This is a genomic window from Pseudomonas sp. MWU13-2517, assembly GCF_023242545.1.
Lineage (GTDB): Bacteria > Pseudomonadota > Gammaproteobacteria > Pseudomonadales > Pseudomonadaceae > Aquipseudomonas.
Window position 1 is genome coordinate 55,676 of record NZ_JALMFA010000018.1, and the last position, 57,671, is coordinate 113,346.

Here is a 57,671-nt window from a genome sequence, read left to right on the forward strand (position 1 = left end):
TCGGTTCCTGGCAGTTGTAAGGCGCGCCATGAAACGATATCCCCACGCAGCGGCGAAGCAGCGCGGCATGGCGATTATCAGCGCGTTGCTGATCGCGGCGGTGGTCGCGGTGATTGCCGGCGCCATGCTCACGCGTCAGACCGTGTTCACCCGCAGCCTTGAGGCGGAGCAAGCGCGTATCCAGGGCCAGTGGCTGTTGCAGGGCGGCCTGGAGCGCAGCCGGCAGTTGCTGTGGGAGGCTCGGCAAAAAGATGTGCTGACGCGCCTCGATCAGCCTTGGGCGCGTGCACAAGGCGGAGTGTTTGAAGCGCGGATCGAAGACGAGCAAGGCAAATTCAACTTGCGCAACCTGGTCAATCGCCAGCAGCCGGATGCTCAGCAGCTACGGAGTTTCGAGCGCCTGTGCCGCCTGATCGGGGTCGATCCGGCGGTGAGCCGGCGCATCAGCCAGCGGGTGATCGCGTCCTATGACCAACCCGACAGGCCGGCCAGATACCCGATGCTGCGAAGCCTGGAGGACTTGAGCGCTATCGAGGGTCTTGAGCCGCAGGTGTTACAGCGCATGCAGGCCTACATCAGCGTGTTGCCCGGCAACACCTGGGTCAACGGCAACACGGCCCGCCCTGAAGTGCTCAGTGCGGTGGTGCCGCAACTCGACCTGGCCCAGGCGCAGGCGCTGGTGACCGAGCGTGATGGCGGGCACTGGTTCATCAACCGTGGAGATTTCGTCAACCGCCTGCGCATGCCACAGGTGGAGGTGGAGTCGGTGCAGGTGGGCATTACCAGCGAGTGGTTCCGCTTGCAGGGCCAGGCCCGGCGCGAGCAACGCCGAGTGACGATCGAAGCGCTCTTGCATCGCCCCGAAGACCGCATGCCCCGGGTGATCTGGTCGCGGGTGGGCGTATGAAGCGCTTGCGCATCGGCTTGCCGCCCCTCGACCAGCTCACGCTGGACAGTCGCGTGACCTTTGCCTGGCTGGAGCACGGTGCCGTGGTTGCCGAGGGGCAGGAATGTCTCAAGCAACTGGGTAAACACCGTCAGGCGGTCGACTGCTTTTTGCACCCTCGTGACAGCCTGCTGACCAGCCTCGAGCTGCCGCCGCTGCCGGCTGCAAAAACCGCCGCCGCCGTGGCCTGTGCGGCTCAGGCGCTGATCCTTGGTCCGGTGGAGCAGATGGTGGTCGCCCACGGCCCACGCGGCAGCGATGGCACCGTACAGGTGGCCTGGGTGCCCAGGGCGGGGCTGGAGCACCTTGGCCAGGTGCTGGCCCAAGTGCCGCTCGCATTGCGTGGCGTGTACCCGGCGCCCTTTGCGTTGCCGGTGGCGACGGCAACGCTGGATGAAGGTTATGGGCTGACCCGCGACAGCCTGCAACAAGGCTCGGTGCATCCGTTGGGCCAACAGACGCTTGAGCTGCCATGGGTAGACGCGGCCCTGCGTTGGAGTGGCGCCCCGCCTGCCTGGGGGTTGCACGGCCGTCTCAGCCAGGCGGCAACCGGGGGTTGGGGCAGGGCGCTGGCGGGGGTGGCGTTGGCCATCGCCATCTGGACCCTGGGCCTGAACCTTTACGCCGCGCGCCAAGTTGCGGAAGGCCAGCGGCTCAAGGCGCAGATGGGCCAGCAAGTGCGCCAGGCGTTCCCCGAATTGCCGGTGGTGCTCAATCCATTGCAGCAGGCCCGTCAACAGTTGGCGGCGCGGCAAGCCGGCGCGGCCACCGACCCTGGCCAGCGGTTCAGCAGCCTGTTGCAACTGGCCGGCAGCAACCTGCCGTTCATGGTTGCCAGTGTCGACACGCTGAGTTTCGAGCAAGGCCGCCTGCACCTGGGTTTGCTCACCGACAGCCGCAGCCCGCAAGTGGAGAGCGACAAGCAGGCCGCGTTGGCCCAGGCCGGTTTTACCGCAACCCGCGACGAGCACGGCTGGATCGTTGCGCCCACCGAGGCGGCAACCGCTGCGGGAGCCGAAGAAGATGAATAAGTGGCAGCGAGCACGCAGCCAATCCCAAACGTTCTGGAGCGGCCTGGCGCTACGCGAAAAACGCATGCTCAGCGGTGCCGTGTTGGTGCTGGTGGGCCTGCTGACCTGGCTGATCCTCGTGCAGCCCGCATTGAAAAAGATCGATTACTGGCAGGTCGAAACGCCCAAGCTACGGTCCCAGGCCGAGGCCCTGCAGGTGTTGCTGCAGGGTGTTGCGGCACCTCGCAGCGCCGACGAGGCCGCCTTGCGTCAGGCACTGGATGGCGCCGGCCTGCAGGGCCGTTACCAATTGCAGGCGCTGGACGCCGGCAGTTGGCGCCTGACCTTCGACAGCGCCCCGGCGGACGCCGTGGTGGATTGGCTGCTGGGTAACCCCCGTTCATTTTCCCTGGAGGTGTCCGAAGCGCACTTGCAACGCGCTGGCGACGCCGTCGACAACTCGGCCGGCACTGTGTCCGGGACCGTTCGCATGGATCAGGCGCTTGGCGCTAAGGAAGCTTCATGAAGTGGTCAGTCTCTCATCCCGCGCCGTTTCGCAAGGTCGCGCCACTGCTGTTGCTGGCCCTGAGCGCGTGCAGCAACACCCCATCGACCAAACCGCTGGTGGTGGACAGTGAACTCGGCCAGCCGTTGGCCGAAACCCGACGTAATGGCGATAGCGTGCTGGACCGTCAGCGCGAACCGCCCCTGGCGCCGCGAGTGCAGCACCCTGTGACCAGCAGCGCCCGTGGCCATGCCCCCACCGTGGTCAAGGCACGCAACCCGCTGGGCGACCAGCCGGTGCAACTGAACTTTGTCGATGCGGATATTCAAGCGGTGGTGCGCGCACTGTCCCGCGCCACCGGCCAACAGTTTCTGGTGGACCCGCGAGTGAAGGGCAACCTGACCCTGGTCAGCGAAGGCCAGGTGCCCGCGCACCAGGCTTACGACATGCTGCTGGCGGCGCTGCGCATGCAGGGCTTCAGCGTGGTCGACGTGGGCGGCGTGGCCCAAGTGGTGCCGGAAGCCGACGCCAAACTGCTCGGTGGTCCGATCAACAGTGCCGGCAGCAGTGGCATGCAAACCCGCACCTTCCGCCTGCAATATGAAAACGCGGTGAACCTGATCCCGGTGTTGCGTCCCATCGTGTCGCCCAACAACCCGATCAACGCTTACCCCGGCAACAACAGCATCGTCATCACCGACTATGCGGAAAACCTCACGCGGGTGGCGCAGATCATCAGCGGCATCGACACCCCCAGTGCCATCGACACCGACGTGGTGAAAGTGCAGAACGGCATCGCGGTGGACATTGCCGCCATGGTCGCCGAACTGCTGGAAACCCAGGGGGCCGACCAGACCCAGAAGATCAATGTGGTGGGCGACCCCCGTTCCAACTCGATCATCATTCGCTCCGGCAGCCCCGAGCGCACGGAGTTGGCGCGCAACTTGATCTACAAGCTCGACAATGCCCAGAGCAACCCGAGCAATATGCACGTGGTGTACCTGCGCAACGCCCAGGCGGGGAAGCTGGCGCAGTCGTTGCGCGGGTTGCTCACCGGTGAAAGCGAGTCCGGCGTCAGCGATGAAGCCCGTGGCAAGCTCAGTTCCATGGGCGGCAACCCCCAGAGTAGTTCTGGCAACCCGACGCAAAACAGCAGCGGTACGCCCACCGGCAGTGGCGTGCAACCGAGCTATAGTGCCGACAAACCACCCAGCGCCGGCACTTCCAGCGACCAGAACACTGCGTTCAGTGCCGGTGGCGTGACGATCCAGGCCGACGCCACCACCAACACCTTGCTGATCTCCGCGCCCGACCCGCTGTACCGCAACCTGCGTGAAGTCATCGACATGCTCGACCAGCGCCGCGCCCAAGTGGTCATCGAAAGCCTGATCGTGGAAGTCAGCGAAGACGATGCCAGTGAATTCGGTGTGCAGTGGCAGGCCGGCAACCTCGGCGGCAAGGGTGGTTTCGGCGGCGTCAACCTGGGCGGCAGTGGTTTGAACGGCACGCCCGGCGCCAAGACCAGCATCGATGTGTTGCCCAAGGGCTTGAATATCGGGCTGGTCAACGGCTCGGTGGATATTCCGGGGATCGGCAAGGTGCTGGACCTCAAGGTGTTGGCCCGGGCGTTGAAGAGCAAAGGCGGCACCAACGTACTGTCCACTCCGAACCTGCTGACCCTGGACAACGAAGCGGCGAGCATTTTCGTCGGGCAGACCATCCCGTTTGTCACCGGCAGTTACGTGACGGGCGGTGGCGGCACCAGCAACAACCCGTTCCAGACCGTGCAGCGTGAAGAAGTGGGGCTCAAGCTGAACGTACGGCCGCAGATTTCCGAGGGCGGCACGGTGAAGCTGGACATTTACCAGGAGGTCAGCAGCGTTGACTCGCGGGCCTCGGTGGACGCCGGGACGGTGACGAGCAAGCGGGCGATCGATACCAGCATTCTGTTGGATGACGGGCAGATCATGGTGCTGGGCGGCTTGCTGCAGGATGGCTACAGCCAGAGCAACGATGGGGTGCCTTGGTTGGCGGATATCCCGGGGTTGGGTGCGCTGTTTCGCAGCGAGAAGCGCAGTGTGACCAAGACCAATTTGATGGTGTTCCTGCGGCCCTACATCATTCGAGACAGTGGGGCAGGGCGCAGCATTACGTTGAATCGCTATGAGTTCATGCGCCGGGCCCAGGGTGGGTTGCAGCCGGAGCGTAGCTGGGCGATGCCGGATGTGCAGGCGCCGCAGTTGCCTTCGGTGGAGAAGGCGATACCGGGGGCGCAGCAGCAGGGGCCTCGGGCGGTTATTCGGGCGGTGCCGGTGTCTGGGGCGCGGCCATGAGATCTTTGGCTGTGTACATATCCGTTTCGTCGGTAACGGCCGCTGATGGTTCCGCTCTTACAGCGGGTCACTTTTGGAGGGACCCAAAAGTAACCAAAAGGTCCTTGCCCCACCACTCGGTGCCTCGCCTGGGCTCGGCATGCCCTCACTCCGGTTTGAATCCGTGGGCCGCCGTCATGGGCCATCCCTGGCCCAGGACGGCTAACCCGGCGTCCTGCCGGGTTACCCACGGATTCAAGCCTGCGTTCGGCCAGCGTGGTTTTATGGGGCGCTTAAGATCAAAAACCAGATCAAAAACCAGATCAAGGGCTGATGGCTGTCTTCCTGACATCTCGAGGTTTACATGTGGGAGGGGGCTTGGCTGCGATGGGGCGGTCATAAGTGGCCGTGAGCGCAGTGACGGATATGTACTCGGTCTATCTAAAGCCAGCGCAAGCGAGTCAATCCAATGAGCCTGCTTCCCTACGCCTGGGCCAAATCCCAACGCATCCTCCTGCGCCCCAGCGAGCAGGGCATGCTATTGACCGTATGTCCCTCGACCCCCGGCTGGTCCATCAGTGAAGTCTACCGCCAATTCGGCCAGGCCCAGCTCGAACAGGTTCGCGACGACGAACTCGACGGTCTGCTCACCAGTGCCTACGCCGACACCGGCAGCGCCGCCGCGGTCGTCGGCGCCGCTGAAAATGAGGTGGACCTCGACCGCCTGATGCAAGACATGCCCGAGATTACCGACCTGCTCGACACCCAGGACGGCGCGCCGGTGATTCGCATGATTAACGCCTTGCTCACCCAGGCCGCCCGTGACGAAGCCAGTGATATCCATATCGAGCCCTACGAAACCCACTCCGTGGTGCGCTACCGCGTCGACGGCACCCTGCGGGATGTCGTGTCGCCGCGCAAGGCGCTGCATGGCGCGCTGGTGTCACGGATCAAGATCATGGCGCAGCTCGATATCGCCGAAAAACGCTTGCCCCAGGACGGCCGCATTGCCTTGCGTGTGGCCGGGCGGCCGATTGATATCCGGGTGTCGACGGTGCCCACCGGGCATGGCGAGCGAGTGGTGATGCGTTTGCTCGACAAGCAGGCCGGGCGCCTGCAACTGGAAACCCTGGGCATGGACCCGCAACTGCTGGCGCGCCTCGATACATTGATCCGCCAGCCCCACGGCATCGTGCTGGTCACCGGGCCTACCGGCAGCGGCAAGACCACCAGCCTGTACGCCGCCCTGGCGCGACTGGATGCAAGTACCAGTAATATCCTCACCGTGGAGGACCCGGTGGAGTATGACCTGCCGGGCATCAGCCAGATTCAGGTGAACGCCAAGATCGACATGACTTTCGGCCTGGCCTTGCGCGCGATTCTGCGGCAGGACCCGGACATCATCATGATCGGTGAAATCCGTGACCTGGAGACCGCGCAAATCGCCGTGCAAGCCTCGCTCACCGGCCATTTGGTGCTCGCCACGCTGCACACCAACGACGCAGTGTCGGCGGTCAACCGTTTGATCGACATGGGCGTGGAGCCGTTCCTGTTGGCGTCGTCCCTGCTCGGCGTATTGGCGCAACGCCTGGTGCGTCGCCTGTGCCCCCATTGCAAGCAGGAGGATCCAGCCGCGCCCGGCACCTGGCGCCCGGTGGGGTGTGCGCAGTGCAACCAGATCGGCTACAGCGGGCGTACCGGTATCCATGAATTGTTCTGTGTCGATGACGACGTGCGCAGCCTGATCCACCAGGGTGCCGGCGAGCAGGACCTGCGCCTGGCCGCCCGGCGTGCCGGGATGTTCAGCATGCGTGAAGATGGCGAGCGCTGGGTGCGCAGCGGTGCCACCGCGCCCGAAGAAATCCTGCGTGTGACACGGGACGCCTGATGAATCGCTATCGCTATGAGGCCGCCGACGCCAGCGGCAAGGTCGAAGCCGGGCACGTCGAGGCCGACAGTCAGAGTGCTGCGTTCGCCAGCTTGCGGGGGCGAGGCTTGACCGCATTGTTGGTGCAGATTGAGGGCAATCAACAAGCGGCGGCCGGCGGCAGCCTGTTCAGCGCCAAGCTGTCGGACAACGACTTGGCCTGGGCCACGCGCCAGCTGGCAAGCCTGTTGGGCGCCAGCCTGCCGTTGGAAGCGGCCTTGAGCGCAACGGTGGAGCAGGCCGAGAAAAAGCACATCGCCCATACCCTCAGCGCCGTACGTACCGATGTTCGCGCTGGTATGCGCCTGGCCGATGCGCTGGCGGCGCGACCGCGGGATTTTCCGTCGATCTACCGTGCGTTGATTGCAGCAGGGGAGGAGTCTGGCGACCTGGCCCAGGTGATGGAGCGGTTGGCCGACTACATCGAAGAGCGCAACAACCTGCGTGGCAAGATCATGACCGCATTCATCTACCCCGGCGTGGTCGGCCTGGTGTCCATTGGCATCGTGATTTTCCTGTTGAGCTACGTGGTGCCCCAGGTGGTCAGCGCGTTTTCCCAGGCGCGCCAGGACTTGCCGGGCCTTACCCTGGCCATGCTCAACGCCAGCGACTTTATACGGGCCTGGGGCTGGTTGTGTTTTGCCGGGATCGTCGGTGGCTTCTGGGGCTGGCGCCTGTATTTGCGCAACCCTGTGGCGCGCCTGAACTGGCACAGCCGGGTGCTGCGCCTGCCGCTGATCGGGCGCTTCGTACTGGGCCTGAATACCGCGCGGTTCGCCTCGACCCTGGCGATCCTCGGCGGTGCCGGGGTGCCGTTGCTACGCGCGCTGGAGGCCGCGCGCCAGACGTTATCGAATGATCGCTTGAGCCAGTGCGTCAACGAAGCCACGGCCAAGGTGCGCGAAGGCGCCAATCTGGCGCCGGCGCTGGCGCTGGAAAAAGTCTTCCCGCCGGTACTGATCCACCTGATCGCCAGCGGCGAAAAAACCGGCTCACTGCCGCCGATGCTCGAGCGCGCGGCACAAACCTTGTCCCGGGATATCGAACGCCGCGCCATGGGCATGACGGCGTTGCTGGAGCCCTTGATGATCGTCGTGATGGGCGCGGTGGTGCTGGTGATTGTGATGGCGGTGCTGTTGCCGATCATTGAAATCAACCAACTGGTGACCTAGGCCACCCGAGCGACCTCGGGTTCCTCGTTCTGTCATTTTCCAGCCCTTGCCGCACGGCCTGTGCCGCCTCCAGCCTTGGGCTGAAACAACGCGTTGAAACCCCGCTGTCACCTGCGTCAAAACCGTTCGGAATGATGACCGAAACACCCGAGAATCTTTTTCAAAATCAAGCGCTTCCTCCCGAGGTTTTTTCCCTCAGCTGTCATCGGATGCTGCGAAATTTCCTACCCATGGCCTCAGCCCTCGCCACCCCCGGTACACGGCTTGGGATCGAAGCCATGGCGTCATGCAAGAGCCATCTACCCCAAAACGTACGAACACGACGAAAGGAGATTCTTCATGTTTAAGCGCACTATGATCGCGGCCTCTTTGGTGGTTGCAGCACTGGCTTCGGCCCAATCCATGGCTGCCGTGGTCGGCGGCGGCGCCACCCTGCCGGAAAAACTCTACGGCAGCACTGCGACATCCACGACGGCTACCGGCATTCTGTCTGCCACTGTTCCAGGTTTCAGCCCTTACATCGGCGTAGGCAGCGGCGATGGCAAGAAGGCGTTCTTCGGTAATGATTCGACCAAGCTGAAATTGGCCGCCGGCATCAACGTTGATTATGCAGGCAGCGATTCGGTAGTCAGTGCCGCGGAACTGGCTGCCTACAATGCCGACGCCGTTAACGGCCGCACTGCCTACGGCCCGCTGATTCAAATCCCGGCCGAAGCCACTTCGGTGACTGTGCCTTATCACATCGATGGTCAAACCTCGCTGAAGCTCACCAGCGCCCAACTGGCTGATATCTTTGCCGGCAAAATCACCAACTGGAACCAGGTGCAGTTCAACGGCGCTGCCGGTCCAAACCTGCAGATCAAAGTGGTTTATCGCCAGGAAACCAGCGGCACCACCGAGATCTTCACCAACCACCTCAAGGCGGTGAAACCTGCTTCGGTACCGACTGTGAGCAACAGCTTCGCGACCGCCGTCGGCTTTGACCCAGTCTCCAACGCCCCGGCCGGCTCCAGCTACATCGCGGTCACCGGCAGCGGCGGTGTTGCCAGTGCAGTCGCCGGCAACAACGGTGCCATCGGTTACGTCAGCCCCGACTACGCTCAGTTCAACGACGCTACCAAAGTGGCTTCGGTGAACGGTTACCTGCCGACCGAAGTCAACGTTCAAGCCAGCCTCGATACCGTGGCTCCGCCGGCGCTTGGCAGCAATGACGCCAAGGACCCGTTGAAGTGGGTTCCTACGTTCGCCAACCCAAGCGTGGGTTACCCGATTGTGGGCTACACCAACCTGGTCTTCAGCCAGTGCTACAAAGACACCACTGATACCGCGCGTATTCGCGTATTCCTGAACCGTCACTACACCGGTCTGAACAACTCGGCCATCAGCAGCCACTCCTTCATCCCGCTGTCCACTACCTGGCAGAAAGCTGTCTACGACAACTTCTATGCCACCACCAGCGCCTTGCGCCTGGGCGACACCAACACCTGCAACGGTATTGGTCGTCCGCAGTAAGACCCCGTCTCGACAGGGTTGGCCCACAGCCGGCAATGACTTCGTGTCATTGCCGGTTTTGTCGTTTTCCAGCCCAGCGAACCAGTTGAACCGCAACGCATGAACATTGTGTGACAACAGTTCGGTCGCGCCCTCCGGCAACCGCCTTAAGCAATAACCACTGCACGTGCCCGCGCTGTGTTTGCGCGCCGTCGTTCGCCTGCCCCGTCAAAAGGACCTGTAAGTGATGCGTTCCCGACTCAAGCCATCCGCTACCCGTGCCGCCAAGGCGCCTGCCACTGCAGGTCAAGTGTTGCTCCTCAAGCCCCTGGCGCAGGTGATCGCGTTGATGGTGTTTGCCGGTGGTGCCCATGCGGCGCAGCCTCAGGCGTTCAGTTCGGGTTGGTTTGCCGCCAAGGGCACGGCGCAGGCGGCGGGCAGTGTGCGCCCGGGCGTGGTGACGCCGGGCACGCCGCCACCGTTGTCCCAGCAGCAGCGCGGCAACGAACAGTTGCAGCGCTCATTGCAGAACCTCAACACCAGCGTCGCCGCGATTGCCGCGCAACAGGCCGCGCAGGCAGCGGCGAGGGGCAACGCCAGTGCAGGGCCGCAGACCATCCATAACGGCCTGGGCGGCAATGGCTTGAACGTGGTGATCGGCGCGGACGGCAAGCCGCTGTTCGTCAACGCCGAAGGCCCGGTGCAGACCGACGCCAACGGCAAGACCCTGGTGTCGATCAAGCAGACGGCCGACAAGGCCATCCTCAATTGGCAAACCTTCAACGTCGGCCGCGACACCACCGTGCAGTTCCAGCAGAACAGCGATTGGGCCGTGCTCAACAAGATCAACAACAGCACCGCGCCGAGCCAGATCCAGGGGGCGATCAAGGCCGACGGCACGGTGATGATCGTCAACGGCAACGGCGTGGTGTTCAGCGGCACAAGCCAGGTCAACGTGCGCAACCTGGTGGCTGCGGCCACCGGGTTCACGGATGAACAATTCACCGCCAGGGGCTTGTACAGCTCAGGTAATAGCGCGCCGAGTTTTACTCAAGCCGCCGGTAACGTGACGGTCGAGCGCGGCGCGCAGATCCAGACCCAGGTGCCCGCCACGTCCACCGCCGGCGGCGGTTACGTGCTGTTGCTCGGCAAAGAGGTGGAGAACGCCGGGAGCATTTCCACCGCGCGGGGCCAGACGGTCCTGGCGGCGGGTGACAGCTTTGTGATCAGGAAGGGTTACAGCACCGATGGCAATGTCACCTCCACTACACGTGGCAATGAAGTCAGCGTCACCGGCAGTGGCAAGGCCAGTAACAGCGGATTGATCCAGGCTTCCACCGGCGACATCACCCTGACTGCCCAGCAAGTGCTGCAAAACGGGGTGCTGCTCTCCAGCTCCTCGGTGGACGCCCGGGGCACCTTGCACTTGAAGGGCACGGGCAACGACGCCAGCGTGACCATGGGAGAGGGCAGCCTCAGCGCCATTGTGCTCGACACCAGCAATGCCCTCGACAGCCAGCGTGCCGGGTTGCTCACGCCGTCGGTTGACCAGACCGGCAACGTCGTGCCCGCTGACGCCTACCGCCGCGACCAGTCCCTGGTGGAGATCACCAGCGACGGCAGCGTGGATTTTCGCAAGGGCTCCCTGACCCTGGCCACCGGTGGCCAGGTCGGCGTCAAGGCCGCGCAGCGCAGCTTGGTGCGTGACGGTGCGGTGATCGATGTCTCCGGCGCCATCGGGGTCAAGTTGGCGATGGAGTCAAACAGCGTCAAGGTCAACATCCAGGGCAACGAGCAGCGCGATGCGGCGGTCAACCGCGATGGCAAGGCCCTCAATAACAACGACGTCTGGGTGGATGTACGCGACCTGATTTTCGTCCCGGCCGGCACTAACGGCTATGCCACGGACCGTTGGTACACCGCCGGCGGCTTGCTGGAGGTGGGCGGTTACCTGGGCACCCGCAACCATGGGATTGGTGAGTGGATGGCCCAGGGCGGCACGGTGACGTTCAGCGGCAAGGACGTGGTCACCCAGGACGGCTCGCAGATCAACCTGTCGGGCGGCACCCTCGACGTGCAGGCGGGCAAGGTCAAGCAAACCTGGCTCAAAGGCCCGGACGGGCGTCTGTATGAGCTGTCCAGCGCACCCGGGGACCTGCTCTACAGCGGGATCTACAAGGGGTACGAAGACCATAGCCAGCGCTGGGGCGTGACCGACTATTACTACAACCCGTTGATCGCACCCCGCGAACGCAGCGAGGCCGGCTACACCGTGGGCCGTGATGCCGGGCGCCTGGTCATCAGTACCGCCGGCGCGGTGCTCGAGGGGCAGGTTGTCGGTGACACTTACCAGGGCGATCGCCAGACCCAGGCTGCGCAAAAGGGCTTGGACGGTTACCTGCAATCGCAAAAAGCCGTGGCCCGGGGCGCCGCATTGATGGTCGGCAGCTACGTGCCGTATTACGTCAAGGACAGCGCCCAGTTGCAGTACGCCCTGGGCGCGGATGCCACCACGGTGAAAAACGTCGTGCTGGGACCGCGAGCGCCGGCCATCGCGGCAGGGTTGGACTTGAACAGCGTGTTGCCGGCCGAGCGGGCGTCCACGCTGTATCTGGACAGCGACGCCCTGAACGCGACGAAGCTGGGCGCGATCAACATCGCCAGCACCGGCTCGATTCTGGTCAATGGCGCGCTGGAGGTTGCACCGGCCGGCGACATCACCCTGTTCGGACCCAAGGTCGAAGTGAATGCCAACCTGACCGCGCATTCCGGCAGCCTGCAACTGGGCAATGTGTTGGCACAGATCACCTCGGCCGGCAGGAACGACGTGACCCTTGGCGCTCGCGGCAGCTTGACGGTGAACAGCGGCGTGGCCCTGGACACCAGCGGCTTGTGGAGCAACCAGTTGTTGAGCGCCAACGATAGCAGCCGTTTGCCCTACCTCAACGGTGGTAGCGTGCTGGTGCGCAGCAGCGGCGATGTGACGCTGGCGACGGGTAGCCGGGTGGACGTGTCCTCCGGTGCGGCCCTGGATGCCAGGAACCAGCTGGTCGGCGGCAAGGGCGGTGACGTGACGCTCGCGGCGAACGCCAACAGCGCCGACAGCCGGGGCAACCTGGCCCTCAACGGTGAATTGATCGGCTATGGGGTCAATGGCGGTGGGCGCCTGAGTGTGCAGGCTGGCAAGGTGCTGATCAGTGATCAGCCTGTCGCCCCCCAGGCCGGTACGCTGCAACTGGGCAGCGGGTTCTTCAACAAGGGCTTCGGCGCCTATGACATCACCGGCAATGAAGGTTTGCTGGTTGCCGACGGAACCCAGGTCAGCGTGACCGCACCGGTGTACCGCCTCAATGACACCGCGCAAAACCTGGCGAGTGGTGCCGACCCGCGCAACGCGCTTGAGGTCTGGACCCCGCCGCAATACCGGGAAACCCCCACCAAGGGCCAGTTGACCGCACGCAAAGGTGCGAGCCTGAGCCTGCAGGCCGGCACCCTGCTGTCGACAGCGGCGCAGATGGCCTCGGCGCAAGTGCGCATTGGCCAGGGCACGCAGATCAATGTTGACCCAGGCCAAGCGATCAGCCTACGCAGTGTTGGCCAACTGACAGTGGACGGCACCTTGAACGCCTGGGGCGGCAACATCACCCTGGGCGGCGTCAGCGTGCAGCCCACCGTGGCGAGCAGCGTTGAAAACCAGGGCCATGGCCGTTCGATCTGGATTGGCGAGCACGCTGTGCTGGATGTGGCCGCGCGGGCGGTCAGCGCCGTCGACAGCCTGGGTCGGCGCTATGGCGTGGTGGGGCAGGGCGGCAATATCGTCATTGGCGGAGTCATCGACCCGGCCACCGGGATCGCCACGGCAGCCAACGTGTTCGTGGTGGTACGTGAAGGCGCCCGTCTTGACGCCTCGGGCACCCAGGCGCTGCTGGACCTGACCGGTGCCGGTCCGAGGAGGGTTGCCAGCCGGGGGGGCAGTATCTCGCTGGCATCCAACAACGGCGTGTACCTGGACGGCACACTCGTGGCCAACAGCGGAGGCGCGGGGGCGGCGGGCGGCAGCCTGAACGTGGCCCTGGAAGCACCGCTTTATGGCGATGCGGCCAACGCCCGCGTGCGGCAAGCACGCGAATTGGTCGTCAGCGCCTCCGACTCAGGCACATCGTTGCCCGATGGCGGCACGCCCGAATCGGTCGCCGGCGGCCTGACTTACGGCCATGGCCGGCTGACGGTCGACCGGGTCAACGCGGGTGGCTTTGATAACCTGTCGCTGCTCAGTAATGGCCTGGTCAGCTTCGAGGGTGACGTGTCGCTGCGCCTGGGGCAGAGCCTGAGCCTGTACGCCGGGGCCATGGCCTTGACGGATGGGGCGTCCCGACAGACCAGCGTGCTATTGGCGGCGCCCTATGTGCGCCTGGCCGGGGTTGGCAACAACAGCGAAGGCACTGACGGCTCGGTTCGCCCGACGGTCCAGGGCGGCGTTTCCACTCAGGGCTCAGCGGGCCGCTTGAGGGTTGAAGCTGCAAACGTGCTGGATGTGCGTGACGGGGTTAACTTCGGTGCCCATGCCGAACGCTCGAAAGCGCTGGCCGACGGGATTGATCGACGTGCGTTCGATCAGGCCGATCTGGTCAGTCAAGGCGACATGCGTTTTTTGGCGGGCACTACGTTCAAGACCAAAACCACCTTGACCACCCAGGCTGACCTGAACCTCACGGCCGCACAGATTTACCCGGCGACCGGAGCTGTTGCCGAAGTCATGGCCGGCAACACCGGGCTCAACAGCGACTTTGATCCGACACGGACCCTGCGCATCGGCAGAGTCGGCAATTTGGCTCCGGCCCAGCCTTATTCGGTGTTCGGCAGCTTGTTACTGGGCGCTTCGACCATCGAACAAGGTGGTGTGTTGCGGGCCCCCATGGGCGCGCTGACGCTGGGTGTGAGTGCTGACATCGTTCGTTCGACCAAAGTGCTCAACCTGCTGCCTGGCAGCCTGACCTCCGTCAGCGCCGGTGGCCTGGTGCTGCCTTATGGCGGGACAGTCGACGGCGTGACTTGGCAGTACAACGGCAAGCAGGTGGAACTGTTGGGCGCCGGCGGTACCCGTGCAACGGGCAACCTGGCGGTGGGCGTGCAACTGGCGGGGCGCTCGCTGAATGTGCAGCAGGACGCGGTGCTGGACCTCAGCGGTGGCGGCGAACTGCTCGGCGCGGCGTTTGTTTCCGGGCGCGGGGGCTCCACCGATGCACGCTACAACCCGTTGGTACAGATGGGCGCGGACGGGCGCTTTACCTTGCCGGGGCTGGCGACCAACCCGGTCTACGCCATTGTTCCGGGCGTGCAGCCGGGCGTAGCACCCAGCGGTGGCGAGGCGGGGGCTACCCAGCCGCTGGCAGGTCAACAAATCAATATCGGGGCAGGTGTGCCGGGCCTTCCAGCAGGCACCTACACCTTGCTGCCGTCCACTTATGCCCTGTTGCCGGGTGCGTTTCGGGTAGAGCTCAACGGCTTGGCAGCGCCATTCGCCAGCGGTTCGATGCGCAGCGCCTCAGTCATGAATAACGGTTCCTGGTCAACCGAAGGATTCCTGTCGATTGCCGGATCCGGCATTCGCGACAGTTTATCGAGCCAGGTGATCGTCACCCCGGCGGCGGTATTGCGCCGGTATTCGCAATACAACGAAACCTCCTATGCCGATTTCGTTCGTGCTGATGCGGCACGCCTGGGGGTGCCGCGTGGCGCGCTTGAGGCCGACGCCAAGACCTTGAAGCTGCAATTGATCCCTGGTCAGCAAGGCCAGGGGTTCAGCTTTGACGGCGAGGGGCGATTCAAACCCGCCGAAGGTGGGTTTGGTGCCACGGTTGCGGTGCTGAGTGGCGGTAATGCTATCGAGGTGGTTGCTGATACCGCTCAGGCCAGTCACACGGCGTCGATGGTATCGGTGCGCGCCAGCGATTTGAATGCCCTGGGCGCGGCCCGCCTGGTGGTGGGCGGCGAAACGACGGTGGTGTATGGCCAGGGCGGCAACTTCGTCGGGTTCGACACAGGAACCACTGCGCAGTCGGTTGTCGTACGTCAGGGCGCCACACTGGCGGCACCGGAAGTGTTCTTGATGACAGGAAGAACTTCGGGTGCCATTGAGATCGAACAAGGCGCGTCGATCAATACCCTCGGTCGCGGCAAGGCTGCCTATGATTCGGATAATGGCTTTATTTATCGGCCTGGCGATCGCAGTGTATTGGCCGTCTCCAATGGGCGTCTGCAGATGCTGGCGCCGACCAGCGGCGCCAATGGCCTGGGGCCGGGCAGCATCCTCATTGGCCAATGCAATCCAGGGGCTTGCGGCGGTGATACGTCGCTGTATTCCGAGGGCTCGATTGCGTTTGCTACCACCAACCGGTTTGCGTTGGGCGACAGCGTGCGCTACGGCACCCGCCATCTGGCACTGGCGGTGGGCGGGATCAACGTCGGCAGTGCCGAGGCGCTGGCCGAAGCGGCTGCGCGTGGCGTGTTGCCGTCGGGCTTGAGCCTCAACCAGCAAGTGCTGGATCGCCTGTTGCGGGGTGACACCGCCAATGGCGCCCCGGCCCTGCAAAGCCTGGCGCTGACCGCCGGGCAATCGTTGAATTTCTATGGCAGCGCCAGCTTGAGTACCCTCGACAGTTCGGGCAAATCGCTGCTTGATGAACTTCTGCTGACCACGCCGGCGATCTACGGGTACGGCAGCGCGAGTGACGTGGCGCTGATCCAGACCGGCACCTTGGTATGGGGCGGCGACAAAACTGCGCCGCCCGCCGTGATCAGCAACGGCGCAGGCACCGGCAGTGGCACGCTGACGTTGCAGGCGCGGCGCATCGAGTTCGGTTATGGCCGAAATACCCAGCCCGACAGCCTGGCCAACGATGGCCGGATGACCCTGGGTTTCGCCAACGTCAATCTCAATGCCAGTGAGCGCATCAGCGCCAACCACAAAGGCAGCCTGGCGGTGCACCAGGCCCAGGGTGCCTATGAAGCCGGCAAGGGCTTCGCCTACAGCGGCGGCAATCTGGCCATCACCACGCCTTTGCTGACCGGCGAAGCGGGTTCGGTCAATCGCATCAGCGCCGGTGGCACAGTCACCGTGACGGCCCCGGCCAGCGGTGCGGCATCGGTGGATGCGGCCGCCATCGACGCCCTGGGGGCGGAGTTGATGCTGTCCGGGCGCAGTGTAGGCGTCGATACCTCGGTCGTGCTGCCCAGCGGCAAGCTGACCCTCAGCGCCGATGAGGAACTGACCCTGGGCGCGGCTTCGCGGCTGGACCTCAGTGGGCGCAAAGTACAGATCAACGATGTGAGCCAATACAGCTGGGGCGGTGATGTGAGCCTGGAGAGCCGCCACGGCAATATTCGCCAGGCGGCAGGCGCGCTGATCGATATGTCCGCGCAGTTCAACCAGGGTGGTTTGCTCAAGGCGGTGGCGGTGGACGATGGCGCGGGTCAGGTTGACCTGCAAGGGCAGATTCGCGCCGGCAGCAGCGGCTATTACGATGCCGGTGGCACTCTGGTGCCGTACAAGGCGGGTGGTGTGGACATCCGAGCGCAGCAGATGGGTGATTTCGCCGCCCTGAACCAGCGCTTGAACCAAGGCCAGGTGTTCGGCTCGCGCAGCTTCCAGCTCAAGCAAGGCAACCTGGTGATTGGCGATGAGCTTAAAGCCAACCAAGTCAACGTCTCGGTGGATAACGGCAGCCTGACGGTGGTGGGTACCGTCGATGCCAGTGGCGAGCGGGTCGGCAGCATTCGCCTGGCCGGCAAGCAGGGCCTGAGCCTCGCCGGCAGTGCAGTACTGGATGCCCACGGCACGGCTCTGCGGGTCGACAGCTACGGCAAGATTATCGATGCGCCGAACCGGGCAGTGGTGGAACTCAACAGCGGCGACGGTCAGCTGACCCTGGCCGATGGTGTGCGTATTGACCTGCGCCACGGCACTGCGACGACCCAGGGTAGTGGCCGTGGGCAATACGACGGTGTAGCCCGCGGCACCCTAGAGCTCAATGCACCACGGCTCAATGCCAATGACGTGGCCATTGATGCGAGTGGGCGGATCGACGTTCAGGGTGCCCGCTCCATTGCGGTAAACGCAGTGGCTCGTTATACCGATGCACCGCTTGGCACCGTGCCTTCGGCCAGTGGCCAGCCGTACCAGGTGATCGACCAGAATTACCTGAAGCAAAAGCATGACCTTGCCGAAGCCTTTATCAACAACGCCTTGAACAACACCGGGTTGATGCAGGGCAAACTCGCGGGCTTGAACAACAGCCGCTACACCGATGCCTTCCACCTGCGTCCAGGTGTTGAAATCGTCACCCAGGGCGACCTGGTGGTCAGTGGCGACCTCGACCTTTCCGGTTACCGTTACGCCAGCGTCAACCCCAATACACCGAAGACCTCGGTATACGGTTCGGGTGAAGTGGGCAGCCTGGTGGTACGTGCCGGTGGCAACATCAACGTCTACGGCAGCATCAACGACGGTTTTGCGCCGCCGCCGGTAACGCCGGATGACAATGGCTGGGTATTGACCCCGGGCCTGCAAGGGTTTGGCTCCGATGTGATCGTGCCCGGCCCTGGTGTGGTCCTGGCGAATGGCAGTGCGTTCCCTACCGGCAAGACCCTCAACTACCCATTGCCGATGCAGGCCACCAGCTTGGCCCAAGGCACTGTGCTGCCGACCCTGGGTACGCTCGATGCGCCACTGACCCTGCCGGCCAACACCGTGTTGAGCGCGGCGGTACGCGACGGCGCCGGCAACCTGCTGTACGCCGCCGGTACGTTGCTGCAACAACCTGTAGTGCTGGCCGCCGGTACGCAACTGGAGGCGGGCACGGTATTGGCTGGCGTCGCTTCCCTGCGTGCCATGACCTGGCCCGCGGGCGTGCCGTTGCCCAGCCGTGGGGCCGTGTCGGGCGGTGCGGCCGATGGTGTGTTGCTGGCCGGTGACCTGGCGCTCAAGGTGGGGGCGCTGATTCCTTACGGCACAAACGTCAAGCTGCCCACCGGCATGGTGTCGGTGCCGTTGCGTACCGTGACCGGCGCTACCGCGCGGCAGAACTGGGCCGTGGCACCGATGCTGGCCGAGGGCTCGCAGTCGTGGTCGTTGCGCGTTGTTTCCGGCGCCGATACCCAGGCTGCCGACACGCGCTCGATCCGGCCGGCCTTTGCCGGTGACCTGACGCTGGCCGACACGCACTACGGTATCTACGAAACCCACGACAAGATCATCATCCCGGCCCAGCCGGCGCGGCCAGGCGGGGCCTGGTACTGGACCGATTTTGCCGCCGAGTTGTTTGGCTTCGAGGCAGGAACGCCGGTGCAGGAGGCTGATTGGGGCTTTTGTGATGAAGCGCAAATGTGTGTTCGCGTCAATTACGTGTGGAGTGATCTTGCAGAGCTCTTCGGCTTTGTTCCCGGCAAGCCGGTCTCCTCGGCGGACGAGAGTTTCTGCGACCCGGATATGTGCGTTTCCCTGGGTGAGCCGATTCCGGCAAAACCCGAGCAGGTGACCATCGGGGACGTGAAACTGGTTTCGCCAGTGAGTCAGCACTTCAGCGTATTGCGCACCGGCACCGGGGATCTGGACCTGATCGCCTCAGGCAATGTGGCGATGAAATCGCCTTATGGCATCTACACCGCAGGGACCTCCAGCGCTTCTCGCGCAGGCAGTGCCGCTGCGGACTTTGACCGGGCTCGTACGATCTCGGCGGATGGAACGGTACTGGGTAGTGCGGCCAAGGCGTATGAAGCCTTGGTCAATGAGAGCAGCGCCAGCCCTTATGCCGCTTGGTATCCCGACGGCGGCGGCAATGTATTGCTGCGCACGGGCGGTAGCCTGACGGGCGATGTCTGGACGCCGAACACGGATGTGGCAGCCCCCAACGACGGTCGCATTCAACTCAACAGTGCGAACCTGGGTAACTGGTTGTGGCGCCAAGGCACGGGCAACACTGCGGGTGTATCCCCCATACCCACCAGTTGGTGGGTCAACTTTGGCACTTACGTAAAGAGCGAAGCCGGCGCCAACATGTATTTCGAAGACGCTGCGCAGATAAACCAGCTACCACGCCTGGTGGGGTTCACCGGTGTCGGCACCCTGGGTGGCGGCAACCTGACCCTGGACCTGGGCAGCGATGGCGGCATGCAGACTCGACGCGGCGCACTGGGTGGGAGGACAGCACCACGTAGTGAAGGGTTGGTGTTGGCGGTTGGGAGTACCGGGCGGGTCGTTGACGGCCAACTGCTGCTGACCGGTGGTGGTGACCTGGATGTGCGTATGGGCGGGGATTTGAACCCGGGGCTGGAGGCTCGTGCAACGCGACCTAATGCTGACAGTTCATTGTCAGGCGACGTCAAAGCAGAAACCCTCAGCCTCAATGGTGTCTTCACCAACCTGCGGGGTGCCTTGAACCTGCAGGCAGGCAGCCTGGGGGGGATTGCCTTGAACTATGGCGGCATGAGTGGCGATCAAGATGCCAAGGACACACGGGCCTACTCGCCGTACACCGCGAGCCTGGGTACGGCCACCGGCGGGATCACGCTGATGCTTGGTGATGCCACGGCGAGCCTGTCGACCCGGGGTGACTTGGTGTTGGCGGGGACCGGCGATCCTGGCCGTGTCTCTACCGAAAATAACCAGGCGTTCAATTACAACGGTCAAAACTATGGTAATGGGGCCACTTGGTTCTCGTTATGGACCGAGCGCACGGCTATCGACTTATTCTCCGCAGGTGGCAGCTTGACGCCTAGCGTGCAGAGCGTATCGCTTAGCCCAGGTGGCGATGCTTCCCCGTTGAAAGGGCAGAATTACTCCAGTACCGACGGACGCTTTATTTTCCCTTCGAAACTCGGCGTGGTGGCTGCCAACGGCAGCATCTATCTCGGCGCGTCAGCATTGGGCATCGGCCCGCAGCCTAACAACCCGGCGTATTCACTATTGCTTGCACCGTCGAGCAACGGGCGGCTGGCGATGCTGGCCGGGGATTCAATCTACGCCAGCGGTTACGCGGTCAACCAGTCGGGTGACAGTCTGGCTTCGATACCGACGCCTTTCGCGCCAGCCTTTGTCGGCCGAAACGGGTTCAGCCAGGTCGTCGACAACCTGGGCAGTAACGCCATGCTAGATGACCTGTCGTTGTTTGCCTTGCGCAGCCTGACCGACCTTGCGCGCCCGGCCGCCCAGTCAGAACCGGCCAGGTTTTATACCCGGCAAGGCGATATCGTAGGCTTGCGCAGTGGTGAAATCATCACATTCAACGGTGACCGGCAAGGGCAGGTCCGTTATGAAGCCGCAGGCCCGGTATGGATGCGGGCAGGGCGTGACATCGTCAGTTCCGGCACGTATCTGGGCCAGCCGACGGTGTTCCCTGCGCTGCGGGGCAATAACGGCGATTACAGCGGGGCAAGCAGCGGCAACGTGTTCGTTCACAACCGCCCCGAGGATGTGTCGGTGGTCTCGGCCGGGCGCGACATCGTCTACAGCAACTTCAGCGTCGCCGGGCCCGGAACGTTGGAGGTCAGCGCCGGGCGCAACCTGTTGATGGAAGACAAAGCCTCGATCACCAGCCTGGGACCTGTGGCGGTGGGGGACTCGCGCCCGGGTGCCTCAATCGTGCTGGAAGCCGGGGTTGGGTCCAATGGCCTGGATTACCTGAAATTCGTGACGCCCTACCTGGACCGCGCCAACCAGGCGGTCGAAGGCGTACCCTTGGCCGGGCAGGCGGGCAAAGTGGCGAAAACCTATGAGGCCGAACTGCTGCAATGGCTCAAGGAGCGCTATGCCTTCAGCGGCGACGCCGACCAGGCACGGGCGTACTTCGCGGGCCTGGGCCCTGAGCAACAACGCATCTTCGCCCGCTCGGTGTACTTCGCCGAGGTGCGCGAGGGCGGTCGTGAGTTCAACCTGGCCGCCGGCCCGCGTTCCGGTAGCTTTGTGCGCAGCCGCGCCGCCATCGACCGGCTGTTGCCGAGCAAGGACGTGGCGGGCAACCCGATCGTGTATGACGGCGACATCACCCTGTACGGCGGTGCCGGGGTGCATACCCGGTTTGGTGGCGATATCCAGATGCTCACACCGGGCGGTCAGCAGGTGTTCGGCATTGAAGGGTCTGCACCGCCGGCCAGTGCCGGGGTGATCACCCAAGGTGCCGGGGACATCCAGCTGTATGCCCAGGGCAGCATCCTGCTGGGTCAGAGCCGCATCATGACGACCTTTGGCGGGTCGATTCTAGCCTGGTCCGACTCAGGCGATATCAACGCCGGGCGCGGCTCGAAAACCACTGTGCTCTACACCCCGCCCAAGCGGGTGTATGACACCTGGGGCAATGTGACTTTGTCGCCCAACGTGCCGAGTTCCGGCGCGGGTATTGCCACCCTGGCGCCGATTGCCGAAGTGCCGGCCGGTGACATCGACCTGTTGGCTCCTGCGGGCACCATCGATGCGGGCGAAGCGGGCATTCGGGTGTCGGGTAACGTCAACATTGCCGCCTTGCGTGTGGTCAACGCGGCGAACATCCAGACCCAAGGCAAATCGTCCGGGGTGCCGGTGACGGCGGCGGTGAACACCGGCGCGATGACTTCGGCCAGTGCGGCGGGCGCGGCGGCGTCCCAGGCGGCGGAGGATGCGGCGCGCAGCCAGCAGGCGGCGGCGAAGCAGGGCCGGGCGTCAATCGTGACGGTGGAGGTGTTGGGGTTTGGCACTGAGCCGGTGCCGCGTGAGCCGGAGCCTCAACAGAAGACATCTGCGTACAACCCGAACAGTCCGGTGCAGGTGTTGGGCGCGGGGCCGTTGAGTGAACAGGCGCAGGCGCGGTTGACGGATGAGGAGCGGCGGCAGATCAATTTGTAAGGGTTTTGGAAGGACCTCTCGATGGACCGTTTGGGGGCGATCAATGATTGCCCCGTTTTTTTGGGTGGCGGTGTACATATCCGTTGCTGCGGTAACGGCGGCTTATGGTTCCGCTCTTACAGCGGCTCACTTTGGAAAAGCCGGAATGCCGGCCCAGCCCAAAGTAAGCAATGGGCTCTGCCCCGCCTGTCGGCACCTCGCTTAGGCTCGGTGTGCCCTCACTCCGGCATTGCTCCGCGGGCCGCCGCGCTGCTTCTCTGTAGAAGCGCGTGTGTTTTTGCTGTTGCTTCACCCCACTCAAGCCGGCCGGTAGGCCGCTGTGCTCTTGCTTTTGATCTTGATCTTAGGCGCCCCGTTAAACCACGCTGGCCGAACGCAGGCTTTGGAGCGTGGGTAACCCGGCAGGACGCCGGGTTAGCCGTCCTGGGCCAAGGATGGCCCATGACGGCGGCCCACGGTCCACAGCCGGAGTGAGGGCACACCGAGCCTGAGCGAGGTGCCGAGTGGTGGGGCAAGAGCGTTTTGCTTACTTTTGCGCTCTTCAAAAGTGAGCCGCTGTAAGAGCGGAACCATAAGCCGCCGTTACCCAAATAACGGATATGCACCCAAAAAGCCCAGCTGAAAAAATGCCCCCCTCTCAATCCCAAATGAAGCTTTCATGACAAAAGTTCGGTAGCCCGCATCCACTCCCGTCTTGCCTATGTAACGCGCTGGAGGCGATCAAAAGTCCCCTCCAAAGCCGTCAGCAGGACGCCAGGAGTGGGGCACATGGGAACTATGGAACGTTACTCGAAAGTCGGCATGCAGGAGCTCGATCAGCGCCTGTCGAAGATCGTCGAAGCCGCGCGCAAGAAGCCGGTTTCGGTGTACCGCTACGGCGCGCCGTGGGTGTGGATCGTCTCTCAGGACGATTGGCAGGGCGCCTTGAAGGAGGTCTCCAGCTACATCCCCGACGGCCACTCGCTGGTGTTGCTGCGCCCGCAGATCGACGAAGTGCTCGACCAGCACCGTGACCTGCTCCAGGCCGAGCCGGGCATGTTGATTGCCCCGCACACGGTGGTGCACATCCTGCTGCTGCAACTGCTGTATTCGGTACCCAGCGAACAGCAGCTGCACGAGCAGCTCAATTACAACCTGCTGTTCCGCTGGTTCGTCGGCCTCGACCTGAACCAGAAAGTGTGGGGCATTCACGCCCTGCAGCGCGACATCGCCACGTTGCTGAACAACCCACGCGCGGTGCAACTCATCCAGAAAATCATCGGTGAAGTGTTTTGTGGCGCCTTGCTGCACATGCCGGAGTTCTCCTTGAACTTCGCCCTGTTGCACACCTGGCTGGCCCGGCACAGCCATCTTTCGACCAGCAGCAATTGAGCAGGCCGAACGCCGTGCAATCGGCGAAGGCTCACAACTTTTCTAGACAACTCTTTTTTAGACAACCGGGGGGCGGTGTGGAGCATCTGTTCAAGTCAACGCTGGCGCTGTGCCTGACGCTGGGGGCCTTGGCCCAACCCGCGTGGGCCGAAGAGGAGGGCGCGGCACGCCGGGTGGACGTCAACGAATACTTCGTGCGCGGCAATACCGTACTCGATGCGGCGGCGATCGAGGAAGCGGTGTACCCGTTCCTGGGGCCGCAAAAGACCCTCGGCGATATTGAAGGCGCACGCGACGCGTTGCAGAAGATCTACCAGGCGCGCGGCTACCAATCGGTGTTTGTGGAGTTGCCCGAGCAGAAAGTCGATGACGGCATCGTCTATCTGCAAGTCAGCGAAACCAAGGTCGGCCGGGTGCGGGTGGTCGGCGCCAAGCACTATTCGCCGGTGGAAATCCGCGAAGACGTGCCGGCGCTCAAGGAAGGCACGGTGCCGGATTTCGCCAGCGTGCAAACCCAGCTGGCGGGGCTCAACCGTGGCGTCGGTCGGCAAGTGACGCCGCTGGTACGCGAAGGGCAGCGCCCGGGCACCATGGACGTCGACCTGCAGGTGGAAGACCAGAACCCCTGGCACGCCAGCGTCGGCCTGAACAACGACTACAGCGCCGACACCAAAGAGCTGCGCTCGGTAGCGACCGTGGGTTACGACAACCTCTGGCAACTGGGGCACAGCATTTCCCTGACCTATTTCACCGCACCCGAGGACACCAGCAATGCCAAGGTCTGGTCGGGCTCTTACAGCGCCCCGTTGAATGAGCGCTGGACCTTGCAGTTCTCCGGTTACCAGTCCGACAGCAATATCGCAACCATCGGCGGCAGCAACGTGTTGGGCAAGGGCCATTCCTACGGTGTGTCGGCCATCTACAACCTGCCGGCCAGTGATAACTGGGCCCATTCGTTCTCCTTCGGCGTGGACTTCAAGGACTTCGACGAACAGCTGAAGTTGGGCAGCAACAGTGATCAGGTGCCGCTCAAATACGCGCCATTCACGTTCGGCTACAACGGCTATCGCTACAGCGAGCAGTCTTCCCTGGGCCTGGGCTTGAACCTGGTGGTGGGCACCCGCGCGTTCTTTGGCTATGGCAGCGACTCACAGGACTTCGAGTACAAGCGCTACAAGGCCAGCCCCAGTTTCGCGGTGCTCAAGGGTGACGTGAATTACACCTACACCTTCGGCAACGACTGGCAGTCGGCGACCAAGGGCGGCTTCCAACTGGCCTCGGGCCCGCTGGTCTCCAACGAACAGTATTCCGCCGGGGGGGCCACTTCGGTGCGCGGCTACCTCGCTGCGGAGCGCACGGGCGATGAGGGCATCCTGTTCTCCCAGGAAATGCGCACACCGTCCCTCGCCAAGTTCCTCGGCAGTAATGTGCAGGAATGGCGTTTCTACGCGTTCGCCGAGGGGGCGCGCCTGCGCCTGCAAAAACCGCTTGCCGAGCAAGAAGACGAATACAGCCTGGCCAGTGTTGGCCTGGGCACCCGCGCGAGTTTGAGCAAATGGTTATCCGGCAGCCTGGATTGGGGCTACCCGCTGCTCGATGGACCGAACACCCAGAAACAGGACTCGCGGTTGCACTTCAGTGTGCAGGCGACTTTCTGACCTTATCTTCCGGAGACTTCACCCATGCAACGCCTATTCCTGAGCCTGTTGATCTGCCTGGGCTTTACACTCCCGGCCACCGCTCATGCCTGGTGGCAGGACGATTGGCACTACCGCAAACAGATCACCGTGGACACCACCGCCCAAGGCGCGGCGATCAACCAGGCCCTGGGCCGTACCGCGCTGCTGGTGCGCCTGCACACCGGCAATTTCAGCTTCGATGGGGTCAAGGACGATGGCGCCGACCTGCGCTTTGTCAGTGCCGATGACAAGACCGTGTTCAACCACCAGATCGAAAGCTTTGACCCACTGATGGGCATGGCGCTGATCTGGGTCGATGTGCCCAAGGTTGAAGGCGGCCAGCGCCAGGACATCTGGATGTACTACGGCAACCAGAAAGCACCGTCCACCGCCAACGGCCAACTGACGTTCGACCCAAATTACACCGCCCTCTACCACTTCGATGGCGCCAACGGCACGCCGCCACGGGACACCACCGCTTATGGCAATACGGCGGTGAATGCCAGCGGCGCGAGCATCGACGGCGTGATCGGCCGCGCCTTGCAGTTCGGCGGTCAACCGTTGCTGCTGCCGGCCAGCCCGTCGTTGCAACACGCGGCAGGTGGGGCATTCACCTTCAGTGCCTGGCTGCGTCTGGACCAGGCCAGTGGCGAGCAGGTGGTATTGGCCCGTCGCGATGGCCCGCACAGCCTGGTGCTCGGTGTGAACCAAGGGACTCCGTTTGTGGAGGTTGACGGCCAGCGCGCCGCCTCCACCCAGCCGCTGAACCCCGGCCAATGGCAACACCTGGCGTTCACCGCCGAAGGTGAAAAGCTCGCGCTGTACGTCAACGGTCGCGAAACCGCGAGCCTGGCGGTGGCGTTGCCGGCGTTCAATTCGCAACTGGCGCTCGGTGCCGACCTGCCTGAAGCCGCCAACGGTCACCTGCCGTTCGCCGGGGCGATCGATGAGTTGCGCCTGTCCAAGGTAGCCCGTCCGGCCACACTGCTGCTGGCCGATGCCAGTGCCCAGGGCGCCGAGTCGAAACTGGTGGTTTACGGCGTGGATGAAGAGCAGTCGGGCTTTGGCTTCGGCAGCCTGGGTTTCCTGCTCAAGGCCGTGCCGGTGGATGCCTGGGTGATCATCCTGGTGCTGGTGGCGATGATGTTCCAGTCGTGGTTCATCATGTTGCGCAAGAACCGCATGGTCAGCCGCGTGAGCGCGGCCAACGAGATCTTCCGCGGCGAGTTCGCCCAGATCGGTACGCGCCTGGAGATGTACTACGACGATGCCGTGCTGGCCGAGCGCCTGGAGCATTCTTCGTTGTGGCGCCTGTACCGCGTGGCGATCAAGGAGATCCGCACACGCCGTGCCCAGGGGGCCGACACATCGTCGGTGTCGGCAGCCACCATCGAAGCCATCCGCTGCTCCATGGACGGCGTGCGTACCCGGGAAAACCAGGCACTCAGTTCCAAATTGTCGACCCTGTCCAACGCCATCGCTGGCGGCCCGTATATCGGCCTGCTGGGTACGGTGCTGGGGATCATGGTGGTGTTCCTCGGCACGGCCATGGCCGGTGACGTGAACATCAACGCCATTGCCCCGGGCATGGCGGCGGCTTTGCTGGCCACGGCCATGGGCCTGTTTGTCGCGATCCCGGCGTTGTTCGGCTACAACCGCCTGATTACGCGCAACAAGGAAGTCAGCGCCGATATGCGGGTGTTCGTCGACGAGTTCATCACCCGCCTGGCGGAGATGCACGGCGAGAGCCAGTCCAGCGAAGCGGCGCACCGTCGTGGGCATCACGCCCCAGTGTCGGCCTGAGGAGAATCGCCATGGCTAGCGTAAATGCCTCCCACGACGATGACGATGATGCCGCCGTCGACACGATCAACATCACACCTCTGGTGGACGTGCTGATGGTGGTTTTGGTGATGTTCATCCTCACCGCTACCGCCCAGGTCTCGGGCATCCAGATTCATCTGCCCAAGGCCAGTGCCTCGGTGTCGCTGTCCGCAGCCAAGACCAAGGCCATCTCGGTGAACGATGGCGGCCAGGTGTTCCTCGATGCCTACCCGGTAACCCTGGCTGAGCTGGAAGACCGTTTGCGTATCGAGAAGGCGCAGAGCCCGGATTTCCCGGTGATTGTGCGCGGTGATGCGTTGGTGCAGTACCAGAAGGTGATCGAGGTGCTCGATCTGTTGCGTCGGCTGGAGCTGTCCCAGGTCGGGCTGGTCACCGGCAAACCGAGCCAGGGCTGAGCCATGACCGCACAGATCCCGATGCCGCCCGTGCCCGTGAAGAACAAGCCGGCGCTGCGCCCATTGAAGTGGGGCCTCGGCTTGCTGCTGGGGGCCGTAGCGGCGTGGTTTTTATGGCAGTGGGCCAATGACATGAGCGGCGTGCGCCGTGAGGCGCCCAAGGTGCCGACCATTATCCCGCTGCCGCCACCACCGCCTCCGCCGCCGGAAAAACCCAAGGAACCCGAACCCCAGGTCGAAGAAAAAATCCCGGAGCCGGTGCCCACCCCCGAACCGGAAGAGGTCAAGCCGGCGGAGGAAGCACCGCCGTCACCGGCCGATGACCTGGCCAACCCGATGCAGATCGACGGCGATGCGCAGTCCGGCAACGACGGTTTCAACATCGGTGCGGGCAAGGGTGGCGGCATGGCCGGTTCCGGCGGTGGTGGCTTGGGTACCGGCACTTACAAACAGTACTTGGCAGGGGTGTTTCAGCGCCTGTTGAGGGAAGACCCGGAGCTACGCAAGAAGGCTTATGCGGTGCAGGCCGATTTGTGGCTCAGCGCCGTGGGCCAGGTGACGCGGGCTGAGCTGGTGAAGTCCAGCGGCGACGCCGAGACCGATGCACAAGTGCTTGCCGCCTTGCGTATGCCCCATGCAACACAACGCGTTCCGGCGGCCGTGACCATGCCGGTGCGGCTGTCGCTCAAGGGCCGACGCCCGGATTGATAAACCCTATTTTTGACAGGAGTTGCGTACACATGATTTCCCCCGTGAATCGACTGACCCTGGCGGTCGGCATGGTCATCGCCACCCTGGTCAGCCAGGCGTCGGCAGCACCGGTTGCACCCTCGGAAAACGTCACGATCAATTTGATCCGCCTGCTGGTGCAGCAAGGTGTGCTGACCCAGGACGCGGCAAATGGCTTGATCGCCCAGGCCGAACAGCAGGCCCAGCAGGCGCGCCAGGCCAACGCTGCCCCGGTGGTCGCCAGCGGCCCTGCGGCGGCCCCTGGGGATGTCCGGGTGCAGTACGTGCCGCAGGCGGTGCGCGACCAGATTCGTGATCAGGTCAAGGCTGAAGTCATGGCCACTGCCAAACAGGAAAACTGGGCACAGCCCAATACCTTCCCGGACTGGGTGTCGCGCATCACGTTCGATGGCGATATCCGTCTGCGAGACGAGTCGCGCTACTTCTCGGGCAACAACAGCAACGAAATCGTCGACTACGCCAAGCTCAACGAGAGCGGCCCGTACGATGTCAACAAAGACACCAACACCAAGCTGCCGCCGTTGCTCAATACCACCAAAGACCGGCAGAACCTGTTCCGCCTGCGCGCCCGCCTGGGCATGAAGGCGGTGATCTCGCCGGAATGGACCGCCGGCATTCGTATCGGCACCGGCTCCGACAACAACCCGGTGTCGACTACCCAGACCTTGGGCGGCGGCTTCGGCAAGAAGGACATCTGGCTCGACCAGGGCTACATGAGCTGGAAGGCCAGCCCGGACCTGACGCTGACCGCCGGACGCTTCGCCAACCCGTTTTATTCCACCGACATTCTGTATTCCCCGGACCTGAACTTCGACGGCATCGCCGCCAACTTCAACCATGCGCTGAATAACGAATGGGGCGTGTTCGGCACCCTGGGTGCGTTTCCGGTGGAATATACCTCAGACGCCGCCAGCAGCAACGGTTTCGACAAGGAAGACAGCGACACCAAGTGGCTGTTCGGCGGCCAGGTGGGTGCCAACTGGAAGATCAACCGCGGCAACAACCTGAAGGGTGCGGTGGCCTACTACCACTTCGATGATATCGAGGGTAAACGCTCCAGCCCATGTTCGCCCTGGGCCGGACAACCGGCGTGTGACAGCGACGGCTCGCGCCTGGCCTTCATGCAAAAGGGCAACAGCGTCTTTCTGCTGCGTGACATCGTGCCCAACCCGGCCACCCCTGGCCTGACCCCACAACCGCAGTTCGTGGGCCTGGCGTCCAAGTTCGATGTGCTGGACCTGAACCTAGCCTGGGACACCGAGCTGCCCAGCGACTTCAAGCTGCGCACGCAAGGCAACTACATCCACAACCTGGCGTACGACAAGGGCGAGATGCTCAAGCGCAGCGAAGGCCAGATCGTCAACAACATCAACAGCAACGGCCAGTTTGAAAGTGGCGGCAACGCGGCAATGGTGCAGTTCACCCTGGGTAACGCCCTGGAGATGCGCAAGCGTGGCGACTGGAACGTGTTGGCCGGCTACAAGTACATCCAGCCGGATGCCTTGCCCGACGGCTTCAACGACTCCTCGTTCCATCTCGGCGGGACCAACGCCAAGGGCTACTTCATTGGCGGCAACTACGGCATCGACAAGAACATCTACGCCAGTGCCCGTTGGCTGAGTGGCTCCGAAGTGTATGGCGCACCGTTCGATATCGATGTGATGCAACTGGAACTCAACACGCGCTTCTGATGCGCAGGGGGATGCCACATGAACATGCGAATAGGCGGGCTGTTGCTGCTGCTGGTTGCCACGGGCGCTTCGGCCGAGGGCATGGAGGAGCGCCTGCGGACGCAATTGCGCAGCACCACCCAGCAGTTGCAGGCGCTGCAAAGCGAGCAGGCCCAGGCCAGTGCCGCACGGCTGGCCGCCGAGGCCCAGGCCAAGCAAGCGCAAGCGCAGATCAAGCAATTGACTGCCGAACTGGAAAAGGCCCGCGGTGTGGCCGAGCAACTGGCCGGCCAGCAGCAGAGCCTGCACAGCCAGGCCCAAGCCCAGGTGGCTGCAAGCAATGAACAGATCGGCAAGTTCAAGAAGGCATATGACGACCTGCTGGTCCTGGCCAAAGGCAAAGAGACCGAACGTGCCCGCTTGCAGGCGCAATTGACGGAACGTGACACACAAGTGCAGCAATGTTCAGCCAAGAATCAACAAATGTACGGCGTGGCCCGGCAGATCCTGGCCGCCTACGAAAAAATCGATGTGGCCGAGGTGATGAGCATTCGCCAACCCTTTGCCAGTGGCGCACGGGTGAAGTTCGAGGAACTCGCACAGGGTTTTGGCGATGACCTGTACCTCAATCGGTTTGATGCTCCGCACACCGCGCTTAATCCATGATCAACAAGGAAGAGACACTATGAGCGATGTTCGACTGATCTCCAGCGTCACCCCGCAAAGCCTGACCGAGCTGCTGCAGGAAGCCGGCTACCGCGTTAACCAGAGCGAGCAGAACGGCATCGTGCAACTGCTCAGCGCCAGCCAGGGCATCGGCTTCGCCGTGCGTTTCGGCAACCCGGCGGCAGAGCAGGGCAACTACATGGACTTCACTTACAGCTGCGCGCTGCGCGTGCAGGGTGAGTTGCCGCAAGGTTTGGCCCAGGTGTGGAACGCCTCGCGGCGATTTGCGCGGCTGTCGTTGCAGGGTGAGTTTCTGCTGATGGAAATGGATGTGGTGGTGGCCGGTGTCGGTGTCACGCATCTGCGCAGCCAGTTGGAATTGTGGGACCGGCTGCTGCAGGAGTTTATCGTGTACCTGCGCGACTACAGCCAGCAATCGGCGCAATTGCAAGCTCAGGCTGCTGCGGTACCGATGGACGAGGAGGCGCCTGTCCTGTGAAGAAGCCAACCCTGCTCGTCGGCGCGGGTGCGCTGACCTTGGTGGTCGTGGCGGTAGGCTTGAGCCTGCGACCGGGCACTGACCCGGTCGCCGCGCAGCAACCGCTGAAGTCAGAGCACACGGGACCTGCGGTAGCGCGCCTGGGCAATCAGCAGATCGACCTGCCTGAACTGCAACGCGTATTGGCCAGCCTGCCCGCCGAAACCCGCGAGCAACTGCGCGGCAACCGTGGCGCGCTGGAAACCTGGATTCGTTCGCGCCTGACGCAAAAAGCGGTGCTCGAACAGGCCGACGCCCAAGGCTGGCGCCAACGCCCGGAAGTGGAGCAGCAGACCCGCGCCGCCACCGAGCAGATCGTGTTTCGTGACTACATGCTCTCGGTCAGCCAGGTGCCGGCCGATTACCCCAGTGCGGCTGAATTGCAACAGGCCTATGACAATGGCAAGGCTCAGTGGTTGACGCCGCCGTTGTACCGGGTCAGCCAGATTTTCCTTGCCGTGAATGACCCGCAGAGCGTTGACGGCGTGCGCCGCCAGGCTCAGGAGCTGAGTCGCAAGGCCCAGGCCGCTCCGGGTGAATTTGCTGCCTTGGCCACGCAGTTTTCCCAAGACCCGGGCACTGCGCAACAGGGCGGTGATTCTGGGTTGCAACCCTTGCAGCAACTGGTGCCCGAGGTGCGTGGTGCGGTCTCGCGCCTCAAGGTTGGCGCGGTATCGGATGCGGTGCAGAGTGCGGCGGGCTTCCATGTGCTCAAGCTTACCGCCCAGGAACCGGCGCGCACCGCGACCCTGGATGAACTGCGCGAGCGCCTTACCCAAGCCTTGCGCGCCCAGCGTCAGGAGCAGATCGCCAAGGCCTACCTGGAAGGTATGCTCAATACCGCCACCTTGAGCATCGACGGCGCCGAGTTGAATAAGGTGCTGGAGTAACCCGCGATAGCACGCATTGGATGCATAGACCTACGAGACAGGGAGTCACCCATGGCATATCTGGAACCTTCCGGCCCCCAGGGGGCCGCCGCTTATCGCACGTCGAACGAGCCGCGCAGTGCCTGGCTGGCACTGGCCGATGAGATTGAACCGGAGGTGGCGCGTTACTTCCTGGTGAGCGCGCGTTGCGGCTGTTTCATGCAGGCGGCACGCAGTTTGAACATCAAGGTGACGCTGTTGCGCAAGCGCCTGATGCAGCTGGAAGAACACGTGCGGCATGCCTTGTTCAGCTATCAGGGCAACGGCTTGGTGCTCAGCCGTGACGGCCTGCTCCTGCAGGCGCGGTTGATAGACCTGGCCCACGCGCGGCGCGTGCCGGTAGTCGAGCAACCACTGATCCGCCTGGCCGTGGCCGAGCCGATCCTGCATGACATTCTCGGTCGCGACCTGATCGCCTTGTTGCGCCGTAACGCCAGCGTGCGTCTGCAGATTATTTCCATCGACAGCCCATTGGCCCTGCAGTCGGTGAATGCAGATGTGGTGGTGTGGCTGTCGGACGCCGACGGCCCCGTGCCCGGCCCAAGCTTTGCGACCGAAGCCCCTCGGCGCCTGGCGGTTTTGCAGTACTTGCCGCATATCGCCAAGCGCTATTCACGGCTGACGACGCGCCCGGACAGCGTGGAAGATCTGGATGACTACATGCTGGTGCAGTGGCAACCGGACACGCAGGTCGACGCCTTGCAGCCCTGGAACAGGGTGATTGAAGAACGCCAGGCCTCCGTGGTGCAGGTGCAGGCCTATTCGTTGATGCTGGAGATGATCCGTTGTGGCGCGTGCATTGGGCTGTTGCCGCACTACATGGGAAGTTTTGACCGGGGCCTGGTGGGGCTGCCGGGATTGGTGGCCGAGCGTATGCAGCGCCAGGTGTGGTTGGCGGTGAATGCGCAAGCCCAGGATGCTGAAGCCGTGCAGATGATCATGGCGCTGATTGAAGGAACATTTGAGGGGCGGCGAGAGTGGTTTGATTGACCGGTTCCATCAGTTAGATACCGATCTGCTCCTGATCTGCTCCTGATCTGCTCCTGATCTGCTCCTGATCTGCTCTTGATCTGGCTTTTGATCTTGATCTTAGGCGCCCCATAAAACCACGCTGGCCGAACGCAGGCTTGAATCCGTGGGTAACCCGGCAGGACGCCGGGTTAGCCGTCCTGGGCCAAGGATGGCCCATGACGGCGGCCCACGGATTCAAGCCGGAGTGAGGGCATGCCGAGCCCAGGCGAGGCACCGAGTGGTGGGGCAAGGACCTTTTGGTTACTTTTGGGTCCCACCAAAAGTGACCCGCTGTAAGAGCGGAACCATCAGCGGCCGTGGCCCAAATAACGGATATACCCCCACACCCACACCACACCCACACCCATATCCAGCGCTGCCCCCCAAAGCCGCCCAGCGTTGCGCAATAGACATAACTGCGCCAGTCTTGACCGCCTGATCCTCCGAGTTGAAGCCCTTTACGATGCAGGCCACCCGTCTGACACTGATCTGCCATGCCCTGACGCCCTTTCAAAAGCAGGGGAGGTTCCCCGATGACGAATCTGTCGCAATGGATTGGCAAGCTGCAGCGCAATCCCTGAGCGGCCGCTACCCGAAGAAAATATGCTTGTTATGCGGGCCGGAGGCTAGAACCCGGCAGACTGCCGGCTTTTTCGGCGCTGACCCGCAAATCGAACACGCCTTGCGCGATGGTGACGTAGGCTGTTGGAGAGGACAGGACATCGGCCAGCTCGATAGCGAGCTGCTGCTGGAATGGACGACCGACAGCCACAGCGCGCCTCACGGCGGCGAGTCAGTGGAGCAGATTTGTACGCGAGTGGGGCGTTGGATGAAATCCCTCGAACCCCAACCCGGCCATGTGGTGGCTGTCACCCATCCGTTTGTGATCCGCGCCGCCCTGTTGTACGTCATGCAGCTACCGCTTTCGATGTTCTACCGGATCGACGTGGAGCCGCTGTCCGCCACTGAGCTGCGCTTCAACACCGTATGGCGCCTGCGCCTGGAAACTCACGCCTGACCCCGCGAACATGGCAAAATCCACGCCCCGCACTGAGAGCACCCCATGAAAACCATCCTGATCATCGGCATTGGCGCCGGCAACCCCGACTACATCACGATGCAGGCCGTGAAGGCGCTCAACCGTACCGATGTGTTTTTCCTGATGGACAAGGGCCAAAGCAAAGACAAGTTGATCGACCTGCGGCGTGAAATCTGCCAGACCTACATCACCGACCCGGGCTACCGTTTTGTCGAGGCCGACTGCCCTGAGCGCGTGCGCGGTGACGTCGACTACACCACCGCCGTGCAGGACCTGAACCGCGACAAGCAGGCGACCTTTGAACGCATGATCAATGAGGAAATGGCCGACGGCGAGGTGGGCGCGTTCCTGGCGTGGGGCGACCCTGCGCTGTACGACAGCACCATTCGGATCCTGCAGGCGATCCTTGCCAGTGGCCGCTGTACGTTTGAATTCGAAGTGATCCCCGGCATTACCAGTGTGCAGGCCCTGGCGGCCCGGCACAAAGTGCCCCTGAACCGTATCGGCCGTTCCATCGAGATCACCACCGGGCGGCGTTTGGCGGCAGGGCAGGCGAGTGATGCCGACACCCTGGTGGTGATGCTCGACGCCGAAGACTCCTACCGCACTGTGGCCGATCAGGACCTGGATATTTACTGGGGCGCCTACCTCGGCACGCCGGATGAAATCCTCATCAGCGGCAAAGTGGCGGAGGTGGCTGAAGACATCGAGCGGGTGCGCAAGGCCGCGCGCCTGGCCAATGGCTGGATCATGGACACCTATCTGCTGCGCAAACCTTGAGGTTACCCATGTTCAAATTCTTCGCCTTGACCTTGGTTTTGCTGGCCGGCGCTGCTCAGGCCGATTCCACCTTGCACACCGACTTGCCGCTGTCCTACCTGGAACAGACCCAGGGTGAGGCGCGCAACCAGCCGTTGGTGATTTTCCTACATGGTTTCGGCAGTAACGAGGAAGACCTGTTCGGCATCAAGGATGCGCTGCCATCCACCTGGACGTACCTGTCGGTGCGTGCGCCGATGCCGGTGGATCCCAGTGGTTATCGCTGGTTTGCCAGGAAACCCGGTGATGGCGAGTACGATGGCGAGACGGCTGATCTGCAACGCAGCGCCAAGCTGATCGAAGACTTCGTGACCCGGGCGACTGCCAAATATCACACTCAAAGTGACCGGGTGTTCCTGGTTGGGTTCAGCCAGGGCGCGATCATGTCCTACGAGGTGGGCTTGCGAAAGCCTGCATTGGTGCGTGGGATCGCGGCGTTGAGCGGCAGCGTGTTGCCGGTGCTCAAGGCCGAGCTGAAACCGGATGCGGCATTGGATAAGTTGGCCATCTTCATTGGCCATGGCACGTTGGATCAGGCGCTGGCGTACACCTCGGCCACGCGGGCAAATGAGGTGTTGCTGGGGTTGGGTTTGAAGCCGGAGTTTCACGGGTATATGGGCATGCCGCATACCGTGAGCGAGGCGGAAGTGCAGGACCTTAAAGCCTGGCTGGAGAAAAGCCTGAGATAAACGCACGCCCAGAATGTACGAGGGGGCCTGCGCCCGATTGCGGTGTATCAGCCCCGGAATAGGCGATTGATACAGCGCAATCGGGCGCAGGCCCCCTCGCACATTGGCTCTTCATTGATGAGCGATCGGGTTATTTGCCGCCGGTGATCTGCTTGACCAGTTCGGCGTGGCCCTTTGCGTCATCCGCCCGGGAAATCGCCTGGATCACCAGCAAATGGCTGCCTGAGCCGCCCAAAAAGGTGGAGTTCAGAGTCTTGCCGCCGCCTTGGGTCGCGGTGCTGTCCACTTGACGCAGGCCCAGGCCCTTGAACGTCAGTTTTCTCTCGTTCTGCTTCTTGAAGTCGGGCAGGGCCGCGCTCTGGCTCTTGACGAAGTCGGCCACGGCGCCATCGAGGAATTGCGGGTCGTTATCCTTGATCGTTGCTCCATCATTGCGCACGGTTTCGGCGACGATCACTACACTTTTCGTGGTTGCGTTGGCGTACAACGTGCCCTGGGTATCGGCGGTGCCATCCTCTGCCTTGCCGGAAGGCAGCGCATCGGCGGTGTAGGCCTTGGGCAGGCTGAAGGTGAATTTGCCGCCCAAGGTCGAGATGGTTTGCGTGTTCGGTTTGCCGGCAGCCCATACGCTGCCGGCGGTAAGCGCGAGGGCCAGCAGGGCGGCGGTCTTGATGAAAGTGGCCATGAAGCGCTCCAGTGATGAACGAAATTGCGGCGTATTCTGTCAGAAAATTCGCAATATCGTTCATCAACAGCCCTACACCTTATCGGACTCTTCCTCAAGCCGATCCATCTCAAACAGTCGCGCCAGTTCTGCGCGCGCTTCCTGGGCGGTTTGCATCACCTTGGCTGCGTCGTCGTAGACCGCATGTTGGGCGGCGAGTAATTGCAGGTCGTGGTTTTTGAAGCGGGTGATGCGGGCGTCGGCCTGGGCCTGGCTCAAACCGAGGCCCACCAAGGTCCGGCGGCTCATTTCCAGGCTGGAATAAAAGGTCTCGCGCACCGGCGAGGCGTCCAGGTCGACCAAGCGGTGCACGTGCTGGCGGTTACGCGCACGGGCGATGATCTTCATGTGCGGGTATAGATTGCGCACCAGTTCGGCGGTCTTGATGTTGATCTCCGGGTCGTCCATGGCGATCACGAAGTACTCGGCCTGATCGACCTTGGCCGCGTGGAGGATTTCCGGGCGCTGCGGGTCACCGTAGAACACCGGCATGCCGCCGAAGCTGCGGGTCAGTTCGATGGTTTCCACCGAAGTGTCCAGGGCAATGAACGAAATGTTCTGCGCCCGCAGGATACGCGCGACGATCTGGCCCATGCGGCCCATGCCGGCAATCACCACTCGCGGCGCGTCGCTTTCGATGGCGCGGTATTCCTCCGGCACTTCCACCGGTTTGACCTTGGGTTTGAACAGCTTGGGGCATACCAACAGCAGCAGCGGTGTCACGGCCATCGACAGGGTGATGGTCAGCACCAGCACATCGTACAGGTGCGGTTCGAACAGGCCCTGATCGCGGCCGATCTTGAACACCACGAAGGCAAACTCACCGCCCGCCGCCAGCACCACGCCCAGGCGCAGGGCGCTTTCGCGGTTGAGATCGCCCACCAACCGCCCGACGGCGTACAGCAGCGGCAATTTCAAGCCGATCAACAGCAGCGTCAGCCCGATGACCACCAGCGGTGAACTGAGCAACAGGCTGAGGTTGGCGCCCATGCCCACGCTGATGAAAAACAGTCCCAGTAGCAGCCCCTTGAACGGCTCGATCTGGGATTCCAGTTCGTGACGGTATTCCGAATCCGCCAGCAGCAACCCGGCGAGGAATGCGCCGAGAGCCATGGACACGCCGACCAGTTCCATCAGCCAGGCGGTGCCGATCACCACCAGCAAAGCGGTGGCGGTGGACACTTCGCGCAGGCCGGTCTTGGCCACGATGCGAAACACCGGCCGCAACAGGTAACGCCCGCCGATGATCACCACGGCGATGCTGCCGAGGACTTGCAGCATATGTTGCACGCCCTGGGCTTCGGTGGTCGGGTGGTCGCTACCGGCCAGCAACGGCACCAGGGCGATCAGCGGGATGGCGGCAATATCCTGGAACAGCAGAATCGCAAAGGCCAGGCGCCCGTGGGGTTGGTTGAGTTCCTTGCGTTCGGCCAGGCTTTGCAGGCCAAAGGCGGTGGAGGACAGTGCCAGGCCCAGGCCCAATACGATCGCGCTGTTCAATGTCTGGCCAAATAGCCACAGTGCCACCACGCCCATCACCAGACCGGTGAGCAACACTTGGGCCAGGCCGACGCCGAACACCGCTTTGCGCATCACCCACAAGCGCTTGGGCGACAGTTCCAGGCCGATGATGAACAGCAGCAGCACCACGCCCAGTTCCGAGAACTGCGCCACGCTTTGCGGGTTGCCTACCAGGCCCAACACCGACGGACCGATGATCACGCCGGCGAACAGATAGCCCAGCACCGCGCCCAGTTGCAGACGCTTGGCCAAAGGCACGGTCAGCACGGCGGCGAGCAGGAACACCACGGCTGCTTGTAACAGGTTGCCTTCATGGGGCATGGAGAACTCCAGGATCAATAAAACAAATCTACAGGGCTAATGCCGGTCAGCTAAGCCATAGAGCGGACAACGAGTAACCTGTGGCGCGGGAGCTTGCCTGTGGCGAGGGAGCTTGCTCCCGTTGGACTGCGTAGCAGGCCCAGTCTTTTCAAGCCCAAAGCTGGGGCCGCTTCGCGGCCCAACGGGAGCAAGCTCCCTCGCCACACATACAGCGTTCACCCTTAACTGACTGGCATTAGCGCTATTAGAGCGCTTTTTTACGTTCGGAAACTTGTACTTATGCGGCGAAATTATAGGCAGCCACCTGGCGGAATTGAACGTCGCTGCGCTTGAGAGAGATATCCGTGGCAAGGCCGCGACGGCTCACGCCGGTCAGGATTCACCTTTATCAACGCCATGCTTTGTTACTATCGCCGCCCATCGTCACTAGGAGTCACCGGCCCATGCAACACCAGTGGGATGAAATGCACCGCACCCGCAAGCCCACGTTCGTGCTGTGCGGCGAGCCCCAGGGGGATGTGCTCAATCTCTATGTCCACGGTTATTCGGCGTTCTTCAACCGCCAGCAATTGGGTAGCTTCAAGGAGCAACTGGCGAGCATCGAAGGCTCGACCAACCTGATGCTGTTCTGGCCGGCGGGGCATTTTCTGGAAAACCTGTTCGCGCCGTTCAAGGACGTGCTCACCTCGGTGCTTGGCGGTGGCGGTGTGGGAGCTGCAACGGTGGGGGTGGGCAAGGCGATCGCCTATTTTCTCGATCATTACAAAAGTGTCGAAGCGCGTGTCGATGAAGTGGCCAGGACGTTGTTGCCGGAGTTGGCCAGCTACCTGCGCGCTGAATCGCTGCCGGTGCGGCGTATCAATCTGATCGGCCACTCGCTCGGCGCGCGCATCCTGGTCAAGAGTGTATTGGCCAGCCCGCAGGTGGCCCGTGAGTTGCCGTTGAATAACCTGCTGCTGATGGGCGGGGCGATCTGTACGTCCAGCCCGTGGGAAGACGTGTCGGTGCCGTTCAAGGGACGGGTGATCAACTGTTACTCCAGCAAGGACTGGGCACTGGCTATAAAACCGGATGCCGAGCGCTGCATTGGTCGCTATGCCATTGAGGTCACACCGGCGTTGAAGGCCAAGGTCGCCAATGTGCATCTGCCGACGTTCGATCATGCCGCCTATTGGCCGCAATTGAAGACGGTGGTGCAGTACACCGACCTGTTGCAAGAGCGGCGCGGCCTGATCCGCGCCGACCTGCGTAACGCTGAAGTGCGTTTTGCCGAGGAGGACGTGGCGCTGTTCCCTGCATTGGTGCAGGCGCGACCGGACGAGCTGAAATTTCTTGCTGAGTTGATGGCGCAAAAGCGCAGCGCCTCAATCGATGCTGATGTGCGCGAACCGCTGAAACTGGCCATCGAGTTGCAACGCATGGGCGGTGACAGCTTTATGAACCTGGCCCGTGGCCATGGGGTGAGTTACCGACAGATTGCCGAGGATGTGGCGCAGCGTCTGGGGATCAAGTTCGATGAGCGGGTTGAATCCGTCGCGCTGGCAGACATCGAGGCAAAGGTCGCACAAGCACTGATTGAGCAATACAAAGACAAACTGAACAGCGCCGACCGACAGGCTTTCGACGCCGAACTCAAGGCCGCAGCCAAAAAGGAGCAGGGTGTATTCACCCGCTTCGACCTGGGCCGTTCGGCGACCACCGCCTTGAGCGGCACCGCGCTGGCGGGGCTTACCGGGTTTATCCTGCGACGTGGCGCAACCTCCGCCATTCCGGTGGTGGGCCAGGCGCTGGCGGCGGCGATGTTGCTGGTGGGCGGGGTGCGCGCGTTTTCCGGCCCGGCTTACTCGATCACCACCTTGGCGGTGCTGGTGATCGGCGGGATTCGCCAGCGCATGGAGCGTGAGGCGCTGAACCAGGAAATGGACCTGGTGGTGCAGGTGGTCGAAGCGTTTGACTTGCCCCGGGAAACGGTGATGCGCACGGTTGCATCCGACTGATAAGCTGCACGCCTGTCTTGTGTTGTTTGCCTGGGATACCGCGTGAAATTCAGCCTGCCGAAAATCGCTACTGCCCCGTTCTGCCCTCCGGAAGTGGCCGGCTCCGTTGCCGTCGATCCCAAGGCGTCGTTCTTCAAGCGGATGTTGATGTTCGCCGGTCCCGGCCTGCTGATCTCCATCGGTTATATGGACCCGGGCAACTGGGCGACGGCCATCGAGGCCGGTTCGCGCTACGGCTACAGCCTGTTGTTTGTCGTCCTGTTGGCGAGCCTGGCGGGCATGGCGGTGCAGTGCCTGTGTTCGCGGTTGGGCATCGCCACCGGCAAGGATCTGGCGCAGTTGTGCCGCGAACGCTACAGCCGTCGCTCTGCACGCACCCAGTGGGTGCTGGCGGAGATTTCGATCATCGCTACCGACCTTGCCGAAGTGCTTGGCTGCGCCCTGGCGTTTCACCTGTTGCTTGGCGTGTCGCTGACCACGGGTATCGTCATCACCGCCTTCGACACGTTATTGGTCCTGGCTCTGCAAAACCGGGGGTTCCGCCGCCTGGAGGCGATCATGCTGGCGTTGGTGGCGACCATCGGCGTGTGCTTCTTTATCGAGCTGATGCTGATCAAACCCTACTGGCCGGATGTGCTCGGTGGCTTCACCCCGTCGTTGTCGGCCATCAGCGAAGCAGCGCCGCTGTACCTGGCCATCGGCATCCTGGGCGCTACGGTGATGCCCCATAACCTGTACTTGCACACGTCCGTCGTGCAAACCCGGCTGATCGGCAAGGACCTCGCCAGCAAACAGGACGCGGTCAAGCTGGCGTGTATCGACACCATCGGCTCCCTGGCCCTGGCGTTACTGGTGAATGCCGCGATCCTGGTGCTGGCGGCGGCTGCGTTCTACAAGACCGGCCATACCGAGGTGGTCGAAATCCAGGACGCCTACCACTTGCTTGATCCACTGGTCGGTGGCGCTTTCGCCAGTATCCTGTTCGGCATCGCCTTGCTGGCCTCGGGGCAAAGCTCCACCTTCACCGGCACCATTGCCGGGCAGGTGATCATGGAGGGTTACCTGAACCTGCGCATTCCGTGCTGGCAGCGGCGGCTGATCACGCGGGGGCTGGCGCTGATCCCGGCGTTCCTCGGGGTGTGGCTGATGGGCGACGACGCCATCGGCAAGCTGTTGATCCTCAGCCAGGTTGTGCTCAGCTTGCAGTTGCCATTCGCGTTGTACCCGCTGATCCGCATGACCGATGACAAGCAATTGATGGGGCCATTCGTCAATCGCCTGCCCACGCGGGTATTGGCGTGGTTCCTGTTTGCGCTGATCAGTGGGGCGAATGCGTGGTTGATCGGGCAGTGGTTGTTCTGAAGTCGATGTGCACGGTTCACCGCAGGAGGGTCTATATCGAGCCTTCCTGGCCGGCGTTTATCGGCATTTCCCTGTCCCAATACGGCACCCTTCCAAAACACTCCACAAAGTAATCCACCACCGTCCGCACCTTCAGCGACAGCCGGCGGCTGCCGGGCCATAGCGCGGCAATCTGCTGCGGCTCCAGGGTCGTCGCCACGTCGTATTCGCTGAGCACGGCCTGCAACGTGCCGGCCCGCAAGCTCTCGCCAATCAACCAGGACGGAAACACCACCAGCCCCAGGCCTTGTTCGGCGGCATGGGTGAGGGTGTCGGCATGGTTGCCGGTGATGGGGCCTTTGACGCTGTAGGGCGTCCAATCGCCCTGATCACGACGAAAGAACCAGCGTTGCTGGCCAGTGACGCCCTTATAGGCCAGGCATTGGTGGTTGACCAGTTCATCGGGGTGGCTCGGCGTACCATGGCGGGCCAGGTAAGCGGGGCTGGCGGCAATGCGAAAGCGTTGGGGCGCGAAGATGCGCGCCTGCATGCTGGAGTCGTTGAGTACGCCGATGCGAAACAGCAGGTCGGTACCGTCTTGCAGCGGGTCGACGTAAGTGTCGGTTTGCTGGATATCCAGTTGCAACTTCGGGTAGCGCCGGCACAGCTCGCCGAGCCACGGAGCAAGGTGGCGCTGGCCGAATACCATCGGCGCGTTGATGCGCACCAGGCCACTGGGCTCACGGTCCTGTTCCTGCAGGGCCTGGCCGGCGGCTTCCAGTTGCTTGAGCATCACGCGTGCGTGCCGCCCGAGCAGGCGCCCGGCCTCGGTAGGGCTGACCGCACGGGTATGGCGGTAGAGCAGTTGTTGGCCGAGGGCCTGTTCCATCAACTGGATCTGCCGGGAAATAGAGGAGGGCGCCAGGCTTTCGCGGCGCGCCACTTCGGAAAAACTGCCGTGGTCGAGCACCGCGACAAACAGGCGCAACGCCTTGAAACTCAGTTCATTCAAACCCTGCATTGTGTTCCCTATCTATGCGTATTGCGCAAAGGTGTTGTCAGCATGCTCCCATTTATCGCACAGGACGGCCACCGGATAATGCGCGCCATATTTCCTTTTCCGAAGCGCGGGTGATGTATGCAAGCCAGTTCTACTGCGGCGATGGCGCAGGCCAGGCCGAAAAAAAATCCAGGGCGGTTGCTGTTGTTGCCGTTGGTCATTCTGGCGGGCATGGGCTTGTCGGTGGAGGCCGGTCTATTGGGGCCGCTGGGGACTCAAGTGGGCCATTTATGGGCGACCTTGAGCATTTTCGGTGTGGGCGCGGCGATCCTGTTTTTGCTGCTGTTGTTCAGTGGCCCACAAAAGGGCCCGGCACTCACCGAGCTGCCGCGTTGGCAACTGATCGGCGGGTTTCTGGGGCCTATGTATGTGGTGGTGTTGACGCTTGCCACGCCCCACATCGGTGTTGCCATGACCATGATCGCGATTTTGTCGGGCCAGGTCGGCAAGAGCGTGTTGATCGATCATTTCGGCTGGTTCGGCACGGCGCGCAAACGGGTCAATGTTGAACGCTGGATTGCGCTGGGGTTGATTGTGGCGGCATTGGTTTTGATTGCACGAGGGTAGGGCGATGCATCTGATTTTATTGTTGGTACTGGTGGTCGCCGCAGGTGCGGTGCTGAGTGTGCAGGCGGCTATCAACGGGCGCCTGGGGCAGTCGGTGGGCGTATTGCGCAGCAGCTTGCTGACCTTTGCGGTCGGCGCAATCACCACGGCATTGTTGATTTTCTTCTTCGAACCGGCCCAGGCCGTCAGCTTGCTGGACGTGCCGAAATGGCAACTGACCGGCGCATTGTTCGGCGTGGTGTACATGATGGTGATGGTCGGCGCGGTGCCGGTGGTCGGCACGGCGGTGGCGACAGTGGCGGTGATCGTCGGGCAGTTGGGCATGGGCATGCTGATCGACAATTTCGGTTGGCTGGGCAATTCGGCCATCGAGCTGTCGGGCAGCCGGATCCTGGCGATGGTGCTGCTGGCCCTGGCCCTGGTGTTTATGTACCGCAGCAACAGCCGCCGGGTCGACTAACGGCGCTGAACCCCGCTCGCTTGCCCGTAGTCATTGTTTAAGGTGCGGCATCCGCTGCATCTGGACGACCATGTAAAAGGAGTCTGACGATGGCTGACCAAACCTGTGCTTGCCCACATTGCAAATGCGTACTGGGCAAAAATGCGGTGATGAAGGACGGCAAGGGCTATTGCTGCGAAGGCTGCGCCGAACACCATGCCCATGGCGAGCCGTGCGCCTCGTCGACGGGCTGCGAATGTGCCAAGTCGGCGCACGCTTGAAAACCTCCGGTTGAAAATCCGCTCGGATTATCGGGTGGCGGTCATTACCATGGCCGTCCACCCTTGATTGATGTGTGCCTCATGGCCCTGGCCGCTCCCCCCGACCTCACTGATCATGCCGTCCCCGTGCAACCCCTGGCGCGTACTTACCCGCGTGGGTTGTATGTGGAGCCCCACAGCCACGACTGGGGCCAGTTGCTCTACGCCATGAGTGGTGTGATGTGGGTCGAGACGCCCCGTGAAGCCCTGGTTGTGCCGCCGCAGCGTGCGGTGTGGCTGCCGCCGGGTGTGGAGCATGGGATCCGCGTCGTCTCGGACCTGCAGATGCGCAATATCTACCTGCGCCCGGCGCTGGCGGCGACGCTGGACAGTCAGGTGCAGGTGATTGAAGTGGGTGGGTTGCTGCGCGAGTTGATCTTGAGCTTGGTCGATCAAGCCGATAACGCTGATTCGGCGTATTACGATGCCGTGGTCGGCCTGGCGCTGCTCGAGCTGCAACGGGCACGCCGTTCGCAGATTCGCATCGCCATGCCGCCGGAAGCTGATCGGCGGCTGATCAACGCCTGCCAGGCGGTGATGGCGGCGCCGTCGCTGGAGATCTCCTTTGAGCAACACGCCGAGGCGGCGGGTGCCAGCGTGCGCACCCTGGCGCGGTTGTTCCAGACCCATCTGGGCATGGGCTTTGCCGAGTGGCGCCGACAAGTGCAACTGGCCACGGCGGTGGCCGAGCTGATCCAGGGCCAGTCGGTCAGCGGCATCGCGCGTTCCCTGGGGTATTCACCCAGCAGCTTCAGCGACATGTTCCGTCGCGAACTCGGCGTGGCGCCCTCGCACTATGCCGGTTGAGGGTTGGCCGAAATCCTGAAGTACTTGGCCGATGCGGTCGGGATGGGCTCACTACACTGTGCCCATCAACCAGCCAGGCGTGACCTCCATGAACTACCTTGCCTCCCTCGCCATCGGCCTGCTAGTCGGCCTGATCTACGGCGCCTTGGACTTTCGCTCGCCCGCGCCGCCCGCCATTGCCCTGGTGGGCCTGATGGGCATGTTGCTCGGTGAGAAGCTCTGGCCCATAGGGCGTGAGTGGATGAGCGGCTGGTTGTCCTGATTTGTTCTTTCCCTTTGATGGATATTGGTCATGAAAGCACTGCAATTTTCCGCCGTGGGCGACCTTGCCGCCCTGGGTTTCGTCGAGGTTGCCAAGCCGGTGCCGGCTGCGGGTGAGGTGTTGGTCCAGGTCAAAGCGGCCGGCCTGAACCCCAGTGACGTTAAAAACGTGCTCGGGCGTTTTCCCTACACCACGTTGCCGCGTATTCCCGGGCGTGACTTTGCCGGTGTGGTGGTGGAGGGCCCGCAAGCGCTGGTCGGCCAAGCGGTGTGGGGCACTGGGCGGGACCTCGGTTTTTTTGCCGACGGCTCTCATGCGCAGTACCTCACCGTGTCGGCCAAAGGCGTGGCCCACAAGCCCACGCACTTGAGTTTTGCCCAGGCCGCCAGTCTGGGTGTGCCATACACCACCGCTTGGGATGCCCTGGAGCGTAGCGGTGTCGACAAAGGCACCCGTTTGCTGGTGATCGGGGCCAATGGTGCGGTCGGCAGTGCGGCGTTGGCGCTGGCGAAAATTCGTGGTGCCCAGGTGCTGGCGGCGGTGCGCAAGGTCGATCAGGTCGAGGCATTGCAGGCGCAAGGTTTTGCAGCGATTGCCCTGGAGCAACCGGAAGCGTTGGGCGGGCAGGTCAATGCGGTGTTCAAGGGCGGCGCTGATGTGATCTTCGATACCACCGGCTTTTGGCTGCCGGCTGCGGTCGCCGCTTTGGCCCCGTTCGGACGCATCGCAATCATCGCCGCGCCGGTCGACGGTCATGTGCAGCTGCCGGCCCTGGCGTTGTACCGCAAGGGTGGCTCGGTGGTGGGCATCAATTCGTTGCTCTACAACTGCGAGCATTGCGCCGTGATGCTGGAGCAGTTCGGGCGTTTCTTTGATGAAGGCTTGCTGCCGCTGCCCACGGGTTTGCGCGAAGTGGCGTTGGCCGATGGCGTTCAGTGCTATGAAGCAGTGAACGGCGGCAGTGCGGACAAGATCATTTTCCTGCCGTGATGCCGTTACCCTAATGCCAGTCAGTTAAAGCTATCTGTAGGAGCGAGCTTGCTCGCGAAAAACTCAAAGGCGCCGCGTTGATTCAGGCAACACGCGTGATCGTTGACGTTTTTCGCGGGCAAGCCCGCTCCTACAGAGGGCGGCTTACGCTTGACTGACTGGCGTTAGGGCTTGCCCCCACATTTGGTCTTTATCAGGCTTCTGGGACGCCTTTTTCCCAGGCCGACCAGTTCTTCAGGATCGCCTGTACCAGCGGGTTACCCGTGCGGTACAGGTTCTCCAGTGCCGGCACGAACCCTCCTTGGTCCGCATATTTCAACAGGTTGTCCACTTCGCTGTAGCCAGGATACGGCCGGTCGAAATCGGAGCCTGCCCGCACCACGGCCAGCCGCTGGATGTCCACCACGCCTTCGCGGCTGGCGCGCAGCAGGGCTTCATAGGTGGAGTTGTCTTCCTGCTGGGTGGTGCAGTATTCGCCTTTATTGTCGGTGAGCAGCCGTGTCCAGACTTCGGCGCGTTCGCTCAGGCGTGTGCCGGAGAACCACGTGTTACCTGCCAGGGTATCGCAGCGCGTGACTTGCGGCGGCTGGTTGGCCGGGGCGGCAGGGTAGTGTTTACGCCAGGCGCTGGACTCCTTGCTTTCGGTCAGCTCGACTTTCTGTGACAAGGCAAATGCCTTGGCCTGCAGCTTGGGGTTGAGCTCGAACACTTCGGTCTTGTAGTCCAGCGGCGGTTTCTCGTTCGGCCCTTTGGTATTGATGCCGATGTAACCCGTCGGCCAATCCTTGGGCGCATCCCGGGAGTCCAACTCCCACTGGGTGCCGAACTCCACCAGGTAATGGGCCCAGGCGGCGGTGCCGAGGGTGCCGTGCTTGGGGCTGATACCGGCAATCCCGGCGATCAGGAAGTAGCTCTGGCGCAGGTCGAACTTGGGCGACAAGGCCAGGGCGAGGGTGGAGGCGGCGGCGTTGGTCTGGCCCATGCCGGTGACCAGCAGGCACACCTCCTGGGTGTTGCAGCGTATCACCGGGTATTCGGCGGAAAGGCCCGGCACGCGGACCTCCTGCTTGAGTTCCAGGCGATCTATCCAGGTTTGCGCCTCGGGGGCGAACATGGTGATCAGCATCACTTTCGGCTTGATCGGCGCAGGCGCATCCGCCAGCACCATGTGGGGCAAAAACGCCAGGCCGATGGCCATCGAGAGACGGGTAAACACGTTCATCTAAAGCTCCTTGATCAGAATTGGTAGCCAACACCGGCGTAGTAGCCCCAGCCATCGGAGCGGGCGCGGAAGTTGCCCTCGCCGAAGTTCAGCTCGCTGCCATCCTCCCAGTTGCCGCCGTTGTGGAAGTAACGACCGACCAGGGTGAAGCGCAAGTGGGTAAACGAGTACAGCAGGACGTTGGTCGCCACCAACGAGTTGGCGGTGCGCGCCGGGTTGTCCTTGTGCAGGTCCGAGCCGAAATCGTAGTTGGTAAAGCCGATATAGGTCAGCGACGCACCGTTATCGAAACTGCTGATGGGTACGATGTACTTCATTTGCGCACGGTAGCCGTCCCACGAGTATTCATTGCTGGCGCCATAGTTTTCCCACTGGTAGCGCCCATAGAAGTTGGCCGACAGGTTGACCCGCGAATGGGTGTCGATGTCGGTGCCCAGGCCGCTGTACAAGGTGTTGGCGCGGTTGGACTTGTTGCTGCCGTGGTCGTAGATCCAGTCGAACGCTACGTACCATTCCTTGAACGGTCCGATGGCCAGGCTGCGACCTGCCAGGTAGTCGATGGAGATGCGGGGTTCGTGCTCCATGAATACCGGTGAGCCATGGTCCCACGCGCCTTTGTCATTACTGTTACCGATACCGAGAATCTTGGGCACGTCGATATAGCCGTACAACTCGAACGGGCCCTTGCGGCCGAAGTACTCGTACTCCAGATAGACGTCATCCTGCGGCTTGGGGCCGAAGCTGATGTCTTTGCTGCCGATCAGCGTCAGGTCCTGATTGAACCATTGCGACAGGTACACATCTTTTTTTGTCGAGGCGGCCTCGGGGCCCTTGGTTTCAGGGCTGAGGGTTTCGCCCTGTGCTGAGTCATCGACCGGTTGTTGCTGCGCCAAAATGGGTGCGCTGAGTACTCCCGTAACGGCGGCCAGTAGCAAGGAAACACCAAAGCAAGCATGACGCCTTGAGGTGGGTTGCATTGAAAATCCCTATTCGTACGCGGTTTAAACCCGATTCCTCGGGTCATGGTGAACGTGGCTGCCCAGTTCGTTTCGCAAACGTTTGCATGCGGCGTACCAACTTTGCTCAAAGGTTTGAGCAATATGAAAAAAAGCGGAATTAACTGGCCTGTTGATCAAAAATGGCAGGGTGTCATTTTCATGGGCCAACAAGGCGACGGTGACTGTCGTGGGAGGCGGTACCCGGTACTACAAGCCGGTGCGGTTGAACAGTTGCATCGCGGTTTCGCGCCGGTATTCAGTCGGCGTCAGGTTCATCTCGATCCGAAAGTGCCGATTGAAGTTGGACAGGTTGGCGTAGCCCACTTCGAAGCAGATATCCGCCACCGACATCTCGCTTTGCAGCAGCAACCGGCAGGCACGCTGCACGCGGAACTTGCGCATCAGCTCGATAAAACCGTGGCCGGTGTTGCGCTTGAAGAACCGCGAGAAGCCCGGTTCGCTCATCTCCAGTTGCCGGGCGATCACCGACAGGCGCACGTCGCCGGTAAGTTCGCGCATCAGGTAATCGAAGGCCTTGTTGATGCGTTCGGCACTGCGCGCGTCCAGCGTCGGCGCGTAGCAGGGGCTGGCCAGGGCCTGTACTTGCTGCTGTGGCGCGTTTTTCAGGGTGTCGAGCAGTTGCAGGAACAGGATCAGCCGTTGCAGGCCATGGGCATCGCCGATGGCTTCCATCAACTGTGCCGCCTGCACGGCCGTGGCACCGCTGAATGCCAGGCCACGCCGCGCCTGTTCGAACAAGGAGGACACATCGCCAAGCTCCGGCAGTGTTTTGCGCAGGGCGAGGAGGGCGGCGCCGTCGAATTGCAGCACCACGTCGCGCCCCTTCAGGTATTCGCCGGGTGCGAGGTCGCCGATCCAGTCGTGAGGCAGGTCAGGGCCGATCAGTGCAACATGCCCGGCACTGAACGCACCGATGTAATCACCCGCTACCAGTTTGCCGCTGCCTTGGCGGATGAGGTGGATTTCGAACTCGGGGTGGTGGTTCCAGCGCGCCAGGTCGTAAGGGTAGTCATGTTCGAACCAGCGAAAACAGTGGTCCGGCTCGGGCAGGATCACTTCGAGCTCGGCGGGGCGATGCTCGAACAGTTCGGCACGGCTCACGGGCATGGTAATGCCTCTTTTATAGGTGGAATCGCCTCAAAATACGCGCTTCGGCAACCCCTGCGCTACCCCGGCCTTGGCCCGGTACCGATACTTTTTTGATCCGGGGGCCAGGGTTAAAAAAGTATCGGTCGGGCATTCGCCATGCGTTTGTGAGGGCTTGGCCAAGCTGCTGTAATCGGTCCTCAACAACAAAAACAACAGGTGGAAACCGCTATGTCCAAGCTCTCGCACGCATTGTTCATGCTGGCCGGCCTGGTGCTGGCCATGCCCAGCCACGCCGCCGACACCGTGACCATCGCCACGGTCAATAACAGCGACATGATCCGCATGCAGCGTCTGTCCAAGGTCTTCGAGCAGCAGCACCCGGACATCAAGCTCAACTGGGTGGTGCTGGAGGAAAACGTGCTGCGCCAGCGCCTCACCACGGATATCGCCACCCAGGGCGGGCAGTTCGATGTGCTGACCATCGGCACTTACGAAACGCCTCTCTGGGGCGCCAAACACTGGCTGGAACCGCTGACCCAACTGCCGGCGGATTACGACGCCGACGATATCTTCCCTGCCGTACGCCAGGGCCTGTCGGTCAACAACACCTTGTATGCCTTGCCGTTCTACGGCGAAAGCACCGTCACCTACTACCGCACCGATCTGTTCAAGCAGGCCGGGCTGACGATGCCTGCGCACCCAACCTGGACCCAACTCGGTGAATTTGCCGCCAGGCTCACGGCAAAAGATCGCGACCAATATGGCATGTGCCTGCGTGGAAAGGCCGGTTGGGGCGAGAACATCGCGCTGCTGAGCACCATGGCCAACGCCTTTGGCGCGCGCTGGTTCGATGAGCAATGGAGGCCCGAATTGACCGGCCCCGAATGGACGGCGGCCGCCAACTATTACGTCAACACCCTGAAGAACTACGGACCTCCTGGTGTTTCCAGCAATGGTTTCAATGAAACCCTGGCGCTGTTCAACAGCGGCAAGTGCGCGATCTGGGTCGACGCCAGCGTCGCCGGCTCCTTCACCACCGACGAGAGCCAGAGCAAAGTGGCCAACAGCGTAGGCTTTGCGGCGGCACCCACCGAAGTCACCGACAAAGGTTCATCCTGGCTGTACGCCTGGTCCCTGGCGATCCCGGCTACGTCCAAGCACAAGGACGCCGCCAAGGCGTTTATCACGTGGGCCACGTCCAAGGACTACATCCAACTGGTCGCCGATAAGGAAGGCATCACCAATGTGCCGCCGGGCACCCGCCAGTCCACCTACAACGAGGCCTACCTGAAGGCCGCGCCGTTTGCCCAAGTCACCCTGGAGATGATGAGGCACGCCGACCCGGCGCACCCCTCGGCCAAACCGGTGCCGTATGTGGGTATCCAGTACGTGACTATTCCTGAGTTCCAGGCCATCGGCACCTCGGTCGGCAAACTGTTCGCGGCGGCGCTCACCGGCGGCATGTCGGTTGATCAGGCGTTGCGTGAAGCCCAGGCCACCACCGAGCGCGAGATGAAACGCGCCGGCTACCCCAAATGATTTCCAAGGAACCACGCTCATGAAACGACTGGAAGGTAAAAGTGCGCTGATCACCGGATCGGCACGCGGCATCGGCCGCGCCTTTGCCCAGGCTTATATTGCCGAAGGCGCTACCGTCGCGATCGCCGACATCAACCTGCAACGCGCTCAGGCCACGGCGCTCGAACTGGGCCCACAGGCTTACGCGGTGGCGATGGACGTCACCGACCAGGCCTCCATCGATGCCGCGATTGCCGCCGTGGTGGCCCATGCCGGCAAGCTCGACATCCTGATCAACAACGCCGCGCTTTTTGACCTGGCGCCCATTATCGACATTACCCGCGACAGCTATGAACGGTTGTTCTCGATCAATGTCGCCGGCACACTGTTCACCCTGCAGGCCGCTGCGCGACAGATGATCAGCCAGGGCCATGGCGGCAAGATCATCAACATGGCCAGCCAGGCGGGGCGGCGGGGCGAGCCGTTGGTGGCGGTCTATTGCGCGACCAAAGCGGCGGTGATCAGCCTCACGCAGTCGGCGGGGCTGAACCTGATCAAGCAAGGCATCAATGTCAACGCCATTGCGCCGGGGGTGGTGGACGGTGAGCACTGGGACGGGGTGGATGCGCTGTTCGCCAGGCACGAGGGGCTGGCACCCGGCGAGAAGAAGCGGCGGGTAGGGGCCGAGGTGCCGTTCGGACGCATGGGCACAGCGCAGGACTTGACCGGCATGGCGATCTTCCTGGCATCGCACGACGCCGACTATGTGGTTGCGCAAACCTACAATGTCGACGGCGGCAACTGGATGAGCTGACGGCGCTTATTCGGCAAAGCTGCGATCAAAAAAATACACCGCGCCAGGCTTCAGGTTCTGCACTGTCGCCTGGGGCCTGCCGCCTTCGCCATTTTTCTTGCGCCCCGTCTCACGTAGATATCCCGCCTCGGTCAGCTTGAGCAGACGCTGACGAATACTGGTCTTCAATACCGGCCGCGCCAGCACCAGTGAAAAGATCGTGGTCGCTTCCGGCGCGCTGAACTCATCACCGAGGAACAGCAACGGCAAGCTGCTGTACAGCGATTTGGAAAACAGCCGCTCCTGTACCGCCGCCACGATCAGGTTGTGGTCGAACGGCAGCTTGATGCTGCCGTTTGCCAGCGCATTCAGCGAAAACCAGCCCTGGTGGTCGGCCAACGTCACTTCATCCGCGACGATGGCAAGGTAGAAGGTGGACGACGACCAGCAACGCGGGTCGCGAAACGCATCGCCCACCGTGCCGACTTGCTCGCACCAGGCCAGGTCCAGGCCGACCTTGTCGCTTACCCGCAAACGCTCCACCGCATCCTTGAGGCTCAGGTCTTGCACGTCGCCGTTGACCACCACACCGGGCAGCGCCCAATGCCCGGCGTAGGGGTCGGCTTCGCGCTTGTTGAGCAGCAGTTTCAATTCCCCGCTGGCACGGCAGTAGAACAGCGCGCAGAGGTCGATGGTGTGGAGGTAGGGGCTAAGTGGCATGTGAAATCCTTCGCAACAGCGGTGATGCACAGTCTAACGAATCGAACAGATATGTCATGTGCTGGCTTCAGCATAGGTAAATAAATGTTTCTTGCAATGAAAGTACATGACGTGTACTTTTGTTTCCAGGCCACAGGAGAACCACCATGACCCTCGCGAAAACCGCCCTTGCTTCATTTGATGTCGACGCCCAGAAGAGTTTTACGCCACTGTGCCCCAACGAGTTGCCTGTGGCGGGGGGCGACCGGATCGGCGCCGAGCTCAACTACATGGCCAGCCTCGTCGGCCATCGCGTGGGCAGCAAGGATGCTCACACTCCGCACGCGCCGTGGGTGGTCAGCCAGCACAGCGAGATGTTGCAACCCACCGGCCTGGCCCACGCCGACCTCACGTGGGTCAGCCACTGCGTGCCTGGGACCGAAGGTTTTAACCTGCTCGACGAGTTGCCCAGCCCCTATGACTACGACTACTTCGTCTGGAAAGGCGTCGAGCCCGATCTGCACCCTTACGGTGCCTGCTATCACGACCTGCACGACAAACTGTCCACGGGGGTGATCGAGTATCTGAGAGCCCAAGGTGTTGTGCGGGTGATCGTCGGCGGCCTGGCCCTGGACTACTGCGTCAAGACCACCGCGCTGCAACTGCTCAAGGCCGGTTTTGAAGTGGTCCTGCACCTGCCGGCATGCCGGGGTATCAGCGAGGAGGGCGGCGTGCAGGCCGTCAATGAGTTGCTCAAGGCCGGTGCTGTCATCAGCAGCACCCGCGAAGAACTGGCAGTCCAGGCCACGCGCTAAGGAGAGTCACCATGGAAAGTGCCTATAACTACGAAACCCCGGTGATCCAGGGTTTGCTCGACACCGACTACTACACCTTCACCATGATGCAGGCCGTGTTGCATCAGTACCCCAACGTCGATGTGGAATATAACTTCATCGTGCGCTCCAAGGAAAAGCTCGGTCATTTGATTCCGCAGTTGCGTGCCGAGCTTGAGCATATGGCTGGCTTGCAGGCCCGCGAAGGCGAACTGCGCTTTCTGTTCAACCCGCGTTTTCGCGAATACCTCACGCCGGACTACGAACGCTTCCTCGGCCTGTTCCGCTTCAACCTGCGCTATATCCACGTCAGTGAAGTCGACGGCCAACTGAACATCCGCGTCGTCGGCCCGATGCTGCACTGCATCATGTTCGAGCAACCGGTATTGGCCCTGGTCAGTGAACTGCGCAACCGTGACAAATACCCCGACGTTACCTTGGAAGACGTCACCCGCAAGCTCTACCAGAAGTTTGACTGGCTGGAAAAAAACCTCAGCCGCGAAGAGCTGGCCGACCTGCGTGTCTCCGACTTCTCCACCCGCCGGCGCCTGTCATTCAAGGCCCAGCGTAAAGTGGTGGACATCATGCGCCGCGACTTTCCCGGCCAGTTCGTCGGCACCAGCAACGCGCACCTGGCCTACGAATTCGACCTGCCACTGATCGGCACCATGGCGCACCAATGGCTGATGGTGCACCAGCAACTGGGGCGCCTGCGCGAGAGCCAGAACGCTGCGCTGGAACACTGGGTGGGTGAGTACCGTGGCCGCCTGGGTATCGCCCTGACCGATACGATCAGCACAGACTTCTTCCTCAAGGATTTTGACCTGTATTTCGCCAAGCTCTATGACGGCCTGCGCCAGGACTCCGGCGACCCCATCGCCTGGGCCGACAAAGTGCTGGCTCGCTACAAGCAGTTGGGCATCGACCCGATGACCAAGGACCTGATGTTCTCCGACGGTTTGAACTTCGAGAAGTGCCTGCCGATCCTGCGCCACGTGCGCGGCAAGGCCAGGTTCGGCTTCGGCATGGGCACCAGCCTGGCCTGCGATGTGGACGGTGTGCAGCCACTGAGCATCGTGATGAAACTGGTGCGGGTGCACGGCGAACCGGTGGTGAAGTTTTCCGATGACCCGATCAAGAACGTCTGCGAAGACGCCTCGTTTTTGCAGTATGCGGCTCAGGTATTCAATGTCGGCAGCGTGGAGGTGTGACATGCAAACCCAGGAACGTATCGCCCGGGAACTCAATATCGACCGTTCGCTGGCCCAGGGCGGTGAGCCCCGGGAGATCCAGCGGCGCGTCGACTTTATCAAGACCACGCTGCGCCAGTCCGGCTGCAAGGCTTTGGTACTGGGCATCAGCGGCGGCGTCGACTCGCTCACTGCCGGCCGCTTGTGCCAACTGGCCGTCGAGCAACTGCGCGCGCAAGGGTATGAGGCGCGTTTTATCGCCATGCGCTTGCCCTACAAGACTCAGGCTGACGAAGGCGACGCCCAGGCTTCCCTGGACTTCATCACCCCGGACCAGATCGAAACGCTCAACATTGCCGCCAGTGTCGATGGCTTGATGGCCAGCCTGGGCGCTGCGCAGGCCAGCGCCAGCCATGTCGACTTCATCAAGGGCAACGTCAAGGCCCGTGCACGGATGGTCGCCCAATATGCCGTGGCCAACCTGCATAACGGTTTGGTGGTGGGCACCGACCATGGCGCCGAAGCGTTGATGGGCTTTTTCACCAAGTTTGGTGACGGCGCCTGCGATCTTGCACCGCTGTCGGGCCTGACCAAGACCCAGGTGCGGCTGTTGGCGACGGCCCTCGGCGCACCGGATGGGCTGGTGCACAAACACCCCACCGCCGACCTCGAAGAGCTGGCGCCGGGCAAGCTGGATGAGCACGCCTATGGATGTTCTTACGCAGAGATTGATACCTATTTGATGGGCGAGCCGGTGACTGAGCGGGTGCGGACAATCGTCGAGGGGGCCTACAGCAAGACAGCGCACAAGCGTGCGCTGCCGATAACCCCTCTTTGATCAACGCTCGATCGACCGGCTCCACCGCGCATTCCACTCCGGCCGCGCCCGGTTGACCTGGTCCCAATCAATCGAAATCGCCGTCTGCAAGTAGCCTTGCATGGCCTCCACCCGGCCACGGGTCTTGTCGGTGGTCGGGGTGGTCGGGTTCGACGGAATCTGGTCGCCTTCTTCCAATGCCGGCGCCTGGGCTTCGGCGGTCAGCAAAAACGCCGCGAGTTTCTGCGCCAGTTCCGGCTGGTCATTACGCGCAATCACGCATTCGGCCACGTTCAACACCACCGCACCTTCCTTGGGCTGGGCATATTCCATCGGGATGCCCAGCAGTTTCTGGGTGGTGACCTGGGTCGGTGTGAGCGGGAAGATCGCGGCCTCGTCGGTCTGCACCATCTCGGATATTTTTGCCGAACTGGCGATGTATTCCAGCACGTTGGGGCCGATGGTTGTTGGCCAGGCCTTGAAGCCCGGTTCCACATTGGTCTCGTCGCCACCCTGGATGCGGTTGAACATCAAAAAGCCGTGCAGGCCGAAGGTGGAGGAGGCCAACGACTGGAACACGACCTTGTCCTTGAACCGTGGGTCGGCCAGGTCCATCCACGAGGTGGGGGCCGCCCAGCCTTTTTCCTTGAACATCTTGGCGTTGTAGCCAAGGCCCGTTACGCCGAGCGTGACGGCCACGGCCTGATCCTTGATTTTCGCCTTGGCGGGAATCTGCTCCAGGGTCGGGTTTGGCGTGAGTTTGTCGCACAGGCCCATGGAGATGGCGCGGTACATGATGCCGTCATCGAGGAACATCACATGCATCTGCGGGTTGTCTTTGTTGGCCTGGACCTTGGCGAGGATGTCCGATGAGGTGCCGGGTACGATCACCACCTTGACGTTATTGGCCTTTTCGAATGCGGGCAGCACCTTGTCGGCGTATACCCGCTCCATGGTGCCGCCGTTCATCCCCAGGTACAGCGTGGGGGCTGCCTGGGCGGTGGAAGCGAGCAAGGCGAGGGACAAGCAGGACAGCGCGGTACGTGGGTTCATGGATGTTTTTCCTCTCAGGCTTGGAAACGACGGATGGAAAACGCTGCGATGGGTTGACGGCTGGCGCCTGTACAGACGATGTCCGCCAGGGCCTCACCGACCGCGGGGCCGAGCTGGAACCCGGCGCCGGCAAAGCCGAAACCGTGGAGCAGGCCAGGTTGGGTGCTGCTGGGACCGATCACCGGTTCATGATCGGGGAGGTAACCTTCGGTGCCGCTCCAGGTGCGAATGGCCTGCGCCCCCTCGAGAAACGGGTACAGCTCAGCGGCGTTGCGCAAAATGTCCAGCACCGCCGCCTGCCCGGGGCGTGCCGTCAGCGGGCCAAGGGCAAAGCCGCGTCCGCCGCCAAGGATGCAATTGCCGCGGGCAACCTGGCGCGCATAAATCCCGCCACCTTCAACACCGGTACTCACATTCATCACCACCGGCAGCGGTTCGGTCACCAGCATCGCCGGGTGCGCTGAAATGATCGGCACCGGCTCACCAAAGTGCGTGGCGACGGTGCCGGCCCACGCGCCGGCGCAGTTCAGCAGCCAGGGCGCTTGCACGTGCAGGCCGTTGGCACAGCGCACCTGAAAACACTGCCCGTCATGCTCGACTTGAATCACTTCGGCCTGCTCGTAGACCGTTGCGCCCAGGCGTTGCGCGGCACGGGCGAACGCCGGCGACACCAGGCGCGGATTGGCGTGGCCGTCCTCAGGGCACAGCGACGCACCGACCGCGATGTCGCCCACCCACGGGAACCTGGCGCGCAGCTCAGCGTAATCGAGCAGTTGCAAGCCCAGGCCGAATCCCCGGGTGTGTTCTGCATAAGCCTGCAACGCGGCAAAATCCGCCTGACTGCGGGCCAGTTTCAGGTGCCCGGAGCGCACGTACTCGCCATCGATGCCGATCAACCCCGGCAAGTCGGCCCATAGCTGATGGGCACGTTGCGACAGCGGCAACTGGTGCAAAGGCCGCCCCTGGCGCCGGACGCCGCCATAGTTGACGCCGCTGGAATGGGAGCCGCAAAAATCCCGTTCCACCAACGCCACACGCTGGCCTCGCTGCGCGAGCATCAGCGCCGCCGAGGCGCCGACAATGCCTCCCCCCAGCACGATGACGTCGATCATGGTTGCACCTGCACGCCGAACGGCAGGGGTTTGATCGGTGCCTGGCCGCGCAGCCGCCCGACATCCTCGATGCCTCGGCCGCTGCGTTCGGCAATGATTTCCGCCGCGGCCAACCCGCACATGCGGCCCTGGCAGCGGCCCATGCCGACGCGGCAATGGGCCTTGACCCGGTTGATCTCCCAGTGGCCTTCGTCGACCACCGCACGCACGTCGCCGACGCTGACTTCCTCGCAACGGCACAGGATCAATGCATCTGGCGCTTGCGCCGCCCACTGTTGCGGGAAGGGGAAGGCGGTTTCCAGGCCCTGACGAAAGCGCTGGATGCCCGCCAACTGCTGC

General features: G+C 62.6%; 44 protein-coding genes and 1 pseudogene (2 of these 45 running past the window's edge). 35 read left to right on the top strand and 10 right to left on the bottom strand.

The features are described from left to right. The 22 genes from gspG to M5B97_RS23735 all read left to right on the top strand — a co-directional run. Nucleotides 1–20, top strand: partial view of a type II secretion system major pseudopilin GspG gene (gspG, locus tag M5B97_RS23630; protein WP_134661167.1) — the final stretch only. 430 nt of this gene lie to the left of the window's left edge; 20 of the gene's 450 nt are visible here — the last part of the coding sequence; the start codon falls outside the window, past its left edge; it ends in the stop codon at nucleotides 18–20. 8 nt (nucleotides 21–28) lie between these two features. Further along, nucleotides 29–907, top strand: a complete 879-nt coding sequence (gene gspK / locus M5B97_RS23635) for a type II secretion system minor pseudopilin GspK (RefSeq protein ID WP_248732830.1) — start codon at nucleotides 29–31, stop codon at nucleotides 905–907. Then, nucleotides 904–1,977 carry a type II secretion system protein GspL gene (gene gspL / locus M5B97_RS23640; RefSeq protein ID WP_248732831.1) on the top strand — a complete coding sequence of 358 codons (1,074 nt, stop codon included), beginning with the start codon at nucleotides 904–906 and terminating at the stop codon, nucleotides 1,975–1,977. Before gspK ends, gspL begins: the two co-directional genes overlap by 4 nt. Continuing rightward, nucleotides 1,970–2,482 carry a type II secretion system protein GspM gene (gspM, locus tag M5B97_RS23645; protein ID WP_248732832.1) on the top strand — a complete coding sequence of 171 codons (513 nt, stop codon included), beginning with the start codon at nucleotides 1,970–1,972 and terminating at the stop codon, nucleotides 2,480–2,482. The genes gspL and gspM overlap by 8 nt, the downstream gene beginning before the upstream one ends. Further along, nucleotides 2,479–4,794: a type II secretion system secretin GspD gene (gspD, locus tag M5B97_RS23650; protein WP_248732833.1), complete on the top strand. Its 2,316-nt coding sequence runs from the start codon at nucleotides 2,479–2,481 to the stop codon at nucleotides 4,792–4,794. The genes gspM and gspD overlap by 4 nt, the downstream gene beginning before the upstream one ends. A 448-nt stretch (nucleotides 4,795–5,242) precedes the next feature. Further along, nucleotides 5,243–6,661, top strand: coding sequence for a type II secretion system ATPase GspE (gene gspE, locus M5B97_RS23655; RefSeq protein ID WP_248732834.1), 1,419 nt, complete (start codon nucleotides 5,243–5,245; stop codon nucleotides 6,659–6,661). Beyond that, entirely contained in the window at nucleotides 6,661–7,872 is a 1,212-nt protein-coding gene (gspF, locus tag M5B97_RS23660) for a type II secretion system inner membrane protein GspF (protein ID WP_134661162.1), read from the top strand. The genes gspE and gspF overlap by 1 nt, the downstream gene beginning before the upstream one ends. A gap of 339 nt (nucleotides 7,873–8,211) precedes the next feature. After that, on the top strand, nucleotides 8,212–9,384 hold the full coding sequence (locus tag M5B97_RS23665) for a substrate-binding domain-containing protein (RefSeq protein ID WP_134661161.1): 1,173 nt from the start codon (nucleotides 8,212–8,214) through the stop codon (nucleotides 9,382–9,384). A 226-nt stretch (nucleotides 9,385–9,610) separates the two neighbouring features. Further along, nucleotides 9,611–22,237: a filamentous haemagglutinin family protein gene (locus M5B97_RS23670; protein WP_248732870.1), complete on the top strand. Its 12,627-nt coding sequence runs from the start codon at nucleotides 9,611–9,613 to the stop codon at nucleotides 22,235–22,237. A gap of 1,035 nt (nucleotides 22,238–23,272) precedes the next feature. Continuing rightward, nucleotides 23,273–23,608, top strand: coding sequence for a transposase (locus tag M5B97_RS27695; protein WP_349292534.1), 336 nt, complete (start codon nucleotides 23,273–23,275; stop codon nucleotides 23,606–23,608). Nucleotides 23,609–23,685: 77 nt separating this feature from the next. Then, complete coding sequence (locus M5B97_RS23680; protein WP_248732835.1) at nucleotides 23,686–25,266, top strand: ShlB/FhaC/HecB family hemolysin secretion/activation protein; 1,581 nt, start codon at nucleotides 23,686–23,688, stop codon at nucleotides 25,264–25,266. A gap of 24 nt (nucleotides 25,267–25,290) precedes the next feature. Beyond that, complete coding sequence (locus tag M5B97_RS23685; protein WP_134661339.1) at nucleotides 25,291–27,090, top strand: MotA/TolQ/ExbB proton channel family protein; 1,800 nt, start codon at nucleotides 25,291–25,293, stop codon at nucleotides 27,088–27,090. 11 nt (nucleotides 27,091–27,101) lie between these two features. Further along, nucleotides 27,102–27,527, top strand: coding sequence for a biopolymer transporter ExbD (locus M5B97_RS23690; protein WP_134661338.1), 426 nt, complete (start codon nucleotides 27,102–27,104; stop codon nucleotides 27,525–27,527). A gap of 3 nt (nucleotides 27,528–27,530) precedes the next feature. Then, on the top strand, nucleotides 27,531–28,235 hold the full coding sequence (locus M5B97_RS23695) for an energy transducer TonB (protein ID WP_248732836.1): 705 nt from the start codon (nucleotides 27,531–27,533) through the stop codon (nucleotides 28,233–28,235). Nucleotides 28,236–28,267: 32 nt separating this feature from the next. Beyond that, nucleotides 28,268–29,968, top strand: coding sequence for a putative porin (locus tag M5B97_RS23700; RefSeq protein ID WP_248732837.1), 1,701 nt, complete (start codon nucleotides 28,268–28,270; stop codon nucleotides 29,966–29,968). Between the two features lie 18 nt (nucleotides 29,969–29,986). After that, nucleotides 29,987–30,613, top strand: a complete 627-nt coding sequence (locus M5B97_RS23705) for a DNA repair protein (protein WP_134661335.1) — start codon at nucleotides 29,987–29,989, stop codon at nucleotides 30,611–30,613. A 19-nt stretch (nucleotides 30,614–30,632) separates the two neighbouring features. Beyond that, nucleotides 30,633–31,112 carry a YbjN domain-containing protein gene (locus tag M5B97_RS23710; protein ID WP_134661334.1) on the top strand — a complete coding sequence of 160 codons (480 nt, stop codon included), beginning with the start codon at nucleotides 30,633–30,635 and terminating at the stop codon, nucleotides 31,110–31,112. After that, nucleotides 31,109–32,041, top strand: a complete 933-nt coding sequence (locus M5B97_RS23715) for a peptidylprolyl isomerase (protein WP_248732838.1) — start codon at nucleotides 31,109–31,111, stop codon at nucleotides 32,039–32,041. The genes M5B97_RS23710 and M5B97_RS23715 overlap by 4 nt, the downstream gene beginning before the upstream one ends. A gap of 51 nt (nucleotides 32,042–32,092) precedes the next feature. Continuing rightward, nucleotides 32,093–33,070: a LysR family transcriptional regulator gene (locus tag M5B97_RS23720; RefSeq protein WP_248732839.1), complete on the top strand. Its 978-nt coding sequence runs from the start codon at nucleotides 32,093–32,095 to the stop codon at nucleotides 33,068–33,070. A 484-nt stretch (nucleotides 33,071–33,554) separates the two neighbouring features. Next, nucleotides 33,555–34,109 (top strand): histidine phosphatase family protein, encoded by a 555-nt coding sequence (locus M5B97_RS23725; protein WP_248732840.1) that lies wholly within the window; start codon nucleotides 33,555–33,557, stop codon nucleotides 34,107–34,109. A 45-nt stretch (nucleotides 34,110–34,154) separates the two neighbouring features. Beyond that, nucleotides 34,155–34,910 carry a precorrin-6A synthase (deacetylating) gene (gene cobF / locus M5B97_RS23730; protein ID WP_248732841.1) on the top strand — a complete coding sequence of 252 codons (756 nt, stop codon included), beginning with the start codon at nucleotides 34,155–34,157 and terminating at the stop codon, nucleotides 34,908–34,910. Between the two features lie 8 nt (nucleotides 34,911–34,918). Beyond that, nucleotides 34,919–35,638 (top strand): alpha/beta fold hydrolase, encoded by a 720-nt coding sequence (locus M5B97_RS23735; RefSeq protein ID WP_248732842.1) that lies wholly within the window; start codon nucleotides 34,919–34,921, stop codon nucleotides 35,636–35,638. A 130-nt stretch (nucleotides 35,639–35,768) separates the two neighbouring features. On the opposite strand, the gene M5B97_RS23740 is transcribed toward M5B97_RS23735, so the two are convergent. Both M5B97_RS23740 and M5B97_RS23745 read right to left on the bottom strand, forming a co-directional pair. Then, nucleotides 35,769–36,323: a hypothetical protein gene (locus tag M5B97_RS23740; RefSeq protein ID WP_134659538.1), complete on the bottom strand. Its 555-nt coding sequence runs from the start codon at nucleotides 36,321–36,323 to the stop codon at nucleotides 35,769–35,771. A 72-nt stretch (nucleotides 36,324–36,395) separates the two neighbouring features. Then, nucleotides 36,396–38,204, bottom strand: coding sequence for a monovalent cation:proton antiporter-2 (CPA2) family protein (locus M5B97_RS23745; protein ID WP_134659540.1), 1,809 nt, complete (start codon nucleotides 38,202–38,204; stop codon nucleotides 36,396–36,398). A gap of 443 nt (nucleotides 38,205–38,647) precedes the next feature. Between M5B97_RS23745 and M5B97_RS23750 the strand changes: the two genes are divergently transcribed. Both M5B97_RS23750 and M5B97_RS23755 read left to right on the top strand, forming a co-directional pair. Further along, nucleotides 38,648–40,201 (top strand): DUF726 domain-containing protein, encoded by a 1,554-nt coding sequence (locus tag M5B97_RS23750; RefSeq protein WP_248732843.1) that lies wholly within the window; start codon nucleotides 38,648–38,650, stop codon nucleotides 40,199–40,201. 42 nt (nucleotides 40,202–40,243) lie between these two features. Then, entirely contained in the window at nucleotides 40,244–41,563 is a 1,320-nt protein-coding gene (locus M5B97_RS23755; RefSeq protein WP_248732844.1) for an Nramp family divalent metal transporter, read from the top strand. A 31-nt stretch (nucleotides 41,564–41,594) separates the two neighbouring features. Here M5B97_RS23755 and M5B97_RS23760 read toward each other — a convergent pair whose 3' ends face one another. After that, entirely contained in the window at nucleotides 41,595–42,563 is a 969-nt protein-coding gene (locus M5B97_RS23760) for a LysR family transcriptional regulator (RefSeq protein ID WP_134659544.1), read from the bottom strand. 117 nt (nucleotides 42,564–42,680) lie between these two features. Here M5B97_RS23760 and M5B97_RS23765 point away from each other — a divergent pair, with 117 nt between their 5' ends. The 6 genes and pseudogenes from M5B97_RS23765 (at nucleotide 42,681) to M5B97_RS23790 (ending at nucleotide 45,987) form a co-directional block, all read left to right on the top strand. Continuing rightward, nucleotides 42,681–43,169 carry a DMT family transporter gene (locus tag M5B97_RS23765; protein ID WP_248732845.1) on the top strand — a complete coding sequence of 163 codons (489 nt, stop codon included), beginning with the start codon at nucleotides 42,681–42,683 and terminating at the stop codon, nucleotides 43,167–43,169. A 4-nt stretch (nucleotides 43,170–43,173) separates the two neighbouring features. Beyond that, nucleotides 43,174–43,629: a DMT family transporter gene (locus tag M5B97_RS23770; protein WP_123718045.1), complete on the top strand. Its 456-nt coding sequence runs from the start codon at nucleotides 43,174–43,176 to the stop codon at nucleotides 43,627–43,629. Between the two features lie 89 nt (nucleotides 43,630–43,718). Further along, nucleotides 43,719–43,889 carry a metallothionein gene (locus tag M5B97_RS23775; RefSeq protein ID WP_123718046.1) on the top strand — a complete coding sequence of 57 codons (171 nt, stop codon included), beginning with the start codon at nucleotides 43,719–43,721 and terminating at the stop codon, nucleotides 43,887–43,889. Between the two features lie 81 nt (nucleotides 43,890–43,970). Next, a pseudogene (locus M5B97_RS23780) lies at nucleotides 43,971–44,754 on the top strand (helix-turn-helix transcriptional regulator). A 69-nt stretch (nucleotides 44,755–44,823) separates the two neighbouring features. Next, on the top strand, nucleotides 44,824–44,997 hold the full coding sequence (locus M5B97_RS23785) for a DUF1427 family protein (protein ID WP_123718048.1): 174 nt from the start codon (nucleotides 44,824–44,826) through the stop codon (nucleotides 44,995–44,997). A gap of 30 nt (nucleotides 44,998–45,027) precedes the next feature. Further along, nucleotides 45,028–45,987, top strand: coding sequence for a zinc-binding alcohol dehydrogenase family protein (locus M5B97_RS23790; RefSeq protein WP_248732846.1), 960 nt, complete (start codon nucleotides 45,028–45,030; stop codon nucleotides 45,985–45,987). Between the two features lie 193 nt (nucleotides 45,988–46,180). Here the strand turns inward: M5B97_RS23790 and M5B97_RS23795 are convergent, their stop codons facing one another. The 3 genes from M5B97_RS23795 to M5B97_RS23805 all read right to left on the bottom strand — a co-directional run bounded on the left by M5B97_RS23795 (nucleotide 46,181) and on the right by M5B97_RS23805 (nucleotide 49,335). Continuing rightward, nucleotides 46,181–47,209 carry a purine nucleoside permease gene (locus M5B97_RS23795; RefSeq protein WP_248732847.1) on the bottom strand — a complete coding sequence of 343 codons (1,029 nt, stop codon included), beginning with the start codon at nucleotides 47,207–47,209 and terminating at the stop codon, nucleotides 46,181–46,183. A gap of 14 nt (nucleotides 47,210–47,223) precedes the next feature. After that, on the bottom strand, nucleotides 47,224–48,186 hold the full coding sequence (locus M5B97_RS23800; protein WP_248732848.1) for a nucleoside-specific channel-forming protein Tsx: 963 nt from the start codon (nucleotides 48,184–48,186) through the stop codon (nucleotides 47,224–47,226). A gap of 228 nt (nucleotides 48,187–48,414) precedes the next feature. Next, complete coding sequence (locus M5B97_RS23805; RefSeq protein WP_248732849.1) at nucleotides 48,415–49,335, bottom strand: AraC family transcriptional regulator; 921 nt, start codon at nucleotides 49,333–49,335, stop codon at nucleotides 48,415–48,417. 210 nt (nucleotides 49,336–49,545) lie between these two features. Here M5B97_RS23805 and M5B97_RS23810 point away from each other — a divergent pair, with 210 nt between their 5' ends. Both M5B97_RS23810 and M5B97_RS23815 read left to right on the top strand, forming a co-directional pair. Further along, the gene (locus M5B97_RS23810) at nucleotides 49,546–50,856 is read left to right on the top strand and encodes a sugar ABC transporter substrate-binding protein (protein WP_248732850.1); all 1,311 of its coding nucleotides are present in this window, start codon (nucleotides 49,546–49,548) and stop codon (nucleotides 50,854–50,856) included. 19 nt (nucleotides 50,857–50,875) lie between these two features. Further along, nucleotides 50,876–51,649 carry an L-iditol 2-dehydrogenase gene (locus M5B97_RS23815; RefSeq protein WP_248732851.1) on the top strand — a complete coding sequence of 258 codons (774 nt, stop codon included), beginning with the start codon at nucleotides 50,876–50,878 and terminating at the stop codon, nucleotides 51,647–51,649. Between the two features lie 6 nt (nucleotides 51,650–51,655). On the opposite strand, the gene M5B97_RS23820 is transcribed toward M5B97_RS23815, so the two are convergent. Beyond that, the gene (locus tag M5B97_RS23820) at nucleotides 51,656–52,348 is read right to left on the bottom strand and encodes an NUDIX hydrolase (protein ID WP_248732852.1); all 693 of its coding nucleotides are present in this window, start codon (nucleotides 52,346–52,348) and stop codon (nucleotides 51,656–51,658) included. Nucleotides 52,349–52,494: 146 nt separating this feature from the next. Between M5B97_RS23820 and M5B97_RS23825 the strand changes: the two genes are divergently transcribed. The 3 genes from M5B97_RS23825 to nadE are packed head-to-tail and all read left to right on the top strand — an operon-like array spanning nucleotide 52,495 to nucleotide 55,188. Continuing rightward, nucleotides 52,495–53,142 (top strand): nicotinamidase, encoded by a 648-nt coding sequence (locus M5B97_RS23825; RefSeq protein WP_248732853.1) that lies wholly within the window; start codon nucleotides 52,495–52,497, stop codon nucleotides 53,140–53,142. Between the two features lie 11 nt (nucleotides 53,143–53,153). Continuing rightward, nucleotides 53,154–54,371 carry a nicotinate phosphoribosyltransferase gene (pncB, locus tag M5B97_RS23830; protein ID WP_248732854.1) on the top strand — a complete coding sequence of 406 codons (1,218 nt, stop codon included), beginning with the start codon at nucleotides 53,154–53,156 and terminating at the stop codon, nucleotides 54,369–54,371. 1 nt (nucleotide 54,372) lies between these two features. Beyond that, complete coding sequence (nadE, locus tag M5B97_RS23835; RefSeq protein WP_248732855.1) at nucleotides 54,373–55,188, top strand: ammonia-dependent NAD(+) synthetase; 816 nt, start codon at nucleotides 54,373–54,375, stop codon at nucleotides 55,186–55,188. On the opposite strand, the gene M5B97_RS23840 is transcribed toward nadE, so the two are convergent. The 3 genes in view from M5B97_RS23840 to M5B97_RS23850 are tightly spaced (at most 14 nt apart) and all read right to left on the bottom strand, a layout consistent with a single transcriptional unit that may run on beyond the window. Further along, the gene (locus tag M5B97_RS23840; protein ID WP_248732856.1) at nucleotides 55,189–56,220 is read right to left on the bottom strand and encodes an ABC transporter substrate-binding protein; all 1,032 of its coding nucleotides are present in this window, start codon (nucleotides 56,218–56,220) and stop codon (nucleotides 55,189–55,191) included. 14 nt (nucleotides 56,221–56,234) lie between these two features. Then, nucleotides 56,235–57,332, bottom strand: a complete 1,098-nt coding sequence (locus tag M5B97_RS23845; protein ID WP_248732857.1) for an FAD-dependent oxidoreductase — start codon at nucleotides 57,330–57,332, stop codon at nucleotides 56,235–56,237. Beyond that, nucleotides 57,329–57,671, bottom strand: the final stretch of a protein-coding gene (locus M5B97_RS23850; protein ID WP_248732858.1) for an FAD/NAD(P)-binding oxidoreductase. 1,001 nt of this gene lie beyond the right edge of the window; the window shows 343 of its 1,344 coding nt (coding positions 1,002–1,344); the start codon falls outside the window, past its right edge; its stop codon occupies nucleotides 57,329–57,331. The genes M5B97_RS23845 and M5B97_RS23850 overlap by 4 nt, the downstream gene beginning before the upstream one ends.

Excerpts from the sequence above, each read along its gene's own strand:
- cobF (WP_248732841.1), top strand. The coding sequence starts at position 34,155 with ATGAAAACCATCCTGATCATCGGCATTGGCGCCGGCAACCCCGACTAC.
- M5B97_RS23670 (WP_248732870.1), top strand. The coding sequence starts at position 9,611 with ATGCGTTCCCGACTCAAGCCATCCGCTACCCGTGCCGCCAAGGCGCCT.
- M5B97_RS23820 (WP_248732852.1), bottom strand. The coding sequence starts at position 52,348 with ATGCCACTTAGCCCCTACCTCCACACCATCGACCTCTGCGCGCTGTTC.
- M5B97_RS23785 (WP_123718048.1), top strand. The coding sequence starts at position 44,824 with ATGAACTACCTTGCCTCCCTCGCCATCGGCCTGCTAGTCGGCCTGATC.
- M5B97_RS23805 (WP_248732849.1), bottom strand. The coding sequence starts at position 49,335 with ATGCCCGTGAGCCGTGCCGAACTGTTCGAGCATCGCCCCGCCGAGCTC.
- M5B97_RS23760 (WP_134659544.1), bottom strand. The coding sequence starts at position 42,563 with ATGCAGGGTTTGAATGAACTGAGTTTCAAGGCGTTGCGCCTGTTTGTC.
- M5B97_RS23810 (WP_248732850.1), top strand. The coding sequence starts at position 49,546 with ATGTCCAAGCTCTCGCACGCATTGTTCATGCTGGCCGGCCTGGTGCTG.
- M5B97_RS23745 (WP_134659540.1), bottom strand. The coding sequence starts at position 38,204 with ATGCCCCATGAAGGCAACCTGTTACAAGCAGCCGTGGTGTTCCTGCTC.
- M5B97_RS23735 (WP_248732842.1), top strand. The coding sequence starts at position 34,919 with ATGTTCAAATTCTTCGCCTTGACCTTGGTTTTGCTGGCCGGCGCTGCT.
- M5B97_RS23720 (WP_248732839.1), top strand. The coding sequence starts at position 32,093 with ATGGCATATCTGGAACCTTCCGGCCCCCAGGGGGCCGCCGCTTATCGC.
- nadE (WP_248732855.1), top strand. The coding sequence starts at position 54,373 with ATGCAAACCCAGGAACGTATCGCCCGGGAACTCAATATCGACCGTTCG.
- M5B97_RS23695 (WP_248732836.1), top strand. The coding sequence starts at position 27,531 with ATGACCGCACAGATCCCGATGCCGCCCGTGCCCGTGAAGAACAAGCCG.
- M5B97_RS23710 (WP_134661334.1), top strand. The coding sequence starts at position 30,633 with ATGAGCGATGTTCGACTGATCTCCAGCGTCACCCCGCAAAGCCTGACC.
- M5B97_RS23770 (WP_123718045.1), top strand. The coding sequence starts at position 43,174 with ATGCATCTGATTTTATTGTTGGTACTGGTGGTCGCCGCAGGTGCGGTG.
- M5B97_RS23750 (WP_248732843.1), top strand. The coding sequence starts at position 38,648 with ATGCAACACCAGTGGGATGAAATGCACCGCACCCGCAAGCCCACGTTC.
- M5B97_RS23765 (WP_248732845.1), top strand. The coding sequence starts at position 42,681 with ATGCAAGCCAGTTCTACTGCGGCGATGGCGCAGGCCAGGCCGAAAAAA.
- M5B97_RS23795 (WP_248732847.1), bottom strand. The coding sequence starts at position 47,209 with ATGAACGTGTTTACCCGTCTCTCGATGGCCATCGGCCTGGCGTTTTTG.
- M5B97_RS27695 (WP_349292534.1), top strand. The coding sequence starts at position 23,273 with ATGTTGATTGCCCCGCACACGGTGGTGCACATCCTGCTGCTGCAACTG.
- M5B97_RS23665 (WP_134661161.1), top strand. The coding sequence starts at position 8,212 with ATGTTTAAGCGCACTATGATCGCGGCCTCTTTGGTGGTTGCAGCACTG.
- M5B97_RS23800 (WP_248732848.1), bottom strand. The coding sequence starts at position 48,186 with ATGCAACCCACCTCAAGGCGTCATGCTTGCTTTGGTGTTTCCTTGCTA.
- M5B97_RS23740 (WP_134659538.1), bottom strand. The coding sequence starts at position 36,323 with ATGGCCACTTTCATCAAGACCGCCGCCCTGCTGGCCCTCGCGCTTACC.
- gspE (WP_248732834.1), top strand. The coding sequence starts at position 5,243 with ATGAGCCTGCTTCCCTACGCCTGGGCCAAATCCCAACGCATCCTCCTG.
- M5B97_RS23690 (WP_134661338.1), top strand. The coding sequence starts at position 27,102 with ATGGCTAGCGTAAATGCCTCCCACGACGATGACGATGATGCCGCCGTC.
- M5B97_RS23775 (WP_123718046.1), top strand. The coding sequence starts at position 43,719 with ATGGCTGACCAAACCTGTGCTTGCCCACATTGCAAATGCGTACTGGGC.
- M5B97_RS23790 (WP_248732846.1), top strand. The coding sequence starts at position 45,028 with ATGAAAGCACTGCAATTTTCCGCCGTGGGCGACCTTGCCGCCCTGGGT.
- gspM (WP_248732832.1), top strand. The coding sequence starts at position 1,970 with ATGAATAAGTGGCAGCGAGCACGCAGCCAATCCCAAACGTTCTGGAGC.
- M5B97_RS23825 (WP_248732853.1), top strand. The coding sequence starts at position 52,495 with ATGACCCTCGCGAAAACCGCCCTTGCTTCATTTGATGTCGACGCCCAG.
- pncB (WP_248732854.1), top strand. The coding sequence starts at position 53,154 with ATGGAAAGTGCCTATAACTACGAAACCCCGGTGATCCAGGGTTTGCTC.
- M5B97_RS23725 (WP_248732840.1), top strand. The coding sequence starts at position 33,555 with ATGCAGGCCACCCGTCTGACACTGATCTGCCATGCCCTGACGCCCTTT.
- M5B97_RS23845 (WP_248732857.1), bottom strand. The coding sequence starts at position 57,332 with ATGATCGACGTCATCGTGCTGGGGGGAGGCATTGTCGGCGCCTCGGCG.
- gspL (WP_248732831.1), top strand. The coding sequence starts at position 904 with ATGAAGCGCTTGCGCATCGGCTTGCCGCCCCTCGACCAGCTCACGCTG.
- gspD (WP_248732833.1), top strand. The coding sequence starts at position 2,479 with ATGAAGTGGTCAGTCTCTCATCCCGCGCCGTTTCGCAAGGTCGCGCCA.
- M5B97_RS23840 (WP_248732856.1), bottom strand. The coding sequence starts at position 56,220 with ATGAACCCACGTACCGCGCTGTCCTGCTTGTCCCTCGCCTTGCTCGCT.
- M5B97_RS23815 (WP_248732851.1), top strand. The coding sequence starts at position 50,876 with ATGAAACGACTGGAAGGTAAAAGTGCGCTGATCACCGGATCGGCACGC.
- M5B97_RS23700 (WP_248732837.1), top strand. The coding sequence starts at position 28,268 with ATGATTTCCCCCGTGAATCGACTGACCCTGGCGGTCGGCATGGTCATC.
- M5B97_RS23705 (WP_134661335.1), top strand. The coding sequence starts at position 29,987 with ATGAACATGCGAATAGGCGGGCTGTTGCTGCTGCTGGTTGCCACGGGC.
- gspF (WP_134661162.1), top strand. The coding sequence starts at position 6,661 with ATGAATCGCTATCGCTATGAGGCCGCCGACGCCAGCGGCAAGGTCGAA.
- gspK (WP_248732830.1), top strand. The coding sequence starts at position 29 with ATGAAACGATATCCCCACGCAGCGGCGAAGCAGCGCGGCATGGCGATT.
- M5B97_RS23685 (WP_134661339.1), top strand. The coding sequence starts at position 25,291 with ATGCAACGCCTATTCCTGAGCCTGTTGATCTGCCTGGGCTTTACACTC.